A 43,532-nucleotide genomic window follows, 5' to 3' on the forward strand; every position below is an offset into this window, starting at 1 on the left:
ACGGGCTCAAGGTCGGGCGTGACAGGCTGTTTCAGATATTGGCCGAGCACCGCCTGCTGGTGCCACCCAGACGGGCGTATCACAAGACCACCCACAGTTTTCACCGTTTCTACCGTCATCCCAACTTGCTCAAGGCGGGGCCAGAGCAGGTCACACCGGTGGCCCCGGAGCAGGTCTGGGTCGCTGATATCACCTATCTGCCAGCCAGGAGCGGGCCACTGTACCTGAGCCTGGTGACGGATGCGTACTCACGCAAGATAGTGGGCCACCACGTACACGAAGGAATGCACGCGGAGTCGGTGGCGATGGCGTTCAAGAAAGCACTGAAGCAACGGCGTGGCAGCGGTGAACTCATCCACCACTCGGACCGCGGCGTGCAGTATTGCTCTGGGCTGTATCAGTCATTACATGAACGGTACGGGGTGAAATGCTCGATGACGGATGGGTATGACTGTTACCAGAATGCGTTGGCGGAGCGGGTGAACGGGATTTTGAAAGGAGAGTTATTGTTGCAAAGCCCGCAGGATTTGGCGCAAGCGCGGGAAATGGTGCGTGAAGCGGTGGATATTTATAACGCGGAGCGGCCGCATCATGCGTTGAAATACAGAACCCCCGATGCGGTACATAGGGGGTTCTGAGTGGAGCAACGCTAGCCGAAAATGTGTAAACCTATTTCAGGACTAGACAGGGGCAGGCCAGCTTGAAGGGATAAACAGGCGGGGAGGGGATGACTCTTCCCCGCCTGTTGCTAGCTGTGGGGGTTACCGGCGGTTAGCCGCGAGCCACCCGAAAGCGTACGCTGCGGGAGTGGCACGGCGCCAGCTCGCCAAATTCGCCAGCGGCCAGTTCAAGGGGCAAGGGCTGCTCGTCCATCCGCACCGCTTGCCAGTCGTTCAGGGCGTGTTCGCAGCTCACTTTGCCACCCTTTAGTACCACCTGCTCGCTCGGGTTGTAGACCCGGATCACCAGCGCCTCTTCATCCTCTGCCTTTTTCAGGGCGCTCAGCACCGGACCGGAGGGGTCCATGGTGAGCAGACTGAAGTGGAGCGGGGTGGTGAAGCTTGCCTTGTTGAGCTTCATGGCATCGAACGGGATCTTGTTGTAGCAGCGCACCGGGGTGAGGTAGCTGCGCGCCGCCTGCATCACGTTGGCGCTGATGTGATCACCAGCAAATGCCAGCAGGCTGAAACGGCAGCTGAGTTTGCCACGCACCTGGGAGTCCGGGGTGGGCAGCTTGATGCCGGAGGGGCGACCCGGGCGCAGCAGCAGCTCCTCTTTGCCGAGTACGCCGACCCCGCGCAGCAGGGTGAGTGCCAGGGTGTCGCACTGCTCACCGATCACTTCAAACTCGCGCAGACCGTCACTCAGCACCGCCAGCCCCTGCTTGCCATCTTGCAGGGCGACGAAGTTCATCAGCTGCCAGACCGGAATGGGAGCCTCTTTCCACCCCTCCGCTTCCCAGTCGGCCATGGCGCTGTCGTGTGTGGGGCGGGTGATGCAGCCAAACTGGTTGTCAGAGACCACAGTGTCGCTCGGGAAGGGGGTGGGGATCAGCACCCGCACCCGGTGATCATCGGCCTGATTGTCGAGCTCCAGCTCGATGTCGATGCGTGGGCTCTGGTGCGCCAGGGTGATGCGGCAGGTGACATCAAGGTGGCCGCTGCACTGGCGGTTGGCCCGCTCGGCTAGGTTGGCCGGCAAGGCCATACGCAGTTTGAGAGTGGCGATGCTCTGCCATGCCTGATGGGTAACCTCGCGAGTCACCGCAAACTCGGTGGAGTAGCGCAGCCACTCGTCCCGCGATGGCGAGTAGTCATATTCGTCGCCATCATCGGAGCCCTCTTCCAGCGTGAGCACCTGATCAAATGTGGTGCCGCGCAGTTTATCCAGGATCTGCAAAGTGCCGTTGTCATTGAGGGCGATGCGGTAAAAATCGTTCTCCAGCAGCTCGCCGCTGGCAGTCACCGGCTGCGCCAGTCCTGGCTGATTGCCCTCAATATGGAGAGTGCAGTAACCCATGGCCGGCAGCGGATGGCAGAGCTGGATGTCGTACTCCATAAAGGGGTCGTAGTTGCCGTAGTGAACGATCTGCCTGTCCACCAGCCCCGGGTCAATCTCGCGCTTGGCGCGGATGAAGCAGGGGACCGGCTGGCCCGCTTCATCGCGCAGGGCAAAGGATTGGGCGCGAATGCGGATGCTGGTGTTGATCACCTCCTGACGGGGGAAGGGCATCAGGTTGAACAGGCAGAGCTTGTCGGCCACCTGTACCCCGTCTTCACAGAGCGCCACCGGCATGTTGTCGACAATCTTGCGCATGTAGAAGCGGATCAGGTTCTCGGCCATGTCGTCGGCCAGAATGAAGCGGGTCATCACCTCCTGATGCACCTTGTCGCTGCAGCAGCAGCCGATGCTGTCATGGGCGTGGTTCTTCATGATCTCCTTCCACATCTTCTCCAGCAGCCCGTGGTGGTACTCGAAGCCGAGCGCCCAGGCGATGCTCGCCAGCGGTTCGAGGATGTTGACGATCTTGTTCTCGATAGCGGCGTGGGCCAGCTTGATATCCATCCGGGTGGAGGAGATGGTGCGGTGTACCCGCATGTATTTGCCGTCGTTGAACTCCCCCTTGAGGGTGGCCAGCTGGTCGCGGCACGCTTCGATGCGCTCGAAGACCTGCTCGAAGCGGCTCATGTGGAATTCACGCTGGGGGTAGATCTCCCGCAGCTTGTCGATGATGGCGAAGATGTTCTGCTGCAGCGGCATCTGGTCGTGGCCGTTGGGCAGCAGGATATCCTTGGTCACCGAGGCCTTCTCCAGCACCTCGAAGTAGGATTCGAGCCGCTTGCGCAGGCCCGCCTCATCTTCCGGCAGGTACTTGCCAATGGCGTAGCCAAGCGGCAGCACCTGGGCGGTCACCTCGCTGCCATCGTTGCTCTGCCAGAGGAACTCGGTCTTGTCAGTGCCGTGACGCTCGGAGCAGCCGCGCCAGAACATGGCCCGGTCAATCCCGAAGCCGTTGAAGATGTGGGGTAGCTGGGAGGACATGCCGAACGAGTCGGGCAGGTAACCGATCTTCATCGGCTCGCCAAGGCTGAGGCAGTCGCGCATCCCGTAGAGCAGGTTGCGCAGGATGGACTCGCCGCTCACCTGCATGGTGTCGGTCTGGGTGTACCAGGGGCCGATGATGAGCTTGCCCGCTTCCACCAGCGCCTTCACCCGGGCCTTGTTCTCGGGCTGGATGGCGAAGTAATCCTCCAGCACCGCGGTCTGGCCGTCCAGCACATAGAACTTGTAGTCGGGGTCGGATTCAAGCCGCGCCAGGATCTCCGCCATGTTATTGACCAGCAGGATGCGGGACTCCTCGGTGGTGAAGTACCACTCCCGATCCCAGTGCATGTGTGGCGTGATGTGAACTCGTGAAACTGTCATGACAATGATCCTTTGCTGACGCACGGCGGCCCTTGCCTGCCGTGCGGAAAAATAGTCTGTTGAAAAAACGGTGGTGAAGATGAGCCTTACTCTGCGGCGACCACCTGATAGGTGCCGCGCTGCATGGCGTGACGGCGCCAGCCGATCAGCACCACACTGGAGATAAGGGTGCCCACCAGCGCTGCACCGAGCCAGACGGCGGCAGCCATCAGGGCACCGTGGCCGCCATCGTGGAGCAGAAAGAGGGAGAAGATGCCGGCACCCGGGGTGGAGAGACCAATCCCCATGGCACCCACCATGGCGCCAGTGACCACCGAGCCTGCGAGGAAGGAGCCGATCACCCGGATTGGATCTTCGATGGCCATCGGAATGGCGCCCTCGGTGATCCCCGCCAGCCCCAGTAGCCAGGTCGATTTGCCGGTCTCGATCTCGAAGGTCTGGAACAGGCGTGGCGCCAGCAGGGTGGAGAAGGTGACGGTAAAGGCCGAGACCATCTTGACCGCGCCGAAGATGGCGTAAGGGCCGTAGACCCCGTTGGCCATGGCGCCGAGGCAGAAGGCGTAGGCCGCCTTGTTGACCGGGCCACCCAGGTCAAACGAACACATAAAGCCGAGCAGGGCACCCAGCACCAGCGCATTGGTGCCGGAGAGGCCGTTGAGCCACTCGGTGAGGCTGTTGTTGAGCCAGGCCACCGGCTGGCCGATGACAAACAGCATCAGGCTGCCCGCCACCAGAGTGCCGATCACCGGATAGAGGTAAAAGGTGAGAAAGCCGTTGAAGTTGGGGCTAAGGCGCAAATGCTGCTTGACCCAGCGCATCAGGTAACCGGCGATAAGACCACCGACCACACCGCCGAGAAAACCGGAGCCAATCATGTTGGCGGCCAGTCCCGCCGCAAAGCCCGGGCCCAGCGCCGGTTTGTCGGCCAGCGAATAGGCGGTATAGGCCGCCAGTACCGGTACCATCAGGGTGCCCAGCATGCCGCCGCCCAGCTTGCGGTACATCCAGAGCCAGGAGTTCTCGGTGTCAAACAGATGTTGCAGGCCGAAGATCTGGGCCAGCAGCACAGAGACGGCGAGCACGGTACCGCCCGCTACGATCAGCGGTACGGCAAAGGAGATGCCGCTCAGCAGCGCCTGCTTGAGTTCGGTCTTGAGGCCCACCTTCTTGCCGGTCTGCGTGTCGCTCTGACTGGTGCTGGGGGTCGGGGCGGTACGGCCGGCCTTGGCCGCTTCCAGCGCGTCATTGAGGATCCGCTCGGCATGGCGGATGGGCTCGGCCACTGGCGTCTCGATCCGGGGGATGCCAATAAAACGCTCCTGCTCCTTGATGGCCACCTCGGCGGCGAAGATGCAGGCCATCGCAGCATCGAGTGCTTCTTGCGGCAGGCGATCCTCGATGCCGTTGGCACCCTGCTTCTCGACCAGTACCCGGATGCCCAGCTTGCGCCCCGCTTTTTCCAGATACTCGGCAGCCATATAGGTGTGGGCGATCCCCGCCGGACAGGCGGTGACACAGACCACAGTGGGTTTATTTGTATCTAAGTTGTCTTCTTTTGCTGGTTGCTTGCCGCCATCCCCTTCACCATCGAGCAGCGCCATCAGTTGCTCGGCACTTTTGGCTGCCAGCACCGCCTCGCGGGTATCGTCATCTACCAAAGCGGTGGTGAGGGTGGTGAGCAGCTGCATATGTGTGGAGCCCGCCTGATCGGTCGGGATCGCCAGCATGAAGATCAGGTTGACCGGCTCGGGGCCGTCGATCCCCTCCCAGCCCAGCTCTTCGCTCAGGGTAGCGACGGCAAAGGCTGCTTCGCGCACCGCATCGCACTTGCCGTGGGGCACTGCCAGCCCTTCGCCAAGGGCGGTGGGGCCCTGCGCCTCGCGGGCCATGACCGCGGCCAGAAAGGCGGCCTTGTCGTGCAGCTTGCCGGCCTGATCGAGCCGATCAGTCAGGGCATGAATGGCCGCATCCCGATCGGCAAACCGGGTTTGCAGCGTGATGAGATGGGGGCCGGTAAGACTGGTCAGATTCATGATGATCCTCTGTCAGGTTGGCTTGCCAGCAAGCCGTCATGGTGAAAGTGACAGCGATGCTAACAAACCGGCCGACTGATTTTTGTGAGTGGTATCATACAATTCTCTATTTGTATTGTTTTTGTATTGTTGGTTTGAGGTGATTTGTTAGGTCAAATGAGGCCGAGCCGTTTTGTCTGCCGGGTAACTGGGGTAGAATGGCGCCTCTTCCATTTATCATGGCGCAGAGCCGACGAGGTGGCCTTTCGTGTCGAAAAAACCCATGTATCGCCAGATAGCCGACACCATCCAGCAGTGGATTGCGCAAGGGGAGCTGGCCCCCGGCGATGCCCTGCCCACCGAAGCCGAGCTGCGCGAGCAGTTCGGGGTGAGCCGGGTGACGGTGCGTCAGGCTCTCAAGCAGCTGACCGAACTCAACGTCATCGAGAGTATTCAGGGCAGCGGCAGCTACGTGCGGCAGGAGAAGGTGAACTACGACATCTATCAGCTCACCAGCCTCTATGAGAAGGTGACCGATCCCGCGGCCGAGACCCACAGCGACATTCTCGCCTTCGAGGTGATCAAGGCGAGCAGTGAGTTGGCCGAGCGGCTCAATCTGCTGGAGGGGGCGCTGGTCTACTACGTCAAGCGGGTGCGCTTTATTCGCCAGATCGCGGTGACGCTGGAGGAGACCTGGATGCCGCTCGCTCTCTTCCCCGATCTCAGCTATGCGGTGATGCAGGGCTCGAAGTACCACTACATCGAAGAGGTGAAGCAGCTGGTGATCGACCGCAGCGAACAGGAGATCATTCCGGTGCTCCCCTCGGCGCAGGTAGTGGAGGCGCTCGGTATCGATCCTGCCAAGCCCATTATCGAGAAGGTTTCCCGTGGCTTCTTGCAAGATGGCACCGTGTTCGAGTTCAGTCGCAACTTCTTCAAGAGCGATGACTACAAGTTCACCCTGGTCGCTCGCCGCGCCAAGGGGTGAGCAGGCGCAAGCACCCGAGATTAAAAAGGCCACCACCGTGTTTGCGGTGGTGGCCTTTGTTTTTGGCAGATTGCCGGGCTGAATGGCAGATTGGCTGGTGGTTTGATGTAGCCGTTCTACTGGGCAGAGTCTTTGATAACTCCCTCGACCCGTACCTGCAGGCTCCCTTGTGCCAGGGTGGTGACGAGCTGGTCGCCGCTGCTGACCTGATCGGCGCGGCTGATGACTTCGCCACGCGCAGTGCGGGTGATGGAGTAGCCGCGACCCAGAGTGGCAAGCGGGCTCACCCCGTCGAGGCGGGCGGTGAGCATGGCGAGGCGGTGACTAGCAAGGTCTTGCCGCTTGGCAATCAGGGCATGGAGTCGCTCCTCGGCCAGCTGATGGCGGCGCTTGCCAGCGGCCAGCAAGCGCTCCGGGCTCTTGCCCTGCAGGCGCAGCTCAAGGTTGGCGAGGCGCCGCTCACCCTGATGCAACCGCTGGCGCAATAGCTGCTGTAACCGGCTGGAGAGCTCGTCGAGTCGCTGGGACTGCTGTTCCAGTCGCCGCTTCGGGTCCTGATGGTCGAGCCGCTTTTGCAGCAGGATGAAATCGTGGCGGGCTGCGGTCTGCTGGCGGTTCATTGCCTGCAGGAGTCGCTGCTTGAGGTGAACGAGACGCTGGGCCCGGGCGCTCTGATCCGGCGCCACCAGCTCGGCGGCGGCCGATGGGGTAGGGGCACGCAAGTCGGCGGCAAAGTCGCTGATGGTGACATCCACCTCGTGGCCCACCGCGCTCACCACAGGTATGGCGGAGTGGGCAATGGCACGCGCCACCATCTCTTCGTTAAAGCACCAGAGATCTTCAAGCGACCCGCCACCACGGCCGACGATCAGCACATCCACCTCGGCGCGCTGGTTCGCTTTGGCGATCGCCGCGACGATCTGGCTGATGGCAGCGCTGCCCTGTACCTGAGTCGGGTAGATAAAGACCGGCAGATCCGGCGCACGCCGTTTAAGCACGGTCAGCATATCGTGCAAAGCCGCGCCGGTGGCGGAGGTGACAAGGCCCACCGCCCGCGGTTCGCGGGGCAGCGGCCGCTTGCGGCCTTCGTCAAACAGCCCCTCGGCGCCGAGGCGGCGCTTGAGCTCTTCAAAACGCAGCGCCAGCACGCCATCGCCCGCTGGCTGCATCGACTCGATGATCAGCTGGTAGTCGCCGCGCGGCTCATAGAGGGAGACCCGCGCCTGCACCAGTACCTGCATGCCATCCTGCGGGCGGAAGGCCACCCGCCGGTTGTTGCCCTTGAACATGGCGCAGCGCACCTGCGCCGACATGTCCTTAAGGGAGAAGTACCAGTGGCCGGAGCTTGGCATCGCCAGATTGGAGAGCTCGCCGGTCAGCCACACCAGCCCCAGATCCTGCTCCAGGATCATGCGCACTGCGCTGTTGAGGCGGGTGACGGTAAAGACCTGCTGCTTGCGGCCGCTCGCCGCACTGGATGGGGTAAATCGGTTCAATGGCGTACCTGTAGTCTGCCCCGGCGGGGCCGGGATAAAACGATGGCCGCTATCTTACCCCAGCGCGGGGCAGGTGCCGAGCCTCTATCAGCCCGAGCACCCGATATCGCCTTTGCAGGGCTTTCATTCGTTCTGTGGCTGGCTGACAAACGCGATCTTGTGCAGGCCGTGGCGAGACGCAGCTGCCATGACGTTGGCGATGGTGCCATATTCGACCCGTCGGTCGATGCGCAGCTGGATCTCGGGCAACTCGCCGGGAGCTTTGCTGGCGCTCTCCATGTGGGCCAATAGCGCCGCTTCATCCACCTCCTGCTCGTTCCAGTAGGTCTTGCCGCGCTGTCGATGGAGAGGGTGATCGCCTCCGGTTTGGGCTGATTGAGCTGGCTGCTCGCCTTGGGCAGATCGAGTTTGACCGCGTTGGTGAGCAGGGGCGCGGTGATCATAAAGACGATAAGCAGCACCAGCATCACATCGATCATCGGGATCATGTTGATTTCGCTGAGGGGCTGCTCATCCTCATCGCCGGGCAGGGAACCGAATGCCATTATTGGCCTCCCGTTTTGGCTGAGCGCCGGGCAAGGCGGGTGACATTGTTGGCAGCCGGTTCAAAACCGGTCAGCAGCAGGGCAAACAGGTCGTGGGCAAAGGCATCCAGTTCAGCCATAAAAAGCGGCCCCAAAGGGCCGCATCAGATTTATGGTTGGGCCATCACTGTTGGCCCTTCTTGATTGTTTCGGAGACCAGATTGGACATATCGAAACTGGTGCCGCCTTGCACGGGGGGATATTTCACCAGCGTCTTGAGGTGGTCACTGACAATTTCATTGACGGGGGCCAGCAACCACGACATTTTTTGCAACAAATGTCCCTGTGCATCGCGGGAGTCGTAACTCTCGAAAGGGTCGGCCCGCAGGTTATATATTTTGGGAACGGTCAAGGGAACCACATTGGCATAATAATCCTCCTTGGTGGAGAAGTGGAATTTCCATTGGCCAAGTCGCACAGCAGTCAGCTTGTCTTCGTAATAATAAAGAATGGAATCGCGGTTGGATTTATTGGTTTTCCCTTCCCAATAATCGAGGTTGTTGATGCCATCGATATATTGTTTCTTCTCTTTCATCATCTTGTCTGCGACATTGGTTTCACCTGCCGCTGCTGCAAGGGTAGTAAAGAGGTCTTGATGACCCTGAATACCGTTCAAGACGGTACCAGCAGGAATATGCCCCGGCCAGCGAACCATCATGGGTACTCTCACCCCACCTTCATAGGTAGACATTTTTTCACCGCGGAAGGGGGTGGTACCGCCATAAGGCCAAGAGGAGTGTTCCGGGCCATTGTCCGTGCTGTAAACAACAATGGTGTCTTTATCCAGCCCCTTTTTCTTCAAATAATCGAGTACGAGGCCAATATCATGGTCATGCTGCAGCATGCCGCTGCCATGATAGTCATATTCACTGGTGTACTCTTCCGCGGCATAACGCCATTTCTCATTGAGGCGGGTATACAGATGCATGCGGCTGGTATTGAGCCAGACAAAGAAGGGTTTGTTCGAAGAACCAGCTTTGTCCATAAAGCCCAGAGCTTTCGGGATCACCTCGTCTTCGTCAAATGCCTTCATCCGTTCTTGGGTCAGCGGGCCTGTGTCGGTGCATTTCTGTTTGCCTACTTCGCCAAAACGTGGCTCGACCGTTTTATCTTCCTTCGTGGTGGCGTAGCAGTGCAGTACCCCTCTGGTACCAAATTTCTGGTCGTACTTCTCGACGGATCCGGAATAATCCTTGGCAAATCGCTGGTAGTCCCGTTGCTCGGACTCTTCCTGGGTGTTGAGGTGGTAGAGGTTGCCAAAGAACTCGTCAAAGCCGTGAACCGTGGGTAGGGAGAAGTTGTGATCGCCAAGGTGGTTTTTGCCAAATTGTCCGGTGGCATAGCCCTGTGCCTTCAACACTTCGGCCAATGAAGGGGAGGCGCTTTTCAGACCCAGCGAGCCCCCTGGCATGCTGACTGTCGTCATGCCGGAACGAATGGGGTATTGGCCGGTGATAAAGGCTGCCCGTCCTGCCGTCGAGCTGGGTTGGGCATAATGATCGGTAAACATGGCCCCTTGCTGGGCAATGCTGTCAATATTGGGTGTCCGGTAACCCATAGTGCCCATGCCGTAGGCACTCACGTTTTGCCAGCCGATATCATCGCCAAAAATGACCAAAATATTTGGTTTTTTTGCTTCTGCGGCATGCAGCGATGGCACGACGGACATTGCCGTGAGCATCGCGGTCGCGATAAGCGTTTTACGCATGATAACTCTCCTTTATTGTATTGAAATAAACAACGACTCTGCCTTTTTTCAATTGGCCGAATTATCAAGTGAGATAACCCAGCGCTTTTAAAATACGAACAACATCTGGACCTATATGGTCATAGAATCGATAAAGCCCCTGGCAAAGATAATTCAAGCCAGGTTCACCCGTTTTGGTATTAATGATTCGGTTCTTGGGACACTCTCCCCAACATAATTTCAGATAATTGCAGCTTCGGCACTGCGCAGGCAATGATGCCTTTTTATTCATGCCAAATTGCTGCTGTACGCTGGAAAATGCCATATCGCCGAGGTGGGTATGCAAGATATTGCCGATGCGATAGTTCTCATAAACGAAATGGTCGCAGGAAAAGACGTCACCGTTATGTTCAATGGCCAGCGCCTTGCCGCAAAATTCTGACTGGGTACAGGTCTGGGCTGGCATACCTGCGGATTGGGCTATCACGGTTTCAAACAGATTGACATGGATGTTGCCAATGTCTTTTTGAAACCACTCATCCCAGACCTGGCAAAGGAAAGCACCGTAGTCGTCAGGATCGACCGACCAGGCGGTAACGATGGAGAGAGGATGGGCCGGGGTCGCCCGGGCGTCTCCCTGTTTTGGCTGGCTTTTGGCCGAGAGCAGAGAGGGGGCTTGAACCTTGAATGCCTGCGGCTCGACCGCCGGAGTAAATTGGACCCGAGTTGCCCCAACCTCATCGACCAGAAAGCGGTACACGGCAACCGGATGCAGGGCATTGAGCCGGTTGACGACACATAACGCGGCAAAGGGGATGTCGGCCTCACGCAGGCGTCGGGCTGCCACCATGACCTGATCGAAGGTCGACTTGCCGCTGCGGCTCTTGCGGTAGGCATCGTGCAGGGAACGTGGCCCGTCGATGGATAATCCGACATGAAAACCGTGGGTTTTGAGAAAGGCAATCCAGCCATCATCCAGTGCAATGCCGTTGGTCTGCAGGTCATTGCCAATGTGTTGACCGGGTTTGGCATAACGAGCCTGAAGCTCAACGATGCGCTCAAAGAATGCCAGCCCCATCAGCGTGGGCTCACCTCCTTGCCATGAAAAGATCACCTCATCACCGGTCTGGGCTTCTATGTATTGGCGTATATGCTGCTCGAGCACACTGTCGTCCATCCGGGCGTGTCGTTCGTGGCCCAACAGTTCACTTTTATGTAGATAGAAGCAGTAATCGCAGTCGATATTGCAGCGTGCGCCGCCGGGTTTCACCATGGTGTGGAAGCGATAATGGCGTCCGGCCGGAAGAGGAGGTAACTGCAAACTGGGTTGGTTCATGAAATCCTCTGCTAAACAGTGTGATGAATATCCAGAAGGTGTTGTGATAGTCCCTCTGAGCTCCCGCTTATTGGGTCTGGATGTGCGGCACTGGGTCGTAATACATCAAGCTGAACGGATGCAATCTGGCTTTCAAGGAGGCCATGTCGGTGATATCCAGCCCTCCGCGCCGAATCGTGATCTCGCCCGTTCGAGCCAGCTCTTTTAACACCTCATTGACTCTGGGGCGGCTGATTCCAGCAATCTGGCTGAGCTTCTGCTGAGTAATTTGCAATGAGGAGGCAAAGGGGTCTGCCGCGGTATTTTTGGCGACCAACTCCAGCAAGACATAAGCGATGCGGGTAGTCAGACAAAAAAGAGTATTGCTCCCCATCTGCAAACTGATACGCACTACTTGCTGGGCGATATGAAACAAAAACTTGAATACTTCCGGGTCTTTCTCGGATAACGATTCAACATCTGCTCTGGGAAATAGCCACAACTCGGTCGGCCACAGTGTTTCATAGCGCTCGGAGGGGGCGTAGGCCGGATTATGAATTGACTGTGTGCCCAGCCAGCAACCCCGTCCAAAAATAAGGCCAAGAGAGTTGCTCATGCTGGCATTGGCTGCATAGCCGACAAGACAACCGGATGACACATAGATCACGCCCGGCAGACTGCCCGTCAGGCGCTGGCAATCAAATGGCTTTGCCAGTGCCAACAAGTTCGCCTGAGTGGATGGATGAAGCGCGCATGGCCAAGCAATGTCGTCGTTCATTATCGAGAGTCCTGTATCAGATGATCAGAGCCGATGCTAAGCCCCATTTCTCTTTGCCTGATCGGGGGGACGTTAGTGACGGCTGAGTCAGTATATCCCGCCGAGATCGTCACCTCTGTTCCCGGAAGAACAGTTTGGGAAAAAACCGCTTTTTTATTTTCACCCTCAATTTGTGACAAACAGCAGTTGGAGTGAAACAAAGGAAATTAAAGCTCCAGTAATACCCCCAGCTCCACCACCCGGTTGGCCGGAATATGGAAGAAATCGGTCGCCTTGAGGGCGTTGCGATTCATCCAGACAAACAGCCCCTCGCGCCAGCGGGCCATGCCCGTAATATCGGTGCTGACCAGATTTTCGTGGGAGAGGAAGAAGGAGGTCTGGCTCATGGCGACTTTAAGGTCGTGCTGGGCACAGGCTTGAAAAATCTCCTCCATGTCGGGGGTCTCCTTGTAGCCAAAATGGGCCACCACTTGCCAAAAACCATCCCCGAGTTGTTTGAGCTGGACCCGTTCGCTAAAGGCGAGCCAGGGTTCATCCTTGATGCGAACGGTGAGGAAAATGATCCGTTCGTGGAGGATCTTGTTGTGTTTGAGATTGTGCAGCATGGCATGGGGCACCACCTGCTCCGAGCGCGACAAGAACACGGCTGTGCCCGGCACCCGCAGCGGCGGGTGCTCAAGCATGTTGTCGACAAAGCGGGTCAGGGCAAACGACTTGTTCTCCAGTTTGTCGAGCACCAGCTCGCGCCCCCGCTTCCAGGTAGTCATCACCAGAATGGCGAGCAGGGCAAACAGAATGGGGAGCCAGCCGCCCGCCAGCAGCTTGGTGCTGTTGGCGGCAAAGAAGGTGGCGTCTACCAGCAGCAGCGGCGCGCACACCAGTGCAATCAGCCAGCGTGGCCACTTCCAGCGCGTGGCGGCTACCACCATCAGCAGCAGGGTAGTGAGCACCATGGTACCGGTGACGGCGATACCGTAGGCGGCGGCCAGATTGCTGGAGGTCTGGAACCAGAGGATCACGATGACAATTCCCGCCAGCAGCAACCAGTTCACCAGCGGCAGGTAGATCTGGCCAATCTCCCGCTCGGAGGTGTGGCGGATCTCCTGACGCGGCAGATAGCCGAGCAGGATCGCCTGACGCACCACCGAGTAGGTGCCGGAGATAACCGCCTGCGAGGCGATGACGGTTGCCATGGTGGCCAGCACCAGCAGTGGCAGGGTGAGCCAGGAGGGGGCGAGCAGGTAGAAGGGGTTCTCGACGGCGGCGGGATTGCGCAGCAGCAGCGCGCCCTGACCGAAGTAGTTGAGCAGCAGGGCCGGCATCACCAGCGAGCCCCACGCCAGTCGGATGGCGCCGCGGCCAAAGTGGCCCATGTCGGCGTAGAGCGCCTCCGTGCCCGTCACGCAGAGCACCACGGCGCCCAGGGTAATGAAGGCAACACCGGGTCGCTCGACAATAAAATCAATGGCATAAAGCGGATTGATGGCCTGCAGAATGACCGGATTCTGGATGATCTCGATGGCTCCCAGCAGGGCCAGCACGCCAAACCAGAGCAGCATGATGGGGCCGAACAACTGGCCTATCCCCGCTGTGCCGTAATGCTGGGCGCCAAAGAGGATGACCAGCACGATCAGCGTCACTGGGAGCACAAAGGGGGCGAGATCCGGGGCGATCACCTCCAGCCCCTCGACGGCAGAGAGTACCGAGATGGCGGGAGTGATCACCGCATCCCCGGCAAAAAGTCCTACCCCGACCAAGCCAAGCAGCATGGCAATGGTGCGAGCGCGGGGCGAGAGGCGGCGCGATGCCAGCGAGGCGAGGGTCAGCACACCCCCTTCGCCCTTGTCGTCGGCACTCAGCACCAGCAGCACATATTTGAACGAGACCACCACCATGATGGTCCAGAAGAAGAGGGAGATGAGGGAGAGAACCTCCTGTGGGCCCGGCTGCAAACCGATGTGGCCGGCAAAGCACTCCTTGAGGGCATAGAGCGGGCTGGTGCCCAGATCGCCGTAGACGACCCCGAGCGCTGCCAGCGTAATCGCCGCCCGTCCTTGGTGAAGTTGTCGACCCATCATGAAATTCCATTTCAATTCAGCGTGTTAGTCATGATACGCAAGAGTCGGATGCAAAGGAACAGGATTATCGGGAAAGCACTTGCCAGCACGAAAACGGGCAATTTTTGCACCAGTGAAACCATCAAGGCAGACAGCGTTTCGTAGGTGCAACAGTGCAGTTTTATGCCTCCGAAGTGTGGCAATAGTGCGGCAATAACGGGGACGTGACTGCCTCTCCGAATCGGTGATTTTCGCTCTGGATTGCGGCTGTTTTTACCGGGAAAAGTGGAGCCATTCTGACCGCGCAGAGAGGGGCACCTGGCAAACGGGCAGGGTGCATAAAACACCACTTTGCCAACTCTTTTGCCCCGAAATGGCGGTTTTCGTACTGATAATCTTGGTTTTTTGGCGTTTTGGCCTCCTAAATGAGGGCTACGCCATAAAAAATTCAAAAAACTTCTTTACCAGTGACCAATCCGTGAGTAAACTTCGTCGGCAATATTTTACACCCCCACTTCCTCAACGGTGAGATATTGCCATGCTCAGGATTGCCAAAGAAGCGTTAACCTTCGACGATGTACTGTTGGTTCCCGCCCACTCCGAAGTTCTTCCCAATACTGCCGATCTGCGTACCAAGCTGACCTCCGCCATCAGCTTGAACATCCCGATGATTTCCGCCGCCATGGACACAGTGACCGAAGCCCGTCTGGCTATCGCACTGGCCCAGGAAGGCGGTATCGGCTTTATCCACAAGAACATGTCCATCGAGCAGCAGGCTGCCGAAGTGCGCAAGGTCAAGAAGTACGAGAGCGGCGTGGTGACTGACCCCGTCACTGTACGCCCTGACATGACCATCGCCCAAATCAAGGAGCTGAGCCACAAGAATGGCTTCGCCGGTTACCCCGTGGTGACTGACGGCAATCAGCTGGTCGGTATCATCACTGGCCGTGACGTGCGCTTCGTGATTGACCTCTCCCAGACCGTTGAACAGATCATGACCCAGAAAGATCGTCTGGTCACCGTGCGTGAAGGGGCCCCTCGCGAAGAGGTGGTTGCCCTGATGCAAAAGCACCGTATCGAAAAAGTGCTGGTGGTGAACGGCGACTTCAAACTCAAGGGCATGATCACCGTTAAAGATTTCCAGAAAGCCGAGCGCAAGCCCCACGCCTGTAAAGATGACAAGGGTCGTCTGCGGGTCGGTGCTGCGGTTGGTGCCGGTGCCGGCAACGAAGAGCGCGTCGCTGCGCTGGTAGAAGCCGGTGTAGACGTGCTGCTGATCGACTCCTCCCACGGCCACTCCCAGGGCGTGCTGGATCGTATCAAGGCCACTCGTGACGCCTATCCGGATCTGCAGATCATCGGTGGCAACGTCGCGACCGCCGCGGGCGCCAAGGCGCTGGCTGCTGCTGGTGTCAACGCCGTCAAGGTCGGTATCGGCCCGGGCTCCATCTGTACTACCCGTATCGTGACCGGCGTGGGTGTGCCCCAGATCACCGCCATCTCCGACGCCGTTGACGCGCTGGAAGGCACCGGTATTCCGGTGATTGCCGATGGCGGCATCCGCTTCTCCGGCGACATCGCCAAGGCCATCGCCGCGGGTGCCAGCTGCGTCATGGTCGGTTCCATGTTCGCCGGTACTGAAGAAGCGCCGGGCGAGATCGAGCTCTATCAGGGTCGCTCCTTCAAATCCTACCGTGGTATGGGTTCTCTGGGCGCCATGTCCAAAGGCTCCAGCGATCGCTACTTCCAGACCGACAACGCCGCCGACAAGCTGGTGCCGGAAGGTATCGAAGGTCGCGTGCCGTACAAGGGCCGCCTCAAAGAGATCATCCACCAGCAGATGGGCGGCCTGCGCTCCTCCATGGGCCTGACCGGCAGCGCCACCATCGACGACATGCGCACCAAAGCTGAATTCGTGCGCATCTCCGGCGCCGGGATGAAAGAGTCCCACGTCCACGATGTGACCATTACCAAAGAAGCCCCCAACTATCGGATGGGCTGATAAAACGGGGCCCTGCGCCCCGTTTTTCCACCCTTTTTTTATCCCGTGCCCTTTGTGACAACATCAGCCTGATGCAGGAATAAAATGACTAAAGACATTCACCAGCACCGTATCCTTATCCTCGACTTCGGTTCCCAGTACACCCAGCTGATCGCCCGCCGTGTGCGCGAAATCGGCGTCTACTGCGAACTGTGGGCCTGGGACGTAACCGAAGAGCAGATCCGCGAATTCAATCCCAGCGGCATCATCCTCTCCGGCGGCCCCGAGTCTGTCACCGAAGCGGGCAGCCCGCGTGCCCCCGAGTATGTGTTCAACGCCGGTGTCCCTGTGTTCGGCATCTGCTACGGCATGCAGACCATGGCCGAGCAGCTGGGTGGCAAGGTGCAATCCTCTACCGAGCGTGAATTCGGTTACGCCAAGGTGGAAGTGCTGGGCGAAGCTGGCAAGAGTAGTGCGCTGCTGCGCAACATCGAAGATGCCATCGCCGACAACGGCAATGCCCTGCTGGATGTCTGGATGAGCCACGGTGACAAGGTCACCACCATTCCGGCCGACTTCACCACCATCGCCCAGACCCCGACCTGCCCGCACGCGGCCATGGCGTGTGAGGCCAAGCGCTTCTACGGCGTGCAGTTCCACCCGGAAGTGACCCACACCCGTCAGGGTGCCCGCATGCTGGAGCACTTCGTCAAAGACATCTGCGGCTGCGAATGCCTCTGGACCCCGGCCACCATCATCGACGACGCCGTTGCCCGCATTCGCGAGCAGGTGGGCGACGATGAAGTGATCCTCGGCCTCTCCGGCGGTGTCGACTCCTCCGTGGTTGCCATGCTGGTGCACCGCGCCATCGGCGATCGCCTGACCTGCGTATTCGTGGACAACGGCCTGCTGCGCCTGAACGAAGGCACCCAGGTGATGGAGATGTTTGGCGATCACTTTGGTCTCAACATCGTCAAGGTCGATGCCGAAGAGCGCTTCCTCTCTGCCCTGGCCGGTGTTGACGAGCCGGAAGCCAAGCGCAAGATCATCGGCCGCGTCTTCGTCGAAGTGTTTGATGATGAAGCGAAAAAGCTGAAAAACGCCAAGTGGCTGGCGCAAGGCACCATCTATCCGGACGTTATCGAATCCGCTGCCAGCAAGACCGGCAAGGCCCACGTCATCAAGTCTCACCACAACGTCGGCGGCCTGCCGGAAGAGATGAAGATGGGTCTGGTCGAACCGCTGCGCGAACTGTTCAAAGACGAAGTGCGCCGCGTTGGCCTCGAGCTGGGTCTGCCCTACGACATGCTCTACCGTCACCCGTTCCCGGGCCCGGGTCTGGGCGTGCGCGTCCTTGGCGAAGTGAAGAAAGAGTACTGCGATATCTTGCGCCGCGCCGATGCGGTCTTTATCGAAGAGCTGCGCAAAGCCGACCTCTACAACCAGGTCAGCCAGGCGTTCGCCGTCTTCCTGCCGGTGCGCTCCGTTGGCGTCATGGGCGATGGTCGCAAATATGACTGGGTCATTGCGCTTCGCGCCGTCGAGACCATCGACTTTATGACCGCCCACTGGGCTCACCTGCCGTACGACTTCCTCGGTCACGTATCGAACCGCATCATCAACGAGATCAATGGTATCTCCCGCGTGGTGTACGACGTTTCCGGCAAGCCGCCTGCAACCATCGAATGGGAATAAGCGGCTCGCGCCCTTCTACCCTTCGAGCATAAAAATGCAAAAAGACGCCCTTGAGGCGTCTTTTCTTTTTTCAATCGTTTGCGCCACACATCTTCTTTTTTCGAGCAGCTTTTTTGCCACCTTGCCCCTGTCATATGTGACAGGGGCATTTTTGCCATCTCGCACTAGGCTCTCTCATGCCAATTGAGCCCGCAGTCAACAGCGGCTCGTGGCTGGGGGGAGGGCTGATCCAGTTACAGATAGCTGCACAAACAGGCCCATCGTTATCGCGCCAACCGGCAGTGATGACACCCCGGTGGAGACCAGAAACCACTTGAATCAACGGGGCGCAGCCCGAACGGCCAAACGAGTCGGGATCATAGAGCACGGAGAGTTTGATATGTCAGAACAAGCAGTGTTGGTGGGTGGATGGACCGCATATCACAAGCTGACCGCCGAGGATCAGGCGGTATTTGATCAGGCGCTGAAAGGATTTGTCGGGGTGCAGTACGTACCCTTTGAAGTCTCCACTCAAGTGGTGGCTGGCACCAACTACCGCTTCAAGTGCAAGAGCACTGTGCCGCTTGCCAAACCGATCCATGGCGAAGCCGTGGTGCAGATCTTCAAATCACTGGACGGGGATGCCCATATCACCTCCATTACCCCGATTTGATTGGGTGCGGGGCAAGGCGGGGAGGGGGAGATCGCCTAACTGGTTTGCTCCAGACACCAGATAAAAGAAAGACGCCTTAGGGCGTCTTTCTTCTTTTCGGTGGCTTGTTGAGAGATCAACATCCTATCTATCAATTGTAAGGATTGGTTCGAACAATGGAAAAGTGGGGGTTCCAAAATTTTGTCTTGCAGAAATAAGCTTGTAAACCATGTGTAGTTCAGTTGAAATGAATGAACTGCAGGGACTACTACCAAACTCCGGTAATAGAACTTTATTAGAGATGAGCGGTAGTATGACCAAAGATGAGTTAAAAAAGTGTCGTTTGTATGTTTCCATTTTTTAAGGGGGCGTTAATTTCGTATCATATGATAAAGACAATCACCTCTCTAACACGAAGGTTTGCTAATCGCCTTGATAGTGTTGTGTCTTGGCTGGAAAGTAAAGGCAGAACAGTCAACACACCATCTAAGTTCGTGGATCTTGCGCCAACTGATGAAGCAGACAAGACAGGTGTATATTCCGAAGCGATTTTGTTTGCTACGAATAATTCGAAGATATTCAACATCGCCCTAACTGGTCCCTACGGGTCAGGAAAGAGTAGTATAATCCAGACCTTCTTGCGGAATTATCGGCGACCTGCACTTCATATTTCACTGGCTTCGTTTGTTCCCGAAACGGATTCGGAGGGAGGAAAGGTGAGTCGCCAAGAGATTGAGAGGAGTATCTTACAGCAGATGCTGTATGGTGCTGATGCAAATAGACTTCCATTGTCACGATTTAAAAGAATTCAGTCTCCAAGTTCATTTTCTATATTTAAATCTCTATTCATAATGCTTGGCGTTGTCTCACTTTGGTACGTTTTTCATCAGCGAAATTATATTATCAGTGGCACTTACTTTACTCCATTCGAAATCAGCAACGGTATAAATATTTCCATATTTACTATCGCGGTGATATTTTTCTGGGTAATGCTTCATCATTTTTATGTTGCTAGCTTTGGATTGTCATTGAAAAGCATATCGTTAAAAGATATTGAAATAAAACCAGCGTGTGATGACCAAGCATCTATATTAAATAGACATCTAGATGAAATAGTCTATTTTTTCCAATCAACGAATTATGATCTTGTTATTATTGAAGACTTAGACAGGTTTAACAACGCAGAAATATTTGTCACACTACGTGAGATTAACAATCTCGTAAATGAGAATGCAGGTGTAAAACGTACTATAAGATTTCTCTACGCATTGCGCGATGACATGTTTGTTAGTACAGATAGAACAAAATTTTTCGAATTCATTATACCAGTAATCCCTATAATTAACACATCAAATTCGATCGATATGGTATTGGCGCAAGGAAAGAGACTTGATCTAGATGGGCGCCTTGATCGACAATTTTTGAGAGAAGTATCACGGTATCTGAATGATCTTAGGTTGATTCAGAATATTTTTAATGAATACTCTATCTATGTGGCTAATTTAGAAACTGATGGAGAGAATCTCCTCGATGCTAATAAACTCCTTGCGATATTGATCTATAAAAATGTCTATCCAAGGGACTTTGAGATGTTACACCGCGGTACAGGCAATCTTTATGAAATATTAACTCAGCAGGATAATTTTATTGAGTCTGGTGAAGCTACTTATAGGGCTGAAATCACGGAGGTAGAGAAGCAGATTGAAATTATTGAGCGACAAACACCTTCTAACCTGAAAGAATTGCGGCAAATATACGCGATGGCTCTGGTAGAGATGCTTCCTGCGAATGCAACGAGTGTTAGTAATAATCAGCAAGTGTGGATTGAACTTCCCAAACTGGCCAGCAACGATATGTTCGAGCAGCTAATAGACGCTTCATACATCTATTGTTACACCAGTAATTATGGATCCCAAAGAGTCTCCATTTCCACCTTGCAAGACGAAGTTGACTCTCAGAGATCCTACCAGCAACGCAAAATGGACATAGAAGGTAAAGCGATTGATATTAAGAACAAAAACTTGCGTCGTATACAAGACTTAAAATCAAATATTGCAACTCTTCGTACAATTAAGCTTAATAAGCTTCTGCGTTTGAACGTCGCGCGCGTTCAGCATCTATTCGATAATTTCGCGGAAAACGGAGAGTTGGCTCGTTTCCTGATTTTAGAGGGCTATCTAGATGATACCTACTATCAATATACTTCACTCTTTCACTCAGGGCGTTTATCGCCTAATGACAATAAATTTCTTATCCAGATCCGAGCATTTGTCACCCCAGAACCAAATTTTCCTATCGATAATCCACATGAAGTGATCGCCGCGATGCGAGAAGAAGACTTCCGGCAAAACTATATTTTGAATGTTAAACTTGTCGATAGTCTTTTAAGTGACAGAGGGCGATACCTTACCCAATTGCAAAAACTTTTCAAGTTTATCTCATCAGAGTTCGAAAGTTGCGAGGTTTTTTGGGACGCTTATTATACAAGCGGTCGAGAAGTTGTAGGACTACTTTCGGGGCTTGCCACCGCTTGGCAAGGCTTTGTTCCTACTATTTTGGCTAGCCACAATAATATATTCCACGTAACACAACTCGTTTCTAATTTACCAGAAAGCCAACTCGAAGAGCTGGCAAAGAGTTTCGAAGAACTACCTTTATTTGTTTCGGAGAACTTACCTGAAATTTTGGTAAATTCACCTGAAATTGCACCAGAACGTCTTGTATGTCTTAGCTTTGATGTCAAAAATCTGGCCGCAATCAAAGAACATTTTGAGATTGTACGCGCTATGTTCGAGAAGGGGCGCTTCGAACTTACAATCGCCAATCTGGAGTACATCTATCAAGTCATTTTGGGAGAGAGTGATCTCGAGCAACTACGTGAGAGAAACTTTACAGCTATACGTTCGACGAATAACACAACCTTAATGACACGGATCGAACGCGATTTCGAACGCTACCTACATGATATCCTTGTGGTGCTTGAAGAGAATTCAAAGGAGGATACCTCGGCTATTCTTGCCGTTATGCAGCATGAAGGACTTGATCAGGATGATCTACTGAAATTTCTTGAACAACAGACGACCTTGTTGCCAACGTTAGCGGATGTTCCAGAGAAATTGCATGCAACACTGTTCAAGTTAGGTTTGATCGAACCAACTTGGCTGAACTGTCAATCTTTTATGGAAAGTAAAGAATTCGTGGCGGAGAGTTTAACAGGGTATCTTGACCGAGATACTGTCCGTACAGCTCTCCTGAAACAGCCTATTCCTAGTGATGATGATTCACAGAGACTGCGTCGCTTCCTCTTCAATGCTGGCTCTCTGTCTGACTCCGCCTATAGAGAATATATTCATGCTCTACCGAAGCCATTTAAAAAACTACCAGAAGGGTTTACACCTGAAAAGTTTCGCATTCTGATTGATGAAGGTAAAATTGTCTTCAGTAATGAGAGTCTTGATGCACTCGCTGATTACAAGGATCTGCAGGTTTTATTTGTGGCAGAAAACATAAATATATACCTTGAAGATCCAGACGAATTCGACCTCGATGATGATTTTAAAGAAAGTCTTCTTCGCGCTGAAATTGATAATAAAGCCAAGCTTGGGATTATTGGTTTGATGGATCTGGAGTTACTTGTGAACCACCCTGAACGGTCGGCTCTCATCGGTAAAATTATTAACAGGACTGGTGCCAACATATCCAATATCAATAGTGGCATTGCTCAATCCTTAGTCATTCACTCCATGCCTGTTGCGACGAAAATTTCACTCTTTAATAAATACCATTCTCTTATGACGGATGACGAAGTGCGTTTTGTCTTGGCAAATCTACCGAAGCCATATTCTGAAATAAAAGTTGGATACAATATTCCGGTTTTGAAGAAAACTCCTGAGAATCAGGTTCTTGTTATATGGCTTAATGACAGGGAAATTATCTCATCATGGAGTGAGAGTCGTGTGTTCACTGACGAGATAAGAGTGAATCTTTATCGGCGCTGACAAGAGAAAGGGCTGATTGTGGAATCGGGAATCTACTCATACCTCGCCGCTTCCCAGGCGTGTATCGCCTGTTTACGGGTCTCGCCCCAGTGATAGCCGCCGAGTTTGCCGTTTTGCTGAATGACTCTGTGGCAGGGGATCATCAAGGCGACGGGGTTGGCGCCCACCGCCAACCCCACGGCGCGGGCGGCCTTGGGATTGCCGACGGCGCTCGCCACCTGGGCGTAGCTCGCCACCTTGGCGGGCGGGATCTGCAGCAGCGCCCGCCAGACGCTGATCTGAAAGTTGGTGCCGCTCACGTGCAAGGAGATGGGGCGATCCGGCGCCTTGCTACCATCGAACATGGTGTTGATGACCCCTTGGGTGCGTGATGGCGCTTCTTGCAACGTTGCCGCAGGCCAGTGCTGGGCGAGGGCGGCCAGCGGCGCCTCTGGGGCCTTGTCATCGAGAAACGAGAAGTTGCACACCCCCCGTGGTGTCAGGGCGACGAATGCTTGACCGAAGGGGGTGTCGTGCACCCCGTGATCGATAACCAGCCCGGCCCCGCGCTGTTTGTACTCGCCCGGCGTCACCGCTTCGAGTTGCACGAAGTGATCGTAGAGCCGCGAGCCGCTGCTAAGGCCCAGGGTATCGGCCACCTCAAGCAGCGGGCGCGACTCCAGCAGCAGCGCCTTGGCCCGCTCCAGGGTCAGCACCTGCAGATAGCGTTTGGGCGTCACTCCGGCCCAACGGCTGAACAGCCGCTGAAAGTGAAAGGGACTTAAGTGAACGTGCGCCGCTATCTCGTCCAGAGTGGGCTGGCGTTCCACCTGACTTGCGATAAAACGGATGGCATCGGCGATGCGGGCGTAATCAGACATAAGGCGCTCTCACGATAAGTTTGCGGTCGCAGGGTGTTGGGGGCGACAAGGTCATGTGCGACAAATTGATACCCCACCATCTGCCAGCAGGGCAATGCCGGTGGTAAAACTGGATGCATCGGACGCGAGATAGAGGGCCGAACGGGCGATCTCCTCCGGTTGGGCCAGCCGTTTGAGGGCATGTATATTCTGCACAAAGGCGAGGCTCTCTGGCGTATTGGCAAAAGCCCGTCCTATGGGGGTGTCGGTGCCCCCCGGCAGCAGGGCGTTGACCCGAATCCCTTGTGCCCCATACTCGGCAGCCAGCACCCGGGTCAGACCGATGAGGCCCGCCTTGCTCGCCGCATAGGCCGCCATGCCGGGCAGCCCCAGGGTATGGCCGACAAAGGTGGAGGTAAAGATAAGCGAGCCGCCGCCGCGCGCCTGCATGGCGGGGATCTGGTACTTGGCCCCCACAAAGGCGCTGGTGAGATTGGTATCCAGCGTTTCTTGCCACTGCGTCAGCTCAAGCTGCTCTACGCTGCCCGGCGTGCCAGTGGTACCGGCGTTGTTGAAGGCGATATCGAGCCCGCCGAAACGGGTTAGCGCGAGCTCCACCAGATCGCGGGCGTAACTCTCGCTTTTCACATCTCCCGCCAGACTCACCGCCTGGCCCCCCTCATGGCGGATCTCCTCCACCAGCAGATCCAGCTCGGGCTGGCGGCGGGCGCCGACGACGACACTTGCTCCCTCCCGGGCAAACAGGATGGCGCTGGCGCGACCGATGCCGGAGCTGGCGCCGGTGATGATGGCGACCTTGTTGGACAGTAATGACATGGCAGTTCCCTCGCTGAGTGTGTTGTGCGCCAGATTTAGAGGCGCACAAGGTTGGCAGTAGATTAGAACCCCAATAGGTTCCAACCGACTTGGGTTTGGCCCCCACTATGGCAACCACTCCTCGCTGAAACGACCCGAATCTTGCTCTCTTTGTTCCGAAGTCGTTTTGCTACATGTCGATACAGGCCTTCGCGGCAACAAAAGGGGAGAACTGCGCCCCGAATTCTTTATAATGCCCCCCTTTAAAATCGCCGGACCCGAGTTCGGCGCGCGTTGATGGTCGCTGTGCCATCAGGCAGATCATCAGGATTGAGAAACGGTTATGCATACTCTGGAACAGCTGCGCGCAGGTGAACTGTGCGGTGCCCGCCATCTGAAGCTTTGTGAAAACCTGACGGAGTTCCCCCTCGAGATTTTGAGCCTGAAAGAGACGCTGGAGGTGCTGGATTTGACCGGCAACCAGCTAAGCACGCTCCCCGACGAGCTGGCCGGGTTTGGCAAACTGCGCATCATCTTCTGCTCCGAGAACCGCTTTACCGAGCTGCCCGAGGTGCTGGGGCGCTGTCCGGCGCTCACCATGGTGGGCTTTAAGGCCAACCGGATTGCTACCGTCTCGGCCAGGGCGCTGCCTGCGGGGTTGCGCTGGCTGATCCTGACCGACAATGCGGTGGAACAGTTGCCCGATGAGCTGGGCCAGTGCGACGCTCTGCAAAAGCTGATGCTGGCGGGCAACCGCCTGCGTGAGCTGCCGACGAGCCTTGCCAACTGCCGCAAGCTGGAGCTGCTGCGTATCGCCGCCAACCGCATCGAGCGCTTCCCCGAGTGGCTGCTCTCGCTGCCGCGCCTTTCCTGGCTTGCCTACTCCGGCAACCCCTTTAGCGAAGGGGCGGAGGCGCGGGCCATCGATGATGCCCATGTCGCTCCCCTTGCCTGGGAGACGCTGGCGCTGGGCGAGCTGCTGGGGCAGGGAGCATCCGGCGTTATCCATCGCGCCACCCTTGTGGGCAATCCTGCCGATGAAGTGACTCAGGCGAGCGGCAGAACCGATGCCAGTCAGGTGGCGGTCAAGCTGTTCAAGGGGGCGGTGACCAGCGATGGACTGCCTCGCTGTGAGATGGCGGCGTCGCTGGCAGCAGGCAGTCATCCCAACCTTATCAAGGTGATAGGCAAGGTGGCGGATCACCCCTCCGGCATTCTGGCGCTGGTAATGGAGCTGATCGACCCGGCCTTTGCCAATCTGGCCGGGCCGCCGAGCCTGGACTCCTGCACCCGGGATGTCTATCCCGCAGGGTTGCGCCTGAGTGTGCCGGATGCGCTGGCGATGGCCCACGGCATCGCCTCGGTGGCGGGCCATCTACACCGCGCGGGCATCATGCACGGGGACCTCTACGGCCACAATATTCTGTTTACCCGCGGGCCTGACGCGCCGGCTCACGCCCTGCTGGGGGATTTTGGTGCCGCCTCTTTGTATGAGCGCAGCAACCGCGAGCGGGCCGTGGGCCTTGAGCGACTGGAAGTGCGCGCCTTTGGTTGCCTGCTGGAGGAGCTGCTGGCCCATTGCGATACGCAAGACTCACCGCTCGATGGGTTGCATCAGCTCAAAGCGGCCTGCCTCTCGGAACTCCCCGCCGATCGTCCCGATTTTACTTATATCGAGCTTCAGCTGGCGGCTGCTCGCGCCACGCTGTCGTGATTTTTCTGGCGTTGGCAGGCACGTTTTGGCCTGCCAATGTCATTCCATTCATTGATTCATTCATTGCCATACTCCCATGACGTTTTTGCATGGATTGGTATGCTTTGCCCGTTATAAACGCAGCCAATTGCGATCATTGCGACAGCGAGGCGCGCGGCAAGGGGACGTCACGCCATTCGCCCGATAACACGCAGAGGCTGTGCGGCAAAAAGGGGAGGACAGAGGGTTGCGCGGTGCCGGTTAAGTTGTGATATTGAGGCATCTTTAGTACAGAAGGGTAATAACGATGGAAGCTGCGTTTTGGCATCAGCGTTGGGAAGAGAACCGGATTGGCTTTCATCAGGCGGACTTCAACCACTGGCTGCAATCCTGGTGGTCAGCCCAGCAAGCGGACGAGCCGGTGCTGGTTCCCCTGTGCGGCAAGTCCCGCGACATGCTCTGGCTGAGCGCTCAGGGCCATCCGGTCGACGGTTTCGAGCTATCGAGCCTTGCCGTCAGCCAGTTCTTCAGTGAAAACCAGCTCGCCGCGACCGTGAGCGAGGTGGGCCCTTATCAGTGCCATCAGGTAGACAGCCTGCGCATTTTTCAGGGGGATTTTTTCGCAGCCCCGAGTCTGGGTCGCCGTTACCGGCTGGTCTATGACCGTGCGGCGCTGATCGCCCTGCCGACCGCGATGCGCCGCCAGTATGCAGCCCTGATCAGTTCGCTGGTCGAGACCGGTGGCCAGATCCTGCTGGTGACCCTCGAATATCAGCCGGAGCAGCAGAGTCAGCCCCCCTTCTCGGTGGGTGAGATGGAGGTGCGAGCGCTGTTCGAACGGGACTTTCGTATCGAGGTGCTGGGGCGCGCCGCCGAGGTGGATCACCCGCGGGTGTTGTCGGGCCAGCTCTCCTACTTCGATGAGGTGGCCTACCGGCTGGTTCGCCGAGGTTAACGGGCAGCTAACGGGCGGCCAAGCCAAAGAGTGATCTGCGCCGACAAATCATCAGGCTACGCGCTCTTCGCTACCTCCTTTGACGTAGATCAACGTGATTGGCGGGGGGAGTGCCTAATATGAGGCTGTTTCTCAATCACTGTTGGCATTGCAAAGCGAGTATCGGGTCTTTCCCGCTTGCTGATCAGCAACTCAGTGTCTGATTTTCACGCTCATGTTCACTTTTGGCGGCTTTGGTCGCAATTGTTATGGTTTTTCCAGCCGACCCTGATGGGTCGGCTTTTTATTGCCTGCGATTTGCCGTGGGAAGGAAAAACGGGGGATGTCGAGGCCTGATCAGGCTTCGAAGGTGGCGGCATTGAGCCGAAATGCCCGTGGATCGTCGATAAACTGGCCGGTGATCCGCTCGTCATGTTCGTGCCCCTGACCATAGCTGCAGAGGATCAGCCGATCGGAGGTGCGCGAACGCAGTTGGGTGATAAAGCGCACCAGATCGGCGCGGCTCAACTTGCCCACCTCGTCGCAGACCCGCTCCCGCTGATCGAACCCCAGATCCTTGTTGCCGATGCTGACCCACAGCCGCTGGCCGCGACTGCGCAGATTGGCATCCCGCTCGCTCAGCTGGGCTTGCAGCCCCGCCTTGCTCTCCTGCCACTGCTGTTCGGTGAATTCGAGCATGGCCAGTGGGAAGAGGTCGATAAACTCCTCCACCGCATCGAGCAGGATCTGCGGTCCCGCCACCGGCGACTGGATATAGAAGATCAGCCCCGGGTGGCGATTGAGGGGCAGGTTGCCAGCGCCCACCACATACCCCAGTTGCTGGCGGGTGCGCAGCTCGTGGAAGAAGGTGGAGGACATGATGTGGTTCGCCAGGGTAAAGCAGGCGAGATCTCGCGCCCGGGTGGTGCGGGACTGGTAGTAGACTAGGAGCGCCGAGTCTTCGTGATCGCAACCCTGTTCGCGAATAAGGGTGCCCCTGTCCTGAATGGAGATGAGCGGGCGGCGGGTCTCGCCGCTCGGCTTGCTGCTGGTGCCATTGATGTCGCTCAGGTGACGCTCCATCAGGGCGGCCAGCTCCAGCGCTTCGGCGGCAGTCCAGTCGCCATGCACCAGCGCCTCGACATGCACCTCGCCAAACAGCTGGGCCACGAAGCCGGGCATCTCCTCCAGCTCGACGGTGCGCAGGTGGCGCAGCAACTGCTCGAACGGCGGGTTGTTCGGTTGCAGCAAACTGGTGAGCTGGTTAAAGAGCTGGGAGATGGGGCGCGCCTTGGACTGGTTGTCCCAGTTGCGGATGAGCTGCTCCTTGATCTCGGCGAAGCGGCCCGGATCCGGATACCCCAGGGTGCGGTTGCCGAGGATCATGTCGAGCAACAGCGGCTGCTTGTCGGCAAAACCGCTCAGGTTGATGGTAAAGCCCCCCTGATGGGCATAGATCTGATAGCCCAGCCCCGCCAGCTCCGCCGGATAGGTGAGGGCGTTGAGGTGGTCGGCCAACAGCTCCACGGCGAGGCGCGCCATGGCGATATTGCGCGGATTTTTGACCGCATGTTCGCTGTCGATGGAGATATAGAGATTGCCCTTGGGCACGCTGAACAGGTGCTCATGAAGGTGCCAGAGGCGAAAACCGGGGCGATCGATAAGGCAGGCGGGCATATCGGCGGCAAGCTCTGGCGTGCGCGGATCGAGCCTACTGCTGATAAAGGGGTTGGGCTTGGGTAGCGCCAGCGCCGGATCCGGTTCGCTCTGCTGCCAGCGAATTTTCTCGGCCTCGGTAATGGTTGCCACGCTGTAGGGGGTCTGATACCAGCGGGCCAGCCGATCGGTTGCCACTTCCGGCGCAGTGATGGTGATACGCAGGTTGTGCGGGGTGAGCTTGGCGAGGAAGCGGCGGATCAGCCCCTCGTCATATTTGCGCATCATGTAGTCGCCGTAGAGCAGATCCTCAGGTTTGTAGCTAAAGAGGTTGAGCACCAGCCCCGACACCGTATCGAGGGGGCGGCCGCGCTCCTGAAAACGGAACGCCGATTCGAGCACGGTCCGTTTTTCGTCGTAGCGCCAGCTCTGCAGCCCTTCGCGGCCAATCAGTTTCAGATAGCCAAACAGGGCGGCGAGGATGTCGTCCACATGCTCAAGGCCCAGAGGTGTGAGGCCGAAGTTGACGCCAAAATCCTTGAAGTTGGCGCCGCTTATGCCACCGCCCGCCGAGAGCTGATTGACCCAGCCTTTCGCCTTGAGCAGGGAGAGCAGGCTGCCATCCCCCTCGTAGCCAATCAGATGGCTCAGGAAGGTGAGGGGCTTTTTGTCGTAAAACTCGTCCACATTGGGCAGGGGGAAGCAGAGCGACAGCTTGCGGGTCTCCTTGACCGGATTGATGTGGATGCGCACGCCGAGATCGTCGAGTCGGTAGAGCGGCATGGTGAGGGTCGGGGTTCCCAAATTGCGATTCAAAATGGGAGCAAAGTAGCGACAGCACCACTGCAACTGGGTATCGATGGATTCCGGCGAGATCATCACCAGCGCCATGCGATCCGCGCTGTAGTGGCTTTCGTAAAAACGGATAAGGTCGGAGCGCAGATCCCGTCCCGGCAGATCGGCCAGGGTATCGAGGTTGCCCACAGAGAATTTGGAGAAGGGGTGCGCCGGGTTGACCGTCTCTTTATGCACCTGATAGCTGCGGCGCATGTCGTCCTGCAGCTTGAGGCGATACTCGGAGTCGACCGCGTTGCGCTCCTTGTCCACCCACTCCGGATCAAAGGTGGGGCAGATAAAGAACTGGGAGAAGCGATCCAGCCCCGCTTCGAAGAAGCCGTTGTCGATCTCGAAGAAGAAGTTGGTGAACTCGGTGCCGGTCCAGGCGTTGTTGCTGCCGCCATGACGGCTCATAAATTGCTGGTACTCACCAGGTTTGGGGTAGGTGCAGGTGCCGAGAAACAGCATGTGCTCCAGAAAATGGGCCATTCCCTGCCGGTCGGCGGGATCGTCAAAATGGCCGGTATTGACCGCCAGCGAGGCGGCAGATTTGTCTGTGTCGGGATCACAAATCAACAAGACCCTGAGCCGGTTGGCCAGCTCCAGAAAATGGTATTGCCGATGGTCATTGGGACTGGCATATGGGCTCATTGGCGTGTGACTCACGTTGGATTTATTTGAATTTAAACATGATTATCGACCCCGCTATCCCGTCAGGCAAACCCTTTTCTGAGAGGTAGCGCAATTGTTTCCACACCCGTGGCGGGGTAAGATCCCCCGGCTATCAAAACAGGCCCGTTGGGCGAGGTTGTAATGAAGATCTATATCATGCGTCATGGCCAGGCTGGCATGAATGCGAAAACAGATGAACAGCGTCCATTGACCGAGCAGGGTATTGAAGAGTCTATCCAGATGGCCCGCTGGCTGGCGCCTCAGCTGATTGGCCCGCTGGATCGGGTGATCCACAGCAACTATCTGCGGGCACGCCAGACCTGGCAAGCCATATGCAGTGAATTACCTGACGCAGCAGCCGTTGAAGAGAGTGGCGACATTACCCCGTACGGTGATCCCGCTTTCGTGGCCAGCTACCTCACCACTTTGGCGCAGCAACATGACCAGATCCTGATGGTCAGCCATCTGCCGCTGGTGGGTTATCTGGTGCAAAGCCTCTGCCCGGCAGCAGGAGCACCCATGTTCGCCACCTCGGGGATCGCTTGTATCGAGTGGCACGATGGCAAAGGAGCCTTGCTCTGGCTCGAAGGGCCGCATACAATAGGCTAAAAGTTAATAAAAAGTTATAGATTGAATTTTTTGGGAAGAGATGGGCGAGTTTTCCGGATTTTTATAAATATTTTACGGAATTAATTCGCAGAAGCTGCTGTCATACGGATACAACTGCAAGAGGTTGCAAACGATGAGAGTGTTCAAGAAGTACCTGCCACTGATGGTGGCAAAGCATGTCAAAACCTTCTTTAAAGGTCGGATTTACATCCATGGTCGGGGACGGTTTGATTTCCAATCCGGTTTGTTGCTGATGCCGAATCCGGCGGATATTCCCCACCGCCAGACAGTCACCGAGGTCAACGAGCTGATCTCCAGACTGCACATGGATGCCGCGTGATGCGCTTCTGAACCTGTTTCTGCACTGATATGCCCGCACTTTTGCGGGCATATTTGTTTCTGGCGACTGGCGTTCACCATGTGGCTGTTCAGGCCCACACCTTTGTTTCTCTCCCATCGCCCCCTATACTGGCCCGCTGTTGTCTCTTCGGTCTGGCTCCTCTCATGCCCCTTGCCTTTCTGTTTCCCTTCTCCTGCATTGCCATTTGGGCTGGCAATGGCATCGTCAGTAAACTGGCGGTTGGTGTTTTGTCTCCTGCAGCCTTGGCCTGGTCGCGCTGGGTGGTGGCTGCGCTGGTATTAAGCCCGTTTCTGGCCCGTCGGGTATGGCGTGCGCGTGTCCGCCTGCGCGCTGGCCTTTGGCAGATCTCCATGCTGGCTTCGCTGGGCATGGTGCTTAACCAGACTTTTGGTTACTACGCGGCGCAAACGCTGGGTGCCACCGAGATGGGGTTGATGATGGGTCTGACGCCGCTGCTGACCGTGTTGTTCAGCATCTGGCTGCTGCGCGAGCGGCCCACCTGGGGCTCTGTGCTGGGGGCGCTGCTTTCCATCCTTGGCTTGTCTATCTTGCTGGGGCAGGGGGACCCGACCCGGCTGTTTACCCAAGGCATTCATATCGGCTCTGTCTATATGCTGATTTCGGCGGGTACTTATGCCCTTTACAGCGTGCTGCTCAAGAAGTGGGATCTGGGGCTCGACAACTGGTCGCTGCTCTACGGTCAGGTGATCTGCAGTGTGGTGATCCTGACCCCCTTCTTTTTTCTGGTGGATGGCCAGTGGCCGGATGGTCGGGCCCTGTGGCTTATCCTCTATGCCGGTATCCCCACCTCGGCGCTCTCGCCCTGGCTCTGGATGCAGGGTATCGCCCTGCTCGGCGCCAACCGTACCGCCATCTTTATGAACCTGCTGCCGGTGATGACGGCTGGCCTTGCCATCACCCTGCTGGGTGAGCGGTTGACCAGCTATCACCTGATCGGGGGCGGTCTGACCCTGCTGGGTGTCTTGCTGGCACAGCTGCTGGTGCGTCCGGTGGTGATGGGTCGTCGCCGGGTGGTGCTGGCACCCTGTCCCGAAGAGTAATCTTGCGTGAAAGTGTAAGTGGGCCCAATGGCCCGCTTGGCCGCCAATGAAAAGCGCCTGCAGCAATGCAGGCGCTTTTTTATGGTTACATCTTCCTAGCTGGTTACTGGGCAACCAGATAGAGCTCCTTGCTGTAGACCACATCCTGCGGGTTAAGGTGGGGGTAGCCTTTCACGAAAGGCTTGAGCAACCTGGATTTGACCGAGAAATAGATAGGGGCGATGGGGGCATCCGCATCAATGAGCGCCTCTGCCTGTTGATACAGGGCATTGCGTTCAGCGGGATCCAGCGAGTCGTGGGCCTTGGCCAGCAGGGCGTCATACTCCTTGTTGAACCACTTGCCGCTGTTGGCACTGCTGCTGGAGGTCATTATGTCGAGGAAGGTGGAGGCATCGTTATAATCCCCGTTCCAGCCATAGCGGCTAACGCCAAAATCCCCCTCGTTGAGTGCCGAGACCATGGTCTTCCACTCCATGTTGTTGAGGGTGGCGGTGACCCCCAGGTTGTGTTTCCACATGGAGGAGACGGCCAGCGCAATCTTTTTGTGGCTCTCGTTGGTGTTGTAGAGAATGTCCACTGTGAGTGGCTTGTCCGGGCCATATCCCGCTTCGGCTAACAGGGCTTTGGCTTGCTTGATCCGCTCTTCTTTGCTCTGCAGTTGGCTGGCCGGTTTTTTCAATTCAAAACCGTCCACAATGGGGGGCGTGAAGCTATATGCGGCAATTTGTCCCTGTCCCAGGATCTTGTCGGTGATGGTCTCCCGGTCGATGGCGAGCGAGAGCGCCTTGCGTACTTTCGGGTCATCGAACGGTTTGCGCTGGGTATTGAAGACATAGTAATAGCTGGCCAGTGTGGGGACGCTGACCAGTTCTTCCGGGCTCTTGCTCTTGAGCTGCTTGTACTGCTCCAGCGGATAAGTGGTGTAGTGCAGTTCACCGGTGCGATAGCGGTTGTAGGCGGCGGTTTCGGAGACGATCTCCAGATAGATCACCTTGTTCAGGACGGTGTGCTGGTTGTTCCAGTAGTGGGTATTGCGCTCGGCACTCAGCCGCTCGTTGGGAGTCCACTCCTTGAGTACAAAGGCACCGTTGGAGACGATATTGCCCGGTTTGACCCAATCCTTGCCGAATTTTTCAATGGTGGCCTTGGGGGCCGGGAACGTGGTGTAGTGGGCCAGCGTCTTCAGGAAGAAGGGGACCGGATTTTTCAGGGTGACCTGCAGGGTGTGGTCATCGAGCGCCTTGATCCCGAGCTCTGACGGGCTCTTCTTGCCCTGGGTCACCTCGCTTGCATTGACCACTCCGGTCAACTCGATAAACCAGGCGTAGTTGGAGGCCGTCTTGGGATCGGCCGCCCGTTGCCAGCCGTAGACATAATCAGCGGCGGTGACCGGTTCACCGTTTGACCACTTGGCCTCGGGCCTCAGCTTGAAGGTGTAGACGGTACCTGTCTTGTCGACCTCGTAGCTGACGGCGCCTGCTGGTTTGATCTTGCCGGTATTATCCAGCTCATAGAGCCCTTCAAACAGATCGTTGACGATGGCACTACCGGCGGTCTCTTCTACCAGCTGGGGGTCGATGGTGGTGGGTTCGGTGCCGATATTGGTCACGTAGATTTGTTGGGCATCCGGCAGCAGCTTGGTACCGGCAGGCACCTGGGCAGCCCAGGCGGGAAGGGCAAACAGTCCGGCTACCATGCCGGCAATGAGAGTCTTGTTCATTGATAATCCTTGAGTTTTATTTGCTTCCAAAGCGAAATCAGTGTGCTGGATTGGCGATCGGATCTCAAGAGGCAATGGCTGAGGGATCGGCAGGCCCATCAGACTCCATTTTTAATGGTCCAAGGCCAGTCAGCTCATGGCTTGTCGCAGGTTATTGCCACGAATTAAGGGTCCGGAAGTTATCGATTGAAACCGAATAAAAAGCGTCTTTTACCATAACGTGAGGCGAAATAGCCTATTTAATAGGCCGCTTAATTCGCTGCAAAAACAAAAAACAGACGTTACATTAGGTTACAAATCAAGGCCGCCGGTGATCGGCATTTTTTTTGCTGACGCCTGCAAACGTTTTCAATGCCAACGGATGCGATCTAAAGGAACAAAAATGCGAAACATGATCACCATGGGTGAGTTCATCGTCAAAAAGCAGGCGGATTATCCTACCGCGACCGGCGAGCTGACCTCGTTGCTCAGCTCGATCCGCCTTGCTGCCAAGGTGGTGAACCGGGAGATCAACAAGGCGGGACTGGCGGATATCATCGGTTCCATGGGCGCTGAAAACGTACAGGGCGAGGTGCAGCAGAAGCTGGATGTTTATGCCAACGAACGCTTCAAGGCGGCGCTGGAAGCGCGCGGCGAGGTGTGCGGCATGGCCTCGGAAGAGGAAGAGGACTTCGTGGCCTTTGACTCGCCACTCTCCAAAAACTCCAAGTATGTGGTGCTGATCGACCCGCTCGATGGCTCCTCCAATATCGACGTCAACGTCTCGGTCGGAACCATCTTCTCCATCTACCGCCGTTTGAGCCCGCAGGGTTCGCCGGTGACCCTGGAGGACTTCCTGCAACCGGGCAACCGTCAGGTCGCCGCCGGTTATGTGGTCTACGGCTCCTCCACCATGCTGGTCTACACTACCGGCTTTGGCGTCAACGGCTTTACCTACGACCCCTCCATCGGTTGCTTCTGCCTCTCCCACGAGAACATCCGCATTCCGGAAGAGGGCAAGATCTACTCCATCAACGAGGGCAACTACATCAAGTTTCCGGATGGGGTGAAGAAGTACCTGAAATATTGCCAGGAGCGCGACGAGGCGACCCACAGACCTTACACCTCTCGTTATATCGGCTCCCTGGTTTCCGATTTCCATCGCAACCTGCTCAAGGGCGGCATCTACATCTATCCGTCCGGCACCAACTCGCCGAACGGCAAGCTGCGCCTGCTCTATGAGTGCAACCCGATGGCGTTTCTGGTGGAGCAGGCTGGTGGCAAGGCCTCCGACGGCTTTGGCCGCATCATGGATATCCAGCCCACCGCGCTGCACCAGCGTACCCCTTACTTTGTTGGCTCGACCAAGATGGTGGAGCGCGCCGAAGCCTTTATGCGGGAATTTTCCGCCCATGAGGATCCAGCCAACCAGGGCTGAACGTACGCAGTAGTCAGATAGCAAATAAAAAACGGGAGCCGATATGGCTCCCGTTTTAGTTGGCATTATCTCTCTGGCTTGCCGCCAGCGTTGCAGAGACTCACAGGCTGTTGTTGGCCAGATCAGCCAGCAAACCATCCACCAGTGTCAGGCGCATGGCGCGATCCTGGGTCGGCACCTGGAAGCGCAGCCGGGTCGGCCCGTCCATCTTGTAGACCCGTGGCTGGCTGGAGAGCAGCTTGACCAGATAGGCCGGATTGACCTTGGTCTCCTGGGTGAAGTCGAGATAGCCACCGCGCTCGCTCATCTCCACCCGGCGAATGCCAAGGGCGGTGGCACGCTGGCGGAAGGCGGCCAGCTCCAGCAGGGTTTTGGTCGCCTCCGGCAAGAGGCCAAAGCGGTCGATCAGCTCCACTTTCAGCTCGCGCAGCTCCTGCTCGTCCGCCGCACTGGCGATCCGTTTGTACATGGAGAGGCGCATATTGACGTCCGGAATATAGTCATCCGGCAGCAGTGCCGGCAGGCGCAGCTCCACCTCGGTGTGCTGGCTCATCAGCTGCTCGAGCGATGGCTCCTTGCCCGATTTCAGCGCCTCGACCGCCTGCTCCAGCATCTCCATGTAGAGGGTGAAGCCGACCGATTCGATCTGGCCGCTCTGATCATCGCCAAGCAGTTCGCCCGCGCCACGGATCTCCAGATCGTGGGTGGCCAGCGCAAAACCGGCGCCGAGATCTTCAAGCGACGCGATCGCCTCCAGCCGCTTGGCCGCATCCTTGGTCATCAGCTTGGGATGGGGGGTGAGCAGGTAGGCATAGGCCTGATGGTGGGAGCGGCCAACCCGGCCCCGCAGCTGGTGCAGCTGGGCCAGACCGAGATGATCCGCCCGATCCATGATGATGGTGTTGGCGCTCGGTACGTCGATGCCGGTCTCGATGATGGTGGTGCAGACCAAGAGGTTGAAGCGCTGATGGTAGAAGTCGGACATGATCCGCTCAAGGTCGCGCTCGCGCATCTGGCCGTGGGCGATGCCGATGCGGGCCTCGGGTACCAGCTCCGCCAGGTCGGCGGCGCACTTCTCGATGCTCTCGACGTCGTTGTGCAGGTAGTAGACCTGGCCGCCACGTTTGAGTTCACGCAGCACCGCCTCGCGCACCACCGCCGGTTCGTGCTGGCGGACAAAGGTCTTGATGGCGAGTCGCTTGGCGGGTGGAGTCGCGATGATGGAGAGATCCCGCATGCCGGACATCGCCATATTGAGGGTGCGCGGAATAGGGGTGGCGGTGAGGGTGAGGATATCCACATCGGCCCGCAGCGCCTTGATCTTCTCCTTCTGGCGCACCCCGAATCTGTGCTCTTCATCGACGATGAGCAGCCCCAGATCCTTGAAAGTGAGCTCGGAGCCGAGCAGCTTGTGGGTGCCGATGATGATATCCACCTTGCCTTCGGCCAATTCCTTCATCACAGCGCTCTGCTCCTTGGCGGAACGGAAGCGGCTCAGCACCTCGACCCGCACCGGCCAGTTGGCAAAGCGATCGCGGAAGTTGTCGTAGTGCTGTTGCGCCAGCAGGGTGGTGGGCACCAGCACGGCAACCTGCTTGCCGCCGTGCACGGCCACAAACGCCGCCCGCATCGCCACTTCGGTCTTGCCGAAACCCACATCGCCACACACCAGCCGATCCATGCTCTTGGCCTGACACATGTCCCCCAGCACCGCATTGATGGCGTTGAGTTGATCCTCGGTCTCCTCGAACGGGAAGCTGGCGGCAAACTGGCGATAGGCCTCTTTGTCGTGCTTGAAGGCAAAACCGTCGCGAGCGGCGCGATGAGCGTAGACATCCAGCAACTCGGCTGCCACGTCGCGCACCTTCTCCGCCGCCTTGCGCCGCGCCTTGCTCCAGGCTTCGCCGCCGAGCTTGTGGCTGGGCGGGTTATCAGAACCGGTGTAGCGGCTGATAAGGTGCAAACTGGTGACCGGCACGAACAGCTTGTCGCCGCCGGCATATTCGAGGGTCAAAAACTCGGTGGGCAGACCACCGGCGTCGATGGTTTCGAGCCCCAGATAGCGGCCGACCCCGTGATCCAGATGGACCACCGGCTGACCCTGGGTCAGCTCGCCCAGGTTTCTGATCACCGCATCGGAGCTTAAGTTTTTGCTCTTCTCCCGCGCCCGCTTGCTGCGCACTTTGCCGCCCAGCAGCTCGGTCTCGGTGATCAGCGCCAGTGGATCCTGACCTGCCTCCTGCCACAGGAAGCCACGCTCAAGCGGTGCCACCAGCAGGCCGTGTCGATCCGGGCTCGCCATAAAGGCGTCGAGAGAGGGGAATTCCTTGGGTTGCAGTGAGATACGCGCCAGCAGATCGCCGAGTACCTCCCGTCGCCCTTCGGATTCCACCGCAAACAGGGTGCGCCCGGCAAAGCCTTGCAGGAACTGGTTAAGCGCCAGCAGGGGTTGCTCATTGCTGTGATCGAGTTGCAGGTCCGGCAGCGCCTCGATGGGCAGATCGTGCTGACCGGCATCGCCCGCGGTGGCGGCCTCTTGCAGCCGCACCGCGCCATATTGGCCCAGAGAGGCAAAGAGCTGCTCCACCGGCAGATAGAGCTGGGCCGGGGGTAGCAGGGGGCGAGTGTTGTCCCAGCGTCTGTCTTCATAGCGCTGGCCGATATCGTTCCAGAAACGCTGGGCGGCGGGGTAGATGTCCCCCACGGTGAGCAGCAGGGTCTCTTCCGGCAGGTAGTCAAACAGGCTGGCGGTCTGGTTGAAGAAGAGCGGCAGATAGTATTCGATGCCGGCGGGCCAGCGCCCCTTGCTTACCTCCTGATAGACGGAGCCCTCGGCCCGCGACAGCTCGAACTGCTCGCGGAACTGGCCGCGAAACAGTTCGATGGCCGCCTCGTCGGTAGGGTATTCCCGGGCGGGCAGCAGGCTGACCGTCTTGACCGGTTCGCTGGAGCGCTGGGTCTCGGGATCGAATGGGCGGATGGAGTCCACTTCATCGTCGAAGAAGTCGATGCGATAGGGGCTGCTACTGCCCATGGGGAAGAGATCGAGCAGGGAGCCGCGGGCGGCAAATTCGCCATGTTCCAACACCTGATCCACCGCCACGTAACCCGCTTCGGCGAGGCGCCCGCGCAACTGTTGCAGGTTGAGGCGCTGACCGGCCTTCACCATCAGGCTGTATTTGTCGAGATAGACCCGGGGGGCGCAGCGCAGCATCAGGGTGGAGATGGGGACAATCAGCACCCCCTTGCTCATCTGCGGCAGCTTGTAGAGAGTCTCGAGCCGCTGGGAGATGATGTCCTGATGGGGGGAGAAGGTGTCGTAGGGCAGGGTCTCCCAATCGGGGAACAGCAATACTGGCGCGGACTGATCGGCTAGCTGCTTGTCTGTCAGCAAATACTGCAGCTCCTGCTCCAGGCGCAGGGCGCTCGGGGTATCGGCGGTGATAAGCAGTACCGGCCCCTTGGCTTCATTGGTGAGACGGGCTGCAATCAGCGAGAGGCTGCTGCCGACCAGCTGGCCGAGCGTGATCTTTTGGCCCGCTTTGGCGGGCAAGGCGGGGAGTGTCATTGGCATGGTTCGATTCTTTTAACGTTGACGTTATCTATCGCTGACGTTCGCTCTGGTTAGCGCTGACGTTCTTGGGCGCGCAGCTTGAGCTGCTTCGATTGCACGTGGAGGCTGGCTCGAACCAGCAGTTCACGGTCATCTTCGCGGATCCGCACATAGTCGAGCTGCACATGGGTGCCATGTTCACCGCCGTCGAGCTGTTTGACCTGGCCATAGCAGTAGATGGCGGCTGCCTCTTCCCGCAGGAAGATCTTGAGGCGGACGATCTGGTGCAGGTGCGGCGCATCCCCGTGGCCATGATAGGGGTGCAGGTAGGTGAGCTCACCAGCGCCAAAGCGCAGGGTGTGGAAGCGCTGCTCGGGGTGATCCTGCATGGAGAGCACATAGCCCATGATCATGTCGATCTTGCGCGACTGCTGATTGACGATCTCGACCAGATCGTGCATCGATTCGTTCTGATTGCGCAGCAGCCGGCTGGTCACCATGTCGATGGAGGTGATGGCCGAGGAGATGCGAAAAGGCTCCGGCAGCTCAGCGTCCAGCTCCGTGAGCGAAGGGAGATGGAAGTCTGCCGGCATGGGGATCACATTGACCGGCATGGCATGAGTAACGCTGAAGAACTGTTCCTGCATGGAGGCTATCCCTTGTTGTCATGGACGGTTTCCCTTTATTATCCGGTATCTTATTTTGTTGGCAACGTACATATCCTTGAAGACCGGACTTTTTCAGCCCCTTTCGCTGGCCATCGGCCTGCGTTATGCAGGCTCGAAGCGCAGCAATCGCTTCGTCTCATTTATCTCCCTGTTCTCTACCTTTGGCATCGCCATCGGGGTTGCCGCCCTGATGGTGGTCATTTCGGTGATGAACGGTTTCGAAGGGCAGCTCAAAGGGCGCATCCTCGGGGTGATCCCCCATGTGGTGGTGACCAATCAGGCTGGCCGCATTGATGCAGACCCGCAAGGGTTGCCGGATCTGGCCAAATTACCCCATGTGGTTGCCTCTGCCCCCATGCTCGACAGCGAAGGAATGCTGCAAAGCCCCGGCCAGCTGACCGGGGTGAGTGTGCAGGGGATCGACCCTGCAAAGTGGCCCAAGGATGACATCCTGCACTCCCAGATGCTGGGGGGGCACCTCGATACCCTGCAGGCTGGCCACTACCGCATCGTGCTGGGGCAGGGGGTGGCACGTCGTCTCAATGTCTCCATCGGCGATCAGGTTCGCCTGATCCTGACCGAGGGGACCCGCTTCACTCCGTTTGGTCGGGTACCGGCCCAGCGCCTCTTTACCGTCTCCGGCATCTTCGGGGTCGGCGCCGATGTGGATAACCAGATTGCGCTGATCGCGCTTGGGGATGCCCAGCGGCTGCTGCGTCTGCCGCCAGAAACCGTCGGTGGCATTCGCCTCTGGCTCGATGATCCCTTTGCCGCTGACGAGGTGATCAAGACGCCGTTGCCGGATGGGCTGCTGTGGCAGGATTGGCGCCGCGAGCGGGGCGAGCTGTTCCAGGCGGTCGCCATGGAAAAACGGATGATGGGGCTGATGCTGGTGCTGATCATCGCCGTCGCTACTTTCAACATCCTCTCCGCTCTGGTGATGGTGGTGACGGACAAGGAGGGCGAAGTGGCCATCCTGCGCACCATGGGCATGAGTGAATCAGGGATCGTTAAAATCTTCATGGTGCTCGGCGCCTCCAGCGGGGTGATTGGCGCTCTGTTTGGCGGACTGGCGGGCCTTGCGCTCTCTTTGGGTCTCAACCATCTGCTCAATGCGGTGGGGCTCAACCTCTATATGGCGGCGGGTGGCAGTGGCCTGCCGGTCATTGTCGAGCCGGCTCAGGTCATCACCATCTTGCTGGGCGCCGTGTTGCTGAGCTTCAGTGCCACCCTCTATCCGGCGGCCCGCGCCGCGCGGGTGAAACCGGCCGAGGCGCTGCGTTATGAGTAATGCCGTGATTAATGCATCTTCTGTTGTGACTGGTGCCCCCGTAGTTGCGGGTGCCAGCGTTGTTACCGAGGCAAGTGGAGCCCCTGTTATGAATGAAGCCGTATCCCGTGAACCTCTGCTGCGCTGCCAGGCGCTCAACCATGTCTATAAAGAGGGGGAGCTGGAGACTCAGGTGCTCAAGGGGATCGATCTCTGCGTCGCACCCGGTGAAATGCTGGCGGTGGTGGGGAGCTCCGGCTCCGGCAAGACCACTCTGCTGCATCTGATGGGGGCGCTGGACAACCCCTCCAGTGGCGCCGTGCTGTTCAAGGGGGAAGATATTCACCACTGGGACAGCCGTACCCAGGCCCGTTTTCGCAACCGCGAACTGGGCTTTGTCTATCAGTTCCACCACCTGCTCTCCGAGTTCAGTGCGCTGGAAAATGCGGCCATGCCGCTGCTGATCGCCGGTGAGTCGGTGGCGGTTGCCACCGAAAAGGCAACCAAGATGCTGGGGCGGGTGGGGCTCTCCCATCGCTTGAATCACCGTCCCTCCGAGCTCTCCGGTGGCGAACGTCAGCGGGTGGCGATCGCCCGAGCGCTGGTCAACGAACCGAGTCTGGTGCTGGCGGACGAACCCACCGGCAATCTGGATCACGCCAGTGCCACCGCGGTGTACGAATTGCTGTGTGAACTGAACCGTGAACTGGGCACTGCGTTTGTGGTGGTGACCCACGACCTGAGCTTGGCGGCCAAGCTCCATCGCCGGGTGACCCTGGTGAGCGGCGTGATGGCGGAGGTTGCCTGATGTTCAAACCGCTGCCCCTCTTTCTGGGCCTGCGTTACAGCCGCTCCCGCCGTCGCAACGGGTTTATCGCCTTTATCTCTGCCTCTTCCCTGATCGGTATTGCCCTCGGGGTGATGGCGCTGATCCTGGGCCTCTCCGCCATGAACGGTTTCGAGCGGGAGCTTAAAGATCGGGTGCTCTCGGTCGTGCCGCAAGGTGAACTGGACGCCGTCGAGCGGCCGCTGCCAGATTGGCCACGTTTGCGTGACTACCTGCTGGCTCAGCCGGGCGTTGAGGCGGCAGCCCCGGTCATTCGCCTCAATGGCCTGCTGGAGCATGGCTCTGCCCTCAAGGGGGTGCAACTGCGCGCCGTGCTGCCCGATCTTGAAGCCAATCTGTCGGATGCGGGCAAATACATGACGGGCCGTGGCCTGCGTGAGCTGCAACCGGGTGAACGTGGGGTGATCTTGGGTAAGACCATCGCCGACAAGCTGGGGGTCAAGGTGGGGGACTCGGTTGCCCTGCTGCTGCCGCAAGGGGGCGATCAGGCCGGGATCAAGAATCCCCGCCGCGAAGCCTTGACTGTGGTGGGGCTGCTGGAGATCGGCGGTCAGCTCGACGGCCTGCTCGGCTTTATGCATCTGGCCGATGCGCAAGCGATCACCGGCATGGGCAGCGATGTGGAGGGCTTCAGCCTGCGGGTGAGCGATGTGCTCAAGGCGCAATCCATCACCGTAGCCGCGGCGCAGCAGTTCCCTCATCATGTTTACATCCGCAGCTGGATGAACAGCCAGGGCTACCTCTATCAGGACATCCAGATGGTGCGTACCGTCATGTATGTGGTGATGCTGATGGTGGTGGCCGTCGCCTGTTTCAACATCGTCTCCACTCTGGTGATGGCGGTGAACGAGAAGCGCAGCGAGATCGCCATCCTGAAGACCATGGGGGCGAGCCCCGGCCAGATCCGGCTTACCTTCGTCATTCAGGGCATGGTCAACGGCGTGGCCGGTGCGCTGCTCGGTGCACTGCTGGGCGGGCTGCTTTCGAGCAAGCTGACCCAGATCCTGAGCGTTGTCGAAAAGCTCATCGGCCATCGCTTCCTCAATCCGGATATCTACTTTATCGACTTCTTGCCGACCGAGTTGCATATGCAGGACCTGCTCATCGTGACGGGCGCCGCCATCCTGATGAGTCTGGTGGCGACCCTCTATCCCGCCTGGCGGGCGAGCGGTCTGGTACCCTCCCGCGAGCTGGGTCACTGATGCGCCACATCTGATCAGACGATAAAGAACGAAGGGCCCGCCGGTGCAAACCGGCGGGCCCTTCTGTTTTCAGCTCGAGTGACTTGTCTTAGTGTGTGTTCAGCTCATCGAGCGGCAGGGAGAAGCTGGCCACGAAGGTGTCGATAAAGTAGCGCATCTCATCGCTCATCCGCGCTTCCAGCATCGCTTCGAGGCGTTTGCGAGCCGGTTCAAACTCCCGATTGCCAGCATTAATCTCTTCGAGGCACTTGGTATAGGCGCAGAGGGTATCGGCATCCTTGACCAGCCTGGCCAGCTCGCCATCTTGGGCTGCCGAATCGAGCAGCGGGCGAAAATCCTCTACCAGTTCCGGCGGCAGCATGCCGAGCAGACGCTGCTCGGCGGCCAGTTCTATCTTCTTGTACTCGCGGGCGATCTCGGGATTGAAGTATTTGACCGGGGTGGGTAGATCGCCGGTCAGCACCTCACTGCTGTCGTGGTAGAGGGCCATCACGGCGGCGCGGTCGGCATTCACGCTGCCGCCAAACAGCCGGTTTTTGATGATGCCGAGGGCATGGGCCACCATGGCGACCTGCAGGCTGTGCTCGGCGATGTTTTCCGGCTGGATGTTGCGCATCAGGGGCCAGCGGTAGATGAGTTTCATGCGGGCGAGATTGGCGAAAAAGTGGCTGGGTAACATGACGGCCTCAACAAAAGATGTCTAGTCCTTAAATAGGTTTACACATTTTA

At 57.7% G+C, this 43,532-nt stretch carries 29 protein-coding genes and 1 pseudogene; 15 read left to right on the forward strand and 15 right to left on the reverse strand.

Annotated features, from left to right (window positions below; genetic code table 11):
* Window positions 1–638, forward strand: a 638-nt coding sequence (locus LRL22_RS19770; RefSeq protein ID WP_270906184.1) for an IS3 family transposase, incomplete at its 5' end; no start/stop codon positions are given.
* A 133-nt stretch (window positions 639–771) separates the two neighbouring features.
* Here the strand turns inward: LRL22_RS19770 and mngB are convergent.
* A complete protein-coding gene (mngB, locus tag LRL22_RS19775) occupies window positions 772–3,426 on the reverse strand; it encodes a mannosylglycerate hydrolase (protein ID WP_270906185.1) in 2,655 nt (884 codons plus the stop codon).
* A gap of 86 nt (window positions 3,427–3,512) precedes the next feature.
* Window positions 3,513–5,459: a PTS 2-O-a-mannosyl-D-glycerate transporter subunit IIABC gene (gene mngA / locus LRL22_RS19780; RefSeq protein ID WP_270906186.1), complete on the reverse strand. Its 1,947-nt coding sequence runs from the start codon at window positions 5,457–5,459 to the stop codon at window positions 3,513–3,515.
* Between the two features lie 247 nt (window positions 5,460–5,706).
* Here mngA and LRL22_RS19785 point away from each other — a divergent pair, with 247 nt between their 5' ends.
* The gene (locus tag LRL22_RS19785; protein ID WP_005337027.1) at window positions 5,707–6,426 is read left to right on the forward strand and encodes a GntR family transcriptional regulator; all 720 of its coding nucleotides are present in this window, start codon (window positions 5,707–5,709) and stop codon (window positions 6,424–6,426) included.
* Between the two features lie 116 nt (window positions 6,427–6,542).
* On the opposite strand, the gene xseA is transcribed toward LRL22_RS19785, so the two are convergent.
* The 6 genes and pseudogenes from xseA to LRL22_RS19815 form a co-directional block, all read right to left on the reverse strand.
* Entirely contained in the window at window positions 6,543–7,922 is a 1,380-nt protein-coding gene (gene xseA / locus LRL22_RS19790) for an exodeoxyribonuclease VII large subunit (protein WP_270906187.1), read from the reverse strand.
* 123 nt (window positions 7,923–8,045) lie between these two features.
* A pseudogene (locus LRL22_RS19795) lies at window positions 8,046–8,467 on the reverse strand (ExbD/TolR family protein).
* A gap of 163 nt (window positions 8,468–8,630) precedes the next feature.
* Window positions 8,631–10,214, reverse strand: coding sequence for an arylsulfatase (locus tag LRL22_RS19800; RefSeq protein ID WP_270906188.1), 1,584 nt, complete (start codon window positions 10,212–10,214; stop codon window positions 8,631–8,633).
* A 64-nt stretch (window positions 10,215–10,278) separates the two neighbouring features.
* The gene (locus LRL22_RS19805; RefSeq protein ID WP_270906189.1) at window positions 10,279–11,529 is read right to left on the reverse strand and encodes an anaerobic sulfatase maturase; all 1,251 of its coding nucleotides are present in this window, start codon (window positions 11,527–11,529) and stop codon (window positions 10,279–10,281) included.
* A gap of 67 nt (window positions 11,530–11,596) precedes the next feature.
* Window positions 11,597–12,286 carry a Crp/Fnr family transcriptional regulator gene (locus LRL22_RS19810; protein WP_270906190.1) on the reverse strand — a complete coding sequence of 230 codons (690 nt, stop codon included), beginning with the start codon at window positions 12,284–12,286 and terminating at the stop codon, window positions 11,597–11,599.
* A gap of 206 nt (window positions 12,287–12,492) precedes the next feature.
* A complete protein-coding gene (locus tag LRL22_RS19815; protein WP_270906191.1) occupies window positions 12,493–14,379 on the reverse strand; it encodes a potassium transporter Kup in 1,887 nt (628 codons plus the stop codon).
* 502 nt (window positions 14,380–14,881) lie between these two features.
* Here LRL22_RS19815 and guaB point away from each other — a divergent pair.
* The 4 genes from guaB (at window position 14,882) to LRL22_RS19835 (ending at window position 22,648) form a co-directional block, all read left to right on the forward strand.
* Entirely contained in the window at window positions 14,882–16,345 is a 1,464-nt protein-coding gene (gene guaB, locus LRL22_RS19820; RefSeq protein WP_005345006.1) for an IMP dehydrogenase, read from the forward strand.
* 84 nt (window positions 16,346–16,429) lie between these two features.
* Window positions 16,430–18,019, forward strand: a complete 1,590-nt coding sequence (gene guaA / locus LRL22_RS19825) for a glutamine-hydrolyzing GMP synthase (protein WP_041207518.1) — start codon at window positions 16,430–16,432, stop codon at window positions 18,017–18,019.
* Between the two features lie 379 nt (window positions 18,020–18,398).
* Entirely contained in the window at window positions 18,399–18,671 is a 273-nt protein-coding gene (locus tag LRL22_RS19830; RefSeq protein WP_005337011.1) for a hypothetical protein, read from the forward strand.
* Between the two features lie 326 nt (window positions 18,672–18,997).
* Window positions 18,998–22,648 carry a YobI family P-loop NTPase gene (locus LRL22_RS19835; RefSeq protein WP_270906192.1) on the forward strand — a complete coding sequence of 1,217 codons (3,651 nt, stop codon included), beginning with the start codon at window positions 18,998–19,000 and terminating at the stop codon, window positions 22,646–22,648.
* 32 nt (window positions 22,649–22,680) lie between these two features.
* On the opposite strand, the gene LRL22_RS19840 is transcribed toward LRL22_RS19835, so the two are convergent.
* Both LRL22_RS19840 and LRL22_RS19845 read right to left on the reverse strand, forming a co-directional pair.
* Complete coding sequence (locus LRL22_RS19840; protein WP_270906193.1) at window positions 22,681–23,508, reverse strand: bifunctional transcriptional activator/DNA repair enzyme AdaA; 828 nt, start codon at window positions 23,506–23,508, stop codon at window positions 22,681–22,683.
* A gap of 51 nt (window positions 23,509–23,559) precedes the next feature.
* Window positions 23,560–24,324, reverse strand: coding sequence for an SDR family oxidoreductase (locus tag LRL22_RS19845; protein ID WP_270906194.1), 765 nt, complete (start codon window positions 24,322–24,324; stop codon window positions 23,560–23,562).
* Between the two features lie 322 nt (window positions 24,325–24,646).
* On the opposite strand from LRL22_RS19845, the gene LRL22_RS19850 reads away from it, so the two are divergent.
* Complete coding sequence (locus LRL22_RS19850) at window positions 24,647–26,017, forward strand: leucine-rich repeat-containing protein kinase family protein (protein ID WP_270906195.1); 1,371 nt, start codon at window positions 24,647–24,649, stop codon at window positions 26,015–26,017.
* A gap of 286 nt (window positions 26,018–26,303) precedes the next feature.
* Window positions 26,304–26,951 (forward strand): thiopurine S-methyltransferase, encoded by a 648-nt coding sequence (locus LRL22_RS19855; protein WP_005337003.1) that lies wholly within the window; start codon window positions 26,304–26,306, stop codon window positions 26,949–26,951.
* Between the two features lie 336 nt (window positions 26,952–27,287).
* On the opposite strand, the gene LRL22_RS19860 is transcribed toward LRL22_RS19855, so the two are convergent.
* Window positions 27,288–30,074 (reverse strand): insulinase family protein, encoded by a 2,787-nt coding sequence (locus LRL22_RS19860; RefSeq protein WP_270906196.1) that lies wholly within the window; start codon window positions 30,072–30,074, stop codon window positions 27,288–27,290.
* A 162-nt stretch (window positions 30,075–30,236) separates the two neighbouring features.
* Between LRL22_RS19860 and sixA the strand changes: the two genes are divergently transcribed.
* The 3 genes from sixA to LRL22_RS19875 all read left to right on the forward strand — a co-directional run bounded on the left by sixA (window position 30,237) and on the right by LRL22_RS19875 (window position 32,126).
* Window positions 30,237–30,704: a phosphohistidine phosphatase SixA gene (gene sixA, locus LRL22_RS19865; protein WP_005351311.1), complete on the forward strand. Its 468-nt coding sequence runs from the start codon at window positions 30,237–30,239 to the stop codon at window positions 30,702–30,704.
* Window positions 30,705–30,837: 133 nt separating this feature from the next.
* Window positions 30,838–31,044: a DUF1107 domain-containing protein gene (locus LRL22_RS19870; RefSeq protein ID WP_005336998.1), complete on the forward strand. Its 207-nt coding sequence runs from the start codon at window positions 30,838–30,840 to the stop codon at window positions 31,042–31,044.
* A gap of 164 nt (window positions 31,045–31,208) precedes the next feature.
* Entirely contained in the window at window positions 31,209–32,126 is a 918-nt protein-coding gene (locus tag LRL22_RS19875) for a DMT family transporter (RefSeq protein WP_270906197.1), read from the forward strand.
* A gap of 103 nt (window positions 32,127–32,229) precedes the next feature.
* Here the strand turns inward: LRL22_RS19875 and LRL22_RS19880 are convergent, their stop codons facing one another.
* Window positions 32,230–33,846 carry a peptide ABC transporter substrate-binding protein gene (locus LRL22_RS19880; RefSeq protein WP_124929635.1) on the reverse strand — a complete coding sequence of 539 codons (1,617 nt, stop codon included), beginning with the start codon at window positions 33,844–33,846 and terminating at the stop codon, window positions 32,230–32,232.
* Window positions 33,847–34,228: 382 nt separating this feature from the next.
* On the opposite strand from LRL22_RS19880, the gene fbp reads away from it, so the two are divergent.
* Window positions 34,229–35,263 (forward strand): class 1 fructose-bisphosphatase, encoded by a 1,035-nt coding sequence (gene fbp, locus LRL22_RS19885; protein WP_005336993.1) that lies wholly within the window; start codon window positions 34,229–34,231, stop codon window positions 35,261–35,263.
* Window positions 35,264–35,363: 100 nt separating this feature from the next.
* Here the strand turns inward: fbp and mfd are convergent, their stop codons facing one another.
* Both mfd and LRL22_RS19895 read right to left on the reverse strand, forming a co-directional pair.
* The gene (gene mfd / locus LRL22_RS19890; RefSeq protein WP_270906201.1) at window positions 35,364–38,831 is read right to left on the reverse strand and encodes a transcription-repair coupling factor; all 3,468 of its coding nucleotides are present in this window, start codon (window positions 38,829–38,831) and stop codon (window positions 35,364–35,366) included.
* Between the two features lie 56 nt (window positions 38,832–38,887).
* Entirely contained in the window at window positions 38,888–39,463 is a 576-nt protein-coding gene (locus tag LRL22_RS19895; protein ID WP_270906198.1) for a PilZ domain-containing protein, read from the reverse strand.
* Between the two features lie 76 nt (window positions 39,464–39,539).
* Between LRL22_RS19895 and LRL22_RS19900 the strand changes: the two genes are divergently transcribed.
* The 3 genes from LRL22_RS19900 to lolE all read left to right on the forward strand — a co-directional run bounded on the left by LRL22_RS19900 (window position 39,540) and on the right by lolE (window position 42,803).
* Window positions 39,540–40,775 carry a lipoprotein-releasing ABC transporter permease subunit gene (locus LRL22_RS19900; protein WP_270906199.1) on the forward strand — a complete coding sequence of 412 codons (1,236 nt, stop codon included), beginning with the start codon at window positions 39,540–39,542 and terminating at the stop codon, window positions 40,773–40,775.
* Between the two features lie 88 nt (window positions 40,776–40,863).
* The gene (gene lolD / locus LRL22_RS19905) at window positions 40,864–41,562 is read left to right on the forward strand and encodes a lipoprotein-releasing ABC transporter ATP-binding protein LolD (RefSeq protein WP_005336988.1); all 699 of its coding nucleotides are present in this window, start codon (window positions 40,864–40,866) and stop codon (window positions 41,560–41,562) included.
* Window positions 41,562–42,803, forward strand: coding sequence for a lipoprotein-releasing ABC transporter permease subunit LolE (lolE, locus tag LRL22_RS19910; protein WP_005345089.1), 1,242 nt, complete (start codon window positions 41,562–41,564; stop codon window positions 42,801–42,803). The genes lolD and lolE overlap by 1 nt, the downstream gene beginning before the upstream one ends.
* Window positions 42,804–42,891: 88 nt before the next feature.
* Here the strand turns inward: lolE and yfbR are convergent, their stop codons facing one another.
* On the reverse strand, window positions 42,892–43,482 hold the full coding sequence (gene yfbR, locus LRL22_RS19915; RefSeq protein WP_270906200.1) for a 5'-deoxynucleotidase: 591 nt from the start codon (window positions 43,480–43,482) through the stop codon (window positions 42,892–42,894).
* Between the last annotated feature and the right edge of the window lie 50 nt (window positions 43,483–43,532).

The organism is Aeromonas sp. PI_26 (genome assembly GCF_027854445.1).
Lineage (GTDB): Bacteria > Pseudomonadota > Gammaproteobacteria > Enterobacterales > Aeromonadaceae > Aeromonas > Aeromonas veronii.

Coding starts and splice junctions, on each gene's coding strand:
- LRL22_RS19870 (WP_005336998.1), top strand. CDS start 30,838: ATGAGAGTGTTCAAGAAGTACCTGCCACTGATGGTGGCAAAGCATGTC.
- LRL22_RS19880 (WP_124929635.1), bottom strand. CDS start 33,846: ATGAACAAGACTCTCATTGCCGGCATGGTAGCCGGACTGTTTGCCCTT.
- lolD (WP_005336988.1), top strand. CDS start 40,864: ATGAATGAAGCCGTATCCCGTGAACCTCTGCTGCGCTGCCAGGCGCTC.
- guaB (WP_005345006.1), top strand. CDS start 14,882: ATGCTCAGGATTGCCAAAGAAGCGTTAACCTTCGACGATGTACTGTTG.
- yfbR (WP_270906200.1), bottom strand. CDS start 43,482: ATGTTACCCAGCCACTTTTTCGCCAATCTCGCCCGCATGAAACTCATC.
- LRL22_RS19855 (WP_005337003.1), top strand. CDS start 26,304: ATGGAAGCTGCGTTTTGGCATCAGCGTTGGGAAGAGAACCGGATTGGC.
- LRL22_RS19805 (WP_270906189.1), bottom strand. CDS start 11,529: ATGAACCAACCCAGTTTGCAGTTACCTCCTCTTCCGGCCGGACGCCAT.
- LRL22_RS19850 (WP_270906195.1), top strand. CDS start 24,647: ATGCATACTCTGGAACAGCTGCGCGCAGGTGAACTGTGCGGTGCCCGC.
- sixA (WP_005351311.1), top strand. CDS start 30,237: ATGAAGATCTATATCATGCGTCATGGCCAGGCTGGCATGAATGCGAAA.
- LRL22_RS19800 (WP_270906188.1), bottom strand. CDS start 10,214: ATGCGTAAAACGCTTATCGCGACCGCGATGCTCACGGCAATGTCCGTC.
- LRL22_RS19860 (WP_270906196.1), bottom strand. CDS start 30,074: ATGAGCCCATATGCCAGTCCCAATGACCATCGGCAATACCATTTTCTG.
- lolE (WP_005345089.1), top strand. CDS start 41,562: ATGTTCAAACCGCTGCCCCTCTTTCTGGGCCTGCGTTACAGCCGCTCC.
- fbp (WP_005336993.1), top strand. CDS start 34,229: ATGCGAAACATGATCACCATGGGTGAGTTCATCGTCAAAAAGCAGGCG.
- mngB (WP_270906185.1), bottom strand. CDS start 3,426: ATGACAGTTTCACGAGTTCACATCACGCCACACATGCACTGGGATCGG.
- guaA (WP_041207518.1), top strand. CDS start 16,430: ATGACTAAAGACATTCACCAGCACCGTATCCTTATCCTCGACTTCGGT.
- LRL22_RS19845 (WP_270906194.1), bottom strand. CDS start 24,324: ATGTCATTACTGTCCAACAAGGTCGCCATCATCACCGGCGCCAGCTCC.
- LRL22_RS19810 (WP_270906190.1), bottom strand. CDS start 12,286: ATGAACGACGACATTGCTTGGCCATGCGCGCTTCATCCATCCACTCAG.
- LRL22_RS19840 (WP_270906193.1), bottom strand. CDS start 23,508: ATGTCTGATTACGCCCGCATCGCCGATGCCATCCGTTTTATCGCAAGT.
- LRL22_RS19835 (WP_270906192.1), top strand. CDS start 18,998: ATGTTTCCATTTTTTAAGGGGGCGTTAATTTCGTATCATATGATAAAG.
- mfd (WP_270906201.1), bottom strand. CDS start 38,831: ATGACACTCCCCGCCTTGCCCGCCAAAGCGGGCCAAAAGATCACGCTC.
- LRL22_RS19875 (WP_270906197.1), top strand. CDS start 31,209: ATGCCCCTTGCCTTTCTGTTTCCCTTCTCCTGCATTGCCATTTGGGCT.
- mngA (WP_270906186.1), bottom strand. CDS start 5,459: ATGAATCTGACCAGTCTTACCGGCCCCCATCTCATCACGCTGCAAACC.
- LRL22_RS19895 (WP_270906198.1), bottom strand. CDS start 39,463: ATGCAGGAACAGTTCTTCAGCGTTACTCATGCCATGCCGGTCAATGTG.
- LRL22_RS19830 (WP_005337011.1), top strand. CDS start 18,399: ATGTCAGAACAAGCAGTGTTGGTGGGTGGATGGACCGCATATCACAAG.